Genomic DNA, 57,671 nt, shown 5'->3' with positions numbered 1-57,671 from the left:
TGGCCCTTACGGAGCCAAGTCAGTAGCGGAAATTGGAATCAATGGTCCTGCTCCAGCTATTGCCAATGCTATTTATGATGCGGTAAACATTCGACTTTTCGACCTCCCCTTTACCCCCCCTAAAATTATGAATGCCCTCAAAGCCACAGGAAGAGGGTGATATCGTGACAAAACAAATTATAGCGAACGGCCCTTTAACCGATGGCGATATTTTTTATCCGTGTGGTGCAATTCTTATAGAAGACAGGAAAATTATGGAAGTAGGCTCCTGCGAGACCTTGCGTCGCAAGTGGCCTGATACTCCTGTGGTTGATGTGGAAGGGCGCTTAATAATACCTGGACTGACAAACTTTCATCATCATCTTTATTCATCATTAGCAACAGGGCTTACACCTCGTGGAGAAACAATATCGTTCTCTGATATTTTAAAAAATTTATGGTGGCCTCTTGACTTTCTGCTCGACGAGGAATCAATATATTTTTCAGCCCTATATGGCATTATACGTTCCGTACAATGTGGCGTTACATCTATATTTGATCACCATGCCTCACTGGGTTCTGATAAAGGAAGCCTTGAACTTATAGCTCATGCATTCAAAGAAGTTGGAATTCGCGGCGTTCTATGTTTTGAAGTTTCTGATCGAGCAGGAGAAGAAAAGGTCAATGAGCAAATTGAAGAAAATATCAGGTTCTGGCAAGAACACCAACGAGATGCCTTCATTCACGGAATGCTAGGCCTCCATGCTAATTTTACACTTTCAGAAAAGACACTTTATAAAATACGAGAGCTAAAACCTAAAAATCTTCCCATACATATTCATTGTGGAGAAGGAGAAGATGATCTTATCTATTGCCAGAAATTAGGATATAAGGGACCCGTTCATCGTCTTGATTCCTTTGGCCTATTAAATAAAGACTCCTTTCTTATTCACTGTATTCATTTATCTGAAAAAGACTACAAGATTCTTTCAAATAAATCTCCATGGGTTGTAACAAATCCCGAATCAAACGCTAATAACAGGGTTGGGCAAATGGATCGTCAAAAAATTACTAAATTCGTCATAGGAACTGATGGCATGTCTTCCGACATTATTGCCTCTCTAAGAAATTATGCCATTACTTCAAAAGAGTTTCCTGAACCATTTGAACGTCTTGAACGAACATTTTGGGGATGGCCCCGACTCATAAGAAGAAATACGTGGGGGTTTCAGGGAATATTCGCATTTGGTGAACCTGCTGATATTACAGTTCTAGACTATAAACCAGTCACCCCAATTCATGAATCAAATATTATGGGACATTTGATTTTTGGGGCACGGCAAGGCAATGCTTTTCTTACAATGTGCAATGGGAAAATTATATGGCAAAATGGCTCATTTGTTTCCCTGCATGAAGAAGCAGTCTTTCACGATATACGAAGAGTTGCAGGTAAGCTACACAAACGTTTTTCCTCGGGAAAAAAGGAGGGATTTCCATGGTCGGATTAGCAAGAACAATATGCGGTGTAACCTTTAAAAGCCCAGTTCTTACTGCTGCCGGACCTAACGTAGCCACAAAAGATCATGTACTAGCAGCTATTTCAGGAGGAGCAGGAGGCATTGTTACCAAAACCATTTCTGTCTCTCCAGCTCAAGACCCCAGGCCAACAATACGAAAGGGACCTCTTGGAAGTTTAATTAACTGCGAAACATGGTCTGAAAAACCCGTTGAAGATTCGTTGCCGATTTTTAATGCTATAAAAGAAAAAGGGTTACCCCTTATTGTTTCAATAGGTTACAAACCTCAAGAAGTGACGTTTCTCGGAAAACTTTTAGAACGTGATGTACATCCTGACATTATTGAATTCTCAACGCATTATGTGGGACATGAAATCAGCCCACTTATAGATGTAGCAAAAAGTTTGAGAGATGTTGTATCTGTTCCCATCTGGATGAAAATTTCCCCAAACATCCTTGACGTTCAAAATCTTGCAAAAGCCGCATCTCCATTTGTTGATGGCTTCGTAGCTATTAACTCTCTGGGGCCTGTTTTAGATTTTGATGTTGAAAAACCGTCACCTTTATTAGGTTCAACTTTTGGACAAGGATGGATGTCAGGCCCTCCAATTCTTCCAATAGCTCTACGTATTGTCTATGAAACATCAATAAGTCAACCCAAACCTGTTATAGGCGTCGGCGGAATAGAAAAGGGCGAAGATGCCATTAAGTTTTTCATGGCAGGAGCCTCTCTTGTGCAAATTTGTAGTGGTGCTCTCAAAAAAGGTTCAGCAATATATGGAACAGTCTCTCAAGAAATTGAAGAGTGGCTTGAGAAACATGGCTATTCATCTATAGATGATGTACAAAATAAATATATCGACGCAGTAAAACACCTTCGCCATTAAGGAGGTGCCTTAATTAATGACCATCGTTGGGAAAACATTCTCCAGAAAAGATGGAGTCGATAAAGTTACTGGGAAAGCTCTTTATGTCAATGACATATCTATCCCTGGAATGTGGGTTGGGGGAACCCTCCGCTCTTCAGAAGTTCGAGGAGTCATTAATAAGATAACATTCAGTTCTTCTTTTGATTGGTCACAAGTAGTTGTTGTTCAAGCAACAGACCTTCCAGGGCCTAATTTTGTTGCTATGGTTAGAAATGATTTTCCTATTCTTGCGGAAAAAGAAATTTCTTACTGGAAGCAACCTATACTTCTCATTGCCGCTCCAGATAATAACATTCTACAACAAGCGCTTACCTCAGTAGTCGTAGATATTACGCCTCTTCATCCGGTCCTTACAATTGAAGAAGCTCTACAAAAAGACACGATCATCCATGGTGACACAAACATAATTGAAAAATATCGCATTCAAACAGGCGATACGAAAAAAGGATTTGAAGAGGCTGATTTTATAGTGGAAGGCTGTTACAGAACTGGATACCAGGAACACGTCTATCTAGAACCTCAGGGAATGATCGCACGCCCATGTGGTGAAAACTGTGTGGAAGTCATTGGTTCTCTTCAATGCCCTTATTATGTTCATAATGCTTTATGCAAGGGACTAAATCTTCCTCATGAAAAAGTCATTGTAAAACAAGCTGTTACAGGAGGCGCTTTTGGAGGAAAAGAGGACTACCCTTCAGTGCTTGCTCTTCACGCCTCTCTTCTTGCATTAAAAGCTCAACGACCAATCAAGATAATCTACGATAGAGAGGAAGATATTTTAGGAACAACAAAACGTCATCCGTCATTGATCTATCATAGGACAGGGGTCAAAAAAGACGGAACCATAGTAGCTTCCGAAGTAGATCTCTCGCTTGATGGAGGAGCTTTTACCACTCTGAGCATCGTTGTTTTGCAACGTTCTATACTGCATGCTATGGGGCCATACAGAATGGATAATTTTGCATTGGAGGGTCAAGTAGTTGCAACAAATACTCCTCCTAACGGAGCATTTAGAGGATTTGGCGTTCCTCAAAGTGCTTTTGCCATTGAGCGTCACATGGATCGTATAGCAAAGACACTTCAATTATCTCCCGTAGAAATTCGGAGAAAAAATATCATGAAAGATGGAGATACTTTCCCTTTCGGCCAAAAAGTGGACTCTATTCATGCATCCCTCGTTTTAGAAGAGGCGCTAAAACAATCTCATTTCTTCAAGAAAGAAAAAGAATACGCCTATTACAATAAAATAAATGATAACGGTATTAAAAAGGGTATTGGCGTAGCTCTTGCATTTCATGGCGGAGGTTTTACTGGATCTGGAGAAGAAAAAATTGCGGGAAAAGTCAAAATTTCTTATGAACCAAATGAAAAAATTGGAATATACGTCAGTAGCGTAGAGATGGGGCAAGGAGCAGCAACGGTTTTGCCCATGATTGCTGCAGAAACGTTGGAATTACCTTTCGAAAAGGTAATTCATCACCAACCGAATACGGCATACACCCCTGATAGCGGACCAACTGTTGCTTCTCGTACAACCATGTTTGTAGGGAGTGTAGTAAAAAAAACATGCCAAATGCTACTCAGGAAGCTGGAAGAATATCTTGCTCTGTGGCACAACACTTCCACCTCTTCAATTCATTACAACAATGGAGTTTTTTCTCTTCCTGATAATCATAAATTTTATTTTGACGAAATAGCACATCGATACGTTCAAGAACATGGGAAGTTAGAAATCCAAGGAGAATATACACCTCCACCTAATCTCTTATGGGATGAAGAAACATATAGAGGAGCCGCGTATAAAGATTATTCGTGGATCGCTTATGTAGTAGAAACTAACGTTAATATGGACACATACGAAATACAGCCGACACTCTGCACAGTAGTAGCAGAAGTTGGTAAAGCTATTCATCCTGTCTTAGCTCGCGGACAAATAGAGGGAGGAGCGCTGCAAGCTCTCGGTTATAGTTACCTCGAAAATTTACAAATTGAAGATGGCCGATATGTTTCAGGACATCTTAACGCGTATCTTATCCCTACTTCTATGGATACACCTGCATTTAATACACACATTGCTGAAGTTGAGAGTCCTACGGGGCCCTATGGAGCTAAAGGCCTTGGAGAATTGCCTATGGATGGAGGTGCTCCTGCACTTGCTTCTGCAGTATGGAATGCAACTTCTCTTTTTACCTCACAAATACCAATAACCGGTGAAATGCTTTTTGAACTTGAGAACAACCTTATTCAGAAAGGCGTGGAGAAGAATGATTATTGATATTATCGTTAATCATAAAAAGTATATATTAAATGTCCACCCTTTAAAAAGGCTACTCGATATTATACGAGAGGATTTAAAACTCACTGGGACAAAAGAAGGATGTGGAGAAGGCGAGTGTGGGGCTTGTGCAGTGCTCATGGATGGAGAACTCATAAACTCATGCATGCTGCCGGCGATACAAGCCCATGGGCACCACTTCACGACAATAGAAGGATTAGATGATCAACATGGTGAACCGGATATTCTTCAACAAGCTTTTATTGACAAAAATGGAGTTCAATGTGGATTTTGCACACCTGGTATGATCTTAGCTGCTCGAGCTTTGCTTATAAAAAATCACCATCCCAATAGGGAGAAAATAAAAGAAGCACTCGCAGGCAACTTATGTCGTTGCACTGGATATGAAGCTATCTTCAGAGCAGTGGAGAGAGCCTCCGCACAATACTACGGCGAATCTATAAAGGAAGAGATCACCTATGATAACTTTCTCTCACCATCTTTATCGGAGAGGGAAAAAGAGTGGGTTTTTATTCCTCAACATATTGAAGACGCACTTCATTTTCTTACACAGCATGAAGATATAACAATATTGGCAGGAATGACAGATATTGCCCCTGATATGAAAAATAAAAAAACGCACCCTCGAAAGATCTTAGATATCAATTCAATTCAAGAGCTACGTTCTATCCTCCTTAGCGAGGACGAAAAGAGCTTATCCATAGGTGCTACGTGTACGAACACACAACTTATGTATCATCCCTTAATCTTAAGATACTTACCATCCCTTAGTTATGCTGCTTCTCAATGTGGAGCAGTAGCTATTCAAAACAGAGCCACAATAGGGGGAAATATTATTACAGCTTCGGGAGCAGCAGATTTGCCTGTTATTCTACTGGCATTAGGAGCAGAGCTTGTATTAAGAAGTCATAAGGGAAGTAGAGTTATTTCTCTCGAAAAGTTTTTTACCGGTTATAGAAAAACCCTTCGCCAAAGTAATGAACTTCTTACAACAATAAAAGTGCCTCTTCCAGATCCACATGCCATACAGAAATTTTATAAAAGAGGTTCAAGAGCTATGCTTACTCTTTCCCGAATATCTTTAGGTTGTTATCTATCATATGAAAATCACAAAATTACGAAAATCAGATTTGCTGCTGGAAGTATGTCTGCGTTCCCAGAACGATTGTATAACGTAGAAAAGTCCCTGTTAGGATACCCCCTTTCTGAAGAATACATAAAAAAAGCAGCAGATGAAGCGGTAAAGAATCTACATCCGAGGAAATCCCCTGCATTCAGAAAAGAGGTTACACGTCGCCTTATAGAACGTTTTTTAAAAAATGTTAATGTCACGTGAAAACTGTATCGATCGCTACTTGACAGCAATTTGTAAATACTTTATTGTTGTTTTGCTGATAGGCGCCATCAGTAATACATGCAAAAGATTCTAGGAGGCAGTATTTTGACAACTCAGGGAACAGTCAAATGGTTTAATGCGTCAAAAGGTTATGGCTTCATCACAACTGACGAAGGCAAAGACATTTTTGTTCATTTCAGCGCTATTCAGAGCGATGGTTTTAAAACCCTCGACGAAGGCCAGAAAGTTTCTTTTGATATTGTAGAAGGACCTAAAGGGGAACAGGCCGCTAACGTTGTAAAGCTTTAGTTTTTGTCTTCACAATTCTGAAGCGAATAAAGGCAGCACAAAATGTGCTGCCTTTTTATTTTATTTATAAATTATATTTTTCTTCTACCTTTACAATTTATAAAAAAAGCATGTACAATGCTTAGCGGTTTAAGAAGGCAGACCTAAAAATAAAGAGAGGTCTGCCCTTATGTATTTGCATATATTGATATGTTATACTACGGAATGTTGTCCGCCAGTTGAAAGGGGTTGCTAAGTATGAGATCCGAGCTTGTATCTCAAGAAAAGAATTTTGTAACTATAAAGGTAGAAATAGAAGCCGATGAGTTTCAAAAGGAAGTTAATAAGGCTGTAAGGAATTTATCACAAAAAGCAAATATTCCCGGCTTCAGAAAAGGGAGAGTTCCTCGCAAAATCTTGGAGATGAGACTTGGTAAAGAGGGACTTCTTTTTGAAGCTCTTGAATCATATATGCCTGCAGCAATAGATCAAATTGTACAAGATTACGAATTAGATCTTATTGACCAGCCAGAGTTAAAAGTTGACAAAATGGAAGAAGGAAGCGACGTTTTAGTCACTTTGATATTTGAGGTTACACCTGAAGTAGAATTGCCTGATTTAGAAACAATAGAGATAGAAAAATTGAAAGTTAATGTTACAGACGAAATGGTTGATGAAGCCATTAAAAATATGCAAAAACAGAATGCTGAGCTAGAAAATGTTGATAGAGCCTCTGAGGATGAGGATGTTGTCGAAGTCGAATATGTAACAAGTGTTCTTGACGAAGATGGCTCTGTCCTTAAATCTCACGACCCTGCCACTGCAGACGTAGACCTTGGTCTCCAGGAATTAAGAGCAGAGGTAAAAGAAGCATTGAAAGGTCATGTAAGTGGTGACAGCGTCTCTGCTACTGTTAATGTTGAGAAAGATTATTCTGATCCCGAAGTTGCAGGGAAACAGGTTCGGTATGATATGACTGTCAAACAGGTCAAAGTCAAGAAGTATCCTGAACTTGATGCTGCTTTCTTTGAGAAGATGCTCGGGAAAGCCGTTGATAACGAGGCAGACTTCCGTGAAGAAGTTAAGAACCGTTTAATTGATCGTATGACACAAGAAAGCGACTCTATGGCAGAGAGTGCCGCTGTTGTTAAAGTAGCTGAGCTTGCCACAGTAGAACTCCCTGAAACATTGGTCAAACGGCAAATTGAGCACATACAGAAAGAAGACGCAGAAAATGCTCAAAAAAGATTCCAGAAAAACATGGATGATGTTTTAGCTGAATCAGGAATGACTCAGGAAGAGTATGATAATAGAGTAAAAGAACAAGCTGAAAAAACAGTTCGACAGTATCTTGTGCTTGATGCGTTATCAGAAGACTTCGAAGTTTCTATTGAAAAAGCCGACTTCGAGTCTGAAGTAGCACCTCTTGCAACAGCATACAACGTAAGCTCTGATAATATTTTAAAGGCTATCTTTAAAGATCAGAATAGAGTTATGGAGATGGGCAATAGAATCCGCTACAAAAAGACAACAAAGGCCTTGCTCGAAAAAATAAAAATTAATGAAGTAGATAAATTAACACCGGCTAAAGCTGAAGAAGAAAAAGCAGAGTAAACACATTATTCTTTCTTAAGGCATTAGCGAAGACAGGTGGTGAAGAATTATGTTAGTGCCAATGGTTATAGAACAAACTGGCAGAGGAGAACGAGCATATGACATTTATAGTCGTCTTCTCAAAGATAGAATTGTCTTTCTAGGAACAGAAATTGACGATACAGTAGCTAATACTGTGGTCGCACAGTTACTTTTTCTTGAAAGTGAAGATCCTGACAAAGATATACATCTTTATATAAACAGCCCGGGGGGAGTCGTCTCTAGCGGTCTCGCTATATATGATACGATGCAATACATAAAGTGCCCTGTTTCCACCATATGTATAGGACAAGCCGCTAGTATGGCTGCCGTGCTTCTTGCGGGAGGAAATGCAGGAAAACGTATAGCATTACCCAACGCAAGAGTCATGCTTCATCAACCTCTTGGTGGGACGCAAGGGCAAGCTACAGACATTGAAATTCACACAAAAGAAATTCTAAAGATACGTGAAAAAATCAATGATATACTTGTCAAGCACACGGGGCAGACACGGAAAAAAATAAAGGCTGATACAGACAGAGACTTTTTTATGTCAGCGGAAGAAGCTCTTGCTTATAATGTAATTGACAAGGTTATTCAATCTAGAGCCTAGAATTTCCCAGAACTGTTGGCCTAAAAATTTTGCTAAGGGAGCCCTTGCGTTGGTGCTCCCTTCTTTCTGTTTCATACCCCCAGTTATAAGGAGGTCTGTGTATGTTTACATACGACGACAAAGAAAAAGGAGAAAACAAAGGGAATTTACGTTGTTCCTTTTGTGGCAAAGGGCAAGATGAAGTTCGAAAACTTATAGCTGGCCCAGGTGTCTATATATGTGACGAATGCGTACATTTATGCAATCTTATTCTTAACGAAGAAGTCAGTGATGAACTCGTTAAAGAGAATAAGTCTTTTACTCTTTCATTAAAAGATACACCTAAACCGGCTGAAGTTAAAACATTTCTTGATCAATATGTTATCGGACAAGATGATGCCAAGAAAACGCTCTCTGTAGCCGTATACAATCACTACAAACGTATCAGTGCACGTCAAGAAGAGGATAGCGACATAGAGCTGCAAAAAAGTAATGTTTTGCTCATCGGACCTACAGGCTCGGGCAAAACACTTTTAGCGCAAAGTCTTGCCAGAAAGCTTAATGTGCCTTTTGCCATGGCTGATGCAACAACATTGACCGAAGCAGGCTATGTTGGAGAGGACGTCGAAAATATTCTTGTGCGGTTACTTCAAGCTGCGGATTATGACGTTCAGGCTGCTGAACGAGGCATTATCTATATAGACGAGCTTGATAAGATAACGCGCAAGTCTGAATCTGCATCGATAACACGCGACGTCTCTGGTGAAGGTGTTCAGCAGGCTCTTTTAAAAATTCTTGAAGGAACTCTTTCAAACGTTCCACCTAAGGGCGGGCGTAAACATCCCTATCAGGACTTTATACAAATCGACACGACAAATATTCTCTTTATTTGTGGCGGAGCATTTGATGGCATAGAAGAAATTATAGGACAGCGCGTCAATAAAAAGAAGATAGGTTTTGGTGGAGAAGTCCTAAGCGTCAAAGATCGACGCAAATACGAACTCATGCGCCAAGTACAGCCCGAAGATCTTATGTCTTTTGGCTTTATCCCAGAACTTATTGGCCGTCTTCCTATTGTTGTTCCTTTAGAGGAACTTGATGAAGACGCATTGGCTCGTATCCTTGTTGAACCTAAAAATGCTCTCATTCGGCAATATCAAAAAACGTTCGAGATAGAAGGCGTTAAGCTTCTTTTTGAACAAGACGCCATTCGTGCCATAGCAGGTCAAGCTCGTAAGAAGAACACTGGAGCACGAGGTTTACGTTCCATAATGGAATACCTTATGCTTGATCTGATGTATGAAATTCCCTCTCGATCGGAAGAAGTTGAGAAAATTATTATAACTAAAGACGTAGTAGAGAAGGGAGCCTCTCCCATTATCAAAATAAAAGGGCAAGAGGAGGTCGCCTAAGTGACGACGAAGGAACCAACGAACGCAGAACATAGCTATATACTTCCTGTTCGAGATCTGGTCCTCTTTCCTGGGGTGATTGTTCCCCTCTATATTGGAAGGCCACGATCTTTGAAAACTGTTGAAAAGGCAAGTCTTGAAGAAAAACCTATATTCGTTGTTACTCAAAAAGATCATTTGACAGAAAACCCCAAATTTGAGGATCTTTACTCAGTGGGAACAATTTGTCATATCCTTCAGATGATACGCATACCTGATGGAACTGTGAAGATTCTTGTAGAGGGAAAGCAACGTGGTTTTTTCAACGAGAGTTTAGAAGAAAAAGAAACTTTCGAAGGACTCGTTTCGACACTATCATGGGATTCAGCTCTTCCAGAAAATATGGAAGCCCTGAAGAGAAGTGTTCTTGAACTTTTTGAAAAATATGTTTCTCTTCATACGAAGATCCCTAAGGAAATAATTGTTTCTATTTCAAATATAGAACACCCTTGTGAAGTAGCAGATATAGTAGCATCGCACCTTCGAATTCAAACCGAGAAAAAGCAGGATTTGCTTGGCATTACCAATCCTGAAAAATATATGAAGGTACTTATAAAGACCTTAATGGAAGAGATTGAGCTTCTTCAGCTAGAGCAATCGATACAGGAACAAGTTCGCCAAAAAATGGAGAAGGGGCATCGCGAATATTATCTTCGAGAGCAATTAAAGATTATCCAAACAGAACTTGGTGAAGAAGACTTCTCTTCTGAAACTGAAAACTTACTAAAAAAAATAGACGCTTCAGATATGCCTAAAGAAGTTCGGGAAAAAGCAAAGCGAGAGGTCGACAGACTTTCTAAGATGCCGCCAATTTCATCGGAAGCCAGTGTTTCAAGAACATACATTGACTGGCTTCTTGCTTTGCCATGGAATACAGTAACAGAAGAGAACCTGGATATATCCAAAGCAAAGAAGATACTTGACGAAGATCACTATGGTCTTGTTAAAGTTAAAGAACGTATACTTGAATTTCTAGCTGTCCGTCAAATGGCAGGAAAAGATGCAAAAGGACAGGTTCTTTGTTTTGTTGGCCCCCCTGGAGTGGGTAAAACTTCTTTGGCAAAATCAATAGCACGAGCTCTTGGCCGCCGTTTTGTCAACTTCTCTCTTGGTGGAATGCGAGACGAAGCTGAAATTCGTGGACACAGAAGAACTTATGTTGGAGCCAGGCCGGGAAGAATTATCCAAAAGATAAAACAGGCAGGCACGAAAAATCCTGTTATGCTCATGGATGAAATTGATAAACTCGGTCAGGATTTTCGAGGCGACCCGGCATCAGCATTGTTAGAGGTGCTAGACCCTGCACAAAATAGTGAATTTACAGACCACTATTTAGAGGCAGCTTTTGATTTGAGTAATGTCATCTTTATTACAACTGCTAACGTTATCCATACTATCCCTGCCCCGTTGTTAGATAGAATGGAAGTTATTAGACTTCCTGGATATGTTGCAGAAGAAAAAGTACATATAGCAAAAAAACATTTATTGCCTCGTTTATTCTCTGAGCATGGCTTAACAGAAGATATGATTCAAATAACACCTAAAGCTATCGAGAAAACAGTTCGAGACTATACTCGGGAAGCTGGGGTTAGGGGCCTGCAAAGAAATTTGGCAACATTGTGCAGAAAAACAACCCTCCATATTATTGAAGAGGGAAAAGATAATTTCCAAGAAAAGATAAAAATTGGCGTTAACGATCTAAAAGACTATTTGGGAGCACCGCGGCTTTATGACGTGCATGTTCCAAAGGAAAAACAGATAGGTACAGTTGTTGGACTCGCCTGGACTGAAAGTGGTGGTGATGTTCTAGTAATCGAAACGGTAAGCATGAGAGGAAAGGGAGACATCATCCTTACTGGCAATTTAGGGAACATTATGCAGGAATCCGCTCAAACCGCTTTAGGTTTTTTAAGGGCGCATAGTACTTCTTTGGGAATAGATCACATCAACTGGAAAAATATCGATATCCACATTCATGTTCCAGAAGGAGCGATTCCAAAAGATGGCCCATCAGCTGGAGTCACAATGGCTGTAGCCATGCTTTCTGTTTTAAGTGGAAGAAAGATTCTTCCAGGTGTTGCTATGACAGGTGAAATATCCCTACAAGGGAAGGTTCTTCCAGTTGGAGGAATACGAGAAAAGATACTGGCGGCAAAACGACAAAAAGTTTTTCAGATCATACTGCCAAGTGCAAATAAAATCGATATAGAAGAAATGGAGCAGTGGGTAACTCAAGATCTGACATTCCATTTTGCTGACTGTGCTTCTGATGTGTTTGACATTGCTTTAGAACGGAGATAAGAATGAACATAAGATGGAAAGCAGAGTTGTCAACTACAGCCTTTAATCAAAAACAATTTCCGCCAGAAAGCCTCCCCGAAATAGCTTTTGCGGGACGATCTAATGTAGGGAAATCGATGTTGCTTAATGTCCTTATGGAGCGTAAACTCGCACATGTCGGAGGGACTCCAGGAAAAACTCGAAGTGTTAATTTTTATAAAATCAAGGCTGATAAAGAATTTTTTCTTGTAGATTTACCTGGTTATGGTTATGCTGCTAGGGGTTATAAAGAAAAGGAACAATGGGCAGCGCTTATTGGACAATATATAACGCAAAGAGCTAGTCTACGTTTACTTGTTCATCTTGTAGATTTTCGCCACGGTTTGCTAAAAAAAGACAGAGAACTGCAAGATTGGGTTTCTCAAACAGAAGTCCCAGTGCTCGTTGTTTTCACGAAAGCAGATAAAATATCGAAGGGGCGTCATACAGGCCTGTTGCATACTTATATTAGGCAGGGGCTTAAATCTATTGAAGTTCCTTTTATTGTTTCAGCTCAATCTAAGTCAGGAATAATAGAATTGCGACAGTTCTTGACAAATTATCTCAATAGAGAGTAAATACTTTAAATTCCGAGTACGTAAAAGATCTAACGGAGGGGGACTTTCAATGGCAACTCGTACAAAAGAAATTGCAAAAAATTACGATCCAACGCCCATTGAGGATAAATGGTATTCATGGTGGCTAAAAACGGGACTTTTTCATGCTGAAGTAGATCCATCTAAAGAGGCTTTTTCAATTGTTATACCTCCTCCTAATGTTACTGGCTCTCTTCACATGGGACATGCTTTCAACAACACATTCCAAGACATTGTTTGTCGATATAAAAGAATGAATGGTTATAACGTTTTATGGCTGCCTGGAACAGACCATGCTGGAATCGCCACTCAGAATGTGGTAGAACGAAATCTTGCCAAAGATGGCATATCAAGACACGATCTCGGCCGTGAAGAATTTGTAAATAAAGTTTGGGAATGGAAAGAGGAGTACGGCAATAGGATCCTTGAACAAATGAAAAAGCTTGGGAACTCTTGCGATTGGGACAGAGAAAGATTTACCCTTGATGAAGGTCTCTCTCGTGCTGTTCGCACTGTTTTCGTTCGTCTTTACAAAAAAGGTCTTATATATAAGGGTCGTTATATTATTAACTGGTGCCCTCGCTGTCACACCGCTCTTTCTGATATCGAAGTGGAACACGAAGATGTTAAAGGACATTTTTACTATGTAAAATATCCCTTTGTTGAGGGAGAAGGCGCTCTTATTGTAGCTACAACACGCCCAGAAACCATACTGGGAGATGTAGCAATAGCTGTCCATCCAAGAGCAGAAAAATATAGTCATCTTATTGGCAAAAAAGTCCGTGTTCCTCTTACAGATCGAGAAATACCTATTATTGAAGATATTATGGTTGATCCAGAATTTGGAACAGGATGCGTAAAGATTACTCCTGCCCACGATCCTAACGACTTCCTTGTTGGACAACGCCATAATCTTGAGCAGATTCAGGTAATCGATGCTGATGGTTTTATGAATGAAAATGCACCTTCCTATAAGGGGCTTTCAGTACTGGAAGCTAGAGAACGTGTTGTAGAAGACCTTAAATCGCAAGGATTTATAGAGAAAATTGAGGAAATGGATCATTCTGTAGGTCACTGCTATCGCTGCCATACAGTGGTAGAACCATACCTTTCAGAGCAATGGTTCGTTAAAGCAAAACCTTTAGCCGATGCAGGAATAAAAGCTGTAGAAAATGGAGACATAAAATGGATTCCCGAGCAATGGCAAAAGATTTATTACCAGTGGATGGAAAATATCCGTGATTGGTGTATTTCAAGGCAGTTGTGGTGGGGACATCGTATTCCCGCATGGACTTGCGATGATTGCGGACATATTACAGTGGCTGAGGAAGATCCTTCAGTTTGCGAAAAATGTGGAAGTTCTCATATCCATCAGGATGAGGATGTTCTTGATACTTGGTTCAGTAGTGCTTTATGGCCTTTCTCAACACTAGGATGGCCTGACAACACTGAAGAACTTAAATATTTCTATCCTACATCTCTGCTCGTAACTGCATTCGATATTATTTTCTTCTGGGTTGCAAGAATGATTATGATGGGCCTTGAATTCCAAGAAAAGGAGCCTTTCAAGGAAGTATATATTCATGCTCTTATAAGAGATGAAGACGGTCATAAAATGAGCAAATCTAAGGGCAATGTTATTGATCCTCTTACCATGATCGACAAATATGGAGCAGATGCCCTCCGTCTCACCCTCGCAGCACTGACTGTACAGGGACGCGATATACTATTAAGCACAAACAAAATCGAAACATATCGTCTCTTCATGAATAAACTTTGGAATGCGAGCCGCTTTGCTCTCATGAATCTCGAAGATGATTGTGTAGTTAAGCCGCTTCCAAAGAAAGAAAACATGAGACTTCATGATCAGTGGATTCTAACACGGACACAAAACGTCATCGAAGAAATCAGTAAGCTTCTTGACGGGTATTTCGTCGGAGAAGCAGCGAGAATGATGTACGATTTCATTTGGGGAGACCTTTGTGACTGGTATCTTGAAATGTCTAAACCTGCTCTTAGGGGAGACGAAGGAGAATCGAGAGTAAGGGATACTCAAGCCATTGTTGAATATGTATTCCAAACAGTATTAAAGCTCATCCACCCCTTCATTCCCTTCGCCACTGAAGAGCTATGGCATACCTTTGGTTTCAGCGACGAATCTATAGAACGTTCTGATTGGCCTAAAGCTTCGGATGATATGAAATTTGATAACTCCCTGGTAGAAATGGCGACTCTTCAAGAGGTTATACGCATTATCAGAAACTTGAGGGCAGAAGCTCATGTTGCTCCCCAGCAGAGAGTAGAGCGCGTTATCCTTCAAACAAATAATGAACCGTTAACGGTTCTCGTTAAAGATAATATGGATATGATCTCTCTCTTGGCCAAAGTTGAACGAGTCGACATTATTTCAGATAATGAAGAGAAACCACACGGATGTCTTGCATCTGTTATGAGCTCTGGAGAAGTTAGTTTAGAAGTGGGAAGCCTTCTTGACATAGATGCTGAAATTTTACGTCTGGAGCAAGAACTTAAAAATCTGGAAAAAGACATGCAGAAGATGGAGAAAAAGTTAGCTAATAAAAACTTCACATCTAAGGCTCCCGAAGAAGTAGTAGAAAAAGAAAGAACTCGTTTAGAAGAAAACAAAAATCACTATCAGAGAATTTTAGATAATATAGCGAGTTTAAAAAGGTCATAATAATGAACGAACGATCACGTTACATTGAAATAGAAAATCAACTGGAACAAATTTCAAGCCCGGGTATTCACCCGGGCTTGGAGCGTATTTTGAGATTGTTTGAATGCTTGGGGCACCCAGAAAAAAGTTTTCCTGCTATACATATAGTAGGAACAAATGGGAAAGGATCCACTTCAGCATACATAGAATCTATTTTGCGGGAATCCGGTATGCGAACAGCGATGTATACCAGTCCGCATCTTGTTCATATGGGGGAGCGGCTCCTTATAAACGGTCATGCACTTTCATGTGAAAAATGGGAAGAAGCTGCCCAAAAAGTAATAAGCACTGTTAAAGAAAATGCCCAATTAGCTTTAGATCCTCCTACATATTTTGAAATTTTCACTGCAACAGCTTTTCTTTTAATCGCATCTTTTGATGTTGATATAGCCGTTATAGAAGCTGGAATGGGGGGAAGACTCGATGCAACCAATACCCTTGGCAACGTCCTTCTGACAATAATAACCCCTATCTCAAAAGATCATATGGAATATTTAGGAGATACTCTTGAAGCTATAGCTATGGAAAAATTTGCTGTTATCCGTAAAGGCGTTCCAGCTCTTTTTGCAGGAGGATCACACACTCTCTGTAGTCTTTTCAAAACTGAATGCCTAAAAAAAGAAACTCAAGGAGTAATTGTTCCTGAAACATATACAGTCTCAACAAAAAATGTATCGCTTCAAGGAGCAACGTTTACGTTGACACATAACAACGGAAACGTTTACGCAGACATTCATACTCCATTAATTGGGACTCATCAAATAGCCAATAGTGCAGTAGCGCTTGCATCTATGGACATATTGAGAAACAAGATGGATAAGATAACGGAACAATCCATACGAAGGGGATTGGCTAAAACTTGTTGGCCTGGAAGAATGGAACTTATAAAACATACGCCGCCAATCATACTTGATGGAGCACACAATGATGACGGAATCACAAAACTCGTAGAAAGTTTAAAGACACTTGGCATAAATAATGACAAAGAAAAACTTGCTATAGTATATGCCTCTATGAAAGACAAGGAACATGATATCGCTTTAAAAAAATTAAGTGGACTCAAACCTCATCTTTTCTGCACTGAAGTCCCAGAGATGGAACGTTCCGCTAAAGCAGAATTCTTAAGAAAAGAGGCATTGCAGTATACTTGGGCTTCCACACCTAAAGGTATTTCAGATCCACGTGAAGCCATTTATAATGCTTGTCAAGATAGCTCCATCGTCGTTTGTTGCGGCAGCCTTTACCTTATCGGATATATAAAGTCTTTTATTCTTCAGGAAGCTACTTTTTGCAATGAGCTCTAAAGGATTTATTCTACAAGAAAAAGAAGGACATTATATCCTTGAATATCTATGCCCGAAAGAAAACGTATTTTTCTCTGCGCGTCTTTTTATGAGGGGAAATGGCATAACTAAAGCAATGGGAGATCCTGCGCTTTCTCGAGAAGCTGTTTATTCCCTTTTAAAAGAAAATAGCGATAAAAAATTTATAGCTCCCCAACAAGTACACGGAATCAATATCCTCACAGAGGAAGACTCTTTTTGCATTCCCAATAGACCTGCGGCCGATGGCCTGTTTTTAACAAATTCCTGTTACGAAGGAAGCCTTCGTTTTGCAGATTGTGTACCTGTCATACTTGCATCGCCGCTTCCTCGTCCGTGGGTGTTACTTCTTCATTCAGGGTATAAGGGAACCGTTCAAAACATCGCAGGAAACGGACTAGACTACGTAGCTCAAAAGATGGATCTTGACTTGAAACGTGTTTATGCATGGATAGGACCTGGAATAAGTAAAGAATTTTATTATCGTAGTCAAAATGATGATTGGACGACTTTAGGTCAGAGAGAAATTTCATCTAACCATTGGCAAAAGGTAGATGAGCGTGTATATTTTGATCTGCCTGGAGCCATAGAAACTCAGCTAAGAGAAAAGAAGCTCTTGGAAGCAAATATAACAATGATACCTTTCTGTTCATATAGAGACAGTAAATATTGTTATTCTTATCGAAAAAATGATAAGCGCGAGCGAATGTTTCTCTTGGCATCGTTGTCAGAAAAAGAATGTTCATGCCATTTTCACCATTCTTCATGTGACAATATAAAAGAAGGCTTATAGAGTAACACTGAAAAAGTTGCGAGGAGTGATCCCAAAATGGACCTACAACGTGTAGGCGTAATAGGTGTGGGGCATCTGGGGCAACACCATGCTAGAGTATATACCGAGCTTCTCGGCACACAACTGGTGGGAGTTGTTGATGAGAATGAAGCCCGAGCTGTTGCTATAGGAGATAACCTTGGTGTTCCATATTATTCAGATTTCGACGAATTTATCGAAAAAGCACGACCAGACGCTATAAGTGTAGTGGTACCCACATGTCTTCATTATGAAATAGCGAAAAAAGCGTTAGAAAATGGTATTCATGTTCTTATTGAAAAACCAGTTACTACTACTGTCAGTGAAGCTGAAGACCTTCTTAATGTCGCAGCAAAAAGAGATTTAGTTCTTCAGGTTGGACACATAGAAAGATTTAACAGCGCCGTTCAATATACATCTAAAATTGTCCATGAACCTCTTTTTCTCCAATCGCGTCGTTTAGGTCCCTTTTCTTCGCGAATTAGTGATGTAGGCGTTGTACTTGATCTAATGATTCACGATATTGATATTATTTTGTCTATGGTTCATTCTGAAATTGCCAATATTTCAGCAACAGGACGTTGTATTCGTACGAACCATGAAGATATAGCCTCAGCTCAAATTTCTTTTACTAATGGAGCAATGGCACATATCTTAGTAAGTCGAGTTTCAGAACGCCGTCTTAGACAGCTTGAAATCATGGAACCGGAGCGATATTTAACGATTAACTATGAAACTCAAGATGTATCAATTAACAGATGCGTGCGACATGAAAACGGTAACCTCGTAGAAGTAATAGAGCATCCTGTATTTCCTAAGAGTGAGCCTCTTAAATTAGAACTTCAACATTTTGTAACCTGCGTAAGAGAAGGGAAACAGCCTCTGGTAGGAATAATGGACGGTAAAAGAGCTTTAGAAGTAGCTGTCTCCGTTCTCAAACAAATTCATCAAAGTACGGAACAAGAAGAATTGACTATACGTGGCTAGTAAAAATATCCTCGGGCCGAAGGTTTTTCCTTCGGCCTTTTCTTTTTTCTATTTTTATCATTTTTATTTTATAGTTAAAATTATCACAATATATTTTATTGGCGATTTTGTGGTTTCATATGAGTTACACTTTACTTGTTTTTGATAAAATATCTTTATTCAATATTTTTATTAAAGAGGGATTCTAATGCCGACTGAAAATATAAATGCACTTATGGCTCTTGGAATGTTTATTGGGGCTCTCCTTGTCGCTAGGCTCGTTGTCAAAATAGGAAGAGGGGAACTTCCTGGCGGCAAACTATGGATCTTCTATCTCCGCATGCTCTTGGGTTTTCTGCTTGCAGGTGCGATAATGTTAGGTTTCTATTCTTTCGTGGGGGTGAAGTAGAGTAATGAACAAACTATCAAAATATCTTACACTTTTTTTTCTCTTTTTTGCATCGTTCTTTTTTTTATCTTTACCAGCTTCTGCACTTACCACGGCTAAACGCCAGGAAGCGGAAAAATATTTTTTTGATGCATATCTATCCTATGTGCATTCAGACTATTGGAAGTCATGTATCGCCCTTGATAAAGCCTTAAATTTAAACACATATATGGTTGATTACTATTTCCTTAAGGGATTAAATCTTCAGCGAATGGGTCTTCTCGAAGAAGCAAAACGCTCTTTTCGTTACTATCTTGAAGTAAGACCTCAAGATCAAGTTGCACATCGGCTTGTTGAAGACATTACGAATGAAACAAAATACCTCGAAACGTACCTAAATGGGAAACATGAAGAAAATCAGTGGATTATTACTTCTCAAAATATAAAAGAGTCTTTCAATCTTCCTGTCTTTGAGATTTTAAATATAAAAGGTCTTGGAAAAACAATATCTTTTAACAACACTATCCTATTGACTGATCAAATAGGTAACACTCTATCAATAGTAAACGTATCTAATGGGACAAAAGAATCTGTATCTTTGGATGAACCCGTTACATCGTTATTTGCTACCCCTGACTCTTTTTTAGTTTTTAGTCGTAAGGGGGAAATTGATCAAATTACACGCAACAATAATGAAATAAAAGTTAACAAAGTTTATCAATTGTCACATATGATATCTGATGCTACTTGGATTTCTGAAAGGGAAATTGCAATTACAGATGCAAGTAACCGTCAAATTATCTTTTTAAGCTATCCTGACTTTAAAATAAGAAAGACGTGGCAACCTTCTTTAGAGGGCCTTTTTGAGCCTGTTGCCATTGACGTTTATGGACAATTCTTAGCTATAGCAGATAGAAATAATGAGCGCATTATCATATATAATACTGAAACAGGTGAAAATACCTGCTTTTCATCACGCCAGCCTCGAGATATTCAGTGGGGCATTGATGGAAGTCTGTTTGTCATATCTGATGAAGGTCAATTATCCAATAACATTATTGATTTTAATCGTCTCGACCTTTCCCAAGCAACAGAATGTGGAATTTTCCCTGGAGCATGGACCTTATTCAGAATGAGAGATAAAATTGGTATACTTGACGTTGCCGGTTATTCATATTGGGAAACATATCCGGTGCCTCTTGTTTCTGCTGCTTCTGGCTTTTTCTCTGTTTCGCACCCTGATGTCCTTCAAAGCGATGACTCTACCGTGTTAACCCTACAGGGAACATTCTTGACGCCCTTTACCAGTTATGTAAAAAACAATGTATTTGTCGCTTCTGCTATTTGGAATGAGCAGACATTAAAACCGGTAGTCTCATATCCACTTCCTGTAGAATATGACAATATAGCAATGATTGAAGCTCCCTTGGAGCAAGACCTCGATCAAAAATTGAATTTAATCTGGAATGATAAAAAACCTTTCCTTCGACATATTGTAGTATCGAATGCTTTTACTCTCTCTAAAGAGGATGCTTTAACACTTACATCTTTCTGCATACATAATGGCGTTACTCTTTCTTTCTTTATCTCCGATAAAAATGCAACTTTATGGATGGAGCGCGCCGCTAGCTTGACAGGTGGAATAGTAGCGCCTTCTTTGGAACTTGCACAAAGTTTTGAACCTCAAAACGATTTTCTTCAATTATCGCTAGTCTTACCACAGAGTCCGGAAATATCTGGATATCCTGATCAATCGATGCTTGCTCTTTATATGGATGTCGGCTTACTGCAAACTCGAGATTGGTTACCGCTTTGTCCAAATTTAATTCAAAATAAAAAATAAGAACCGTAAAGGAATAAGCTTTTCGGGAGAGAGATTTTTATTTATGGGAGGCGAGTTATCGTGACTGATGATAAGAAAAATATCCCCGAAATAATGGAACAAAGAAAAAAATATGAAGCAAAAGTAGAAAAAGTATTGGAAAAACGGCCAGAACGCCGAAAGGAATTCCACACAGGTGGAAATTTACATTTGAAGAGGGTTTATGACCCCTCTGATCTTAAAGATTTTAACTATGTACAAGATCTCAACTATCCTGGCGAATATCCTTTTACACGAGGTGTTCAGCCCACGTTATACCGAGGACGCCTTTGGACAATGCGTCAGTATGCCGGTTTTGGAAATGCTGAAGAATCAAATGAAAGATATCGGTATCTTCTTTCACAGGGAACAACAGGACTTTCAGTAGCTTTTGATTTGCCCACACAGATCGGCTATGATTCTGACCATCCTATGGCTCAGGGAGAATGCGGAAAAGTAGGAGTGGCCATTGATAGCCTTGCCGATATGGAAGTTTTATTCAATGAAATTCCTTTAGACAAAGTGTCTACTTCCATGACAATCAACGCTCCAGCAAGCGTGCTTCTTGCTATGTATATTTGCGTTGGGGAAAAACAAGGAGTTCCTGCAAACCAATTAGCTGGAACCATTCAAAATGATATTTTGAAGGAGTATATAGCTAGAGGAACATATATATTCCCACCTAAGCCATCCATGCGTCTTATTACGGACATCTTCGAATTCTGCAGTAAAAATGTTCCTAAATGGAATACTATTTCAATTTCCGGGTATCACATCCGAGAAGCAGGTAGTACAGCAGCACAAGAAATAGCCTTTACGTTGGCAGACGGTATTGCCTATGTTGAGGCAGCAAAGAAAAAGGGACTTGATCCTAACGTATTCGGAAAACGTCTTTCCTTCTTCTTCAACGCTCATAATGATTTCCTCGAAGAAGTGGCAAAATACCGAGCTGCACGGAGAATGTGGGCTCAAATTATGAAAGAACGTTTTGGCGTTACTGATCAAAAAGCTCAGACCCTTCGTTTCCATACTCAAACAGGTGGGTCAACCCTTACAGCACAACAGCCCGAAAACAACATAGTACGAGTAACGTTACAGGCTCTTGCTGCAGTATTAGGTGGTACCCAGTCGCTACATACCAATAGTATGGATGAAGCATTGGCACTGCCCTCTGAAAAGAGCGTAGGCATAGCATTGAAAACACAGCAAATCATTGCCTATGAATCAGGCGTGGCCAATACTATTGATCCTCTTGCAGGCAGCTATGTCATTGAAAGTCTGACAAATGGAATTCAACAGAAAGCTGAAGAATATATTAATCAAATTGATGATATGGGTGGAATGCTTGTTGCCATAGAAAAAGGATATGTGCAAAAACATATACAGGATGCAGCATATGCATATCAAAGAGCTATCGAAACAAACGACGCTATTGTCGTAGGTGTAAACAAGTTCCAGATTGAAGAAAACAACAAAGATATGAAACTTCTCAAAGTCGACGAAACTGTGGGAGAGCGCCAAATTAAAAATCTGAAGAAAATGAAAGAAAATCGCGATAATATCAAAGTTCATGACACATTAGAAGCTATACGTAAAGCCGCACGCGATGAATCTCAAAATATGATGCCCCTTATTATTGATGCTGTTCGAAATTATGCTACTGAGGGTGAAATTTGCGGGATTCTGAGGGAAGAATTTGGAGAATATACGGAAAATATCATTTTGTAACTGGAGGAATGAGTTATGGCTGAGAAAAAAATCCGAGTTGTAATAGCAAAACCAGGCCTTGATGGTCATGATAGGGGCGCAAAAGTAGTTGCAAGAGCCCTTCGTGATGCCGGCATGGAAGTTATCTATACAGGCCTCCGCCAAACCCCTGAACAGATTGTCGATACGGCAATCCAGGAAGACGCTGACGCTATAGGTATTAGCATTCTCTCAGGAGCACATAGTTTCTATTTCTCAAAGATTATTAGCCTCTTAAAAGATAATAACGCTAGTGACATTATTGTTTTTGGAGGAGGCGTCATACCTGAAAGTGATATCCCATCTCTTTTGGAAATGGGGGCCGGAGCAATTTTTGGACCTGGCACTCCAACTTCTGTGTGTGCTAAATGGCTTGAAAAAGCTGTAGCTGAAAAAAGGCAGAAAGAGACTGTTTAGCTGTGAGCTTGCTTGCAGAAAAAGCTTTACATGGTGATATCAGGGCTTTAGCCAGAATAATCTCTCTCGTTGAAAACGAAGCACCAGAAACCGAAGAGATTATGAAGTATCTATATCCCCATACAGGCAAGGCGCTTGTCATAGGGATAACGGGCAGTCCAGGTGCAGGGAAAAGCACTTTAGTTGACAAACTAATATCCGAATTTAGGAAAAAGGACAAGTCAGTTGGAATTATTGCAGTTGATCCATCAAGTCCCTTTAGCGGGGGAGCCATACTTGCAGACCGAATTCGTATGCAACGCCATGCCAATGATAAAGATGTTTTTATCCGCAGCATGGGAACACGTGGTTCTCTTGGTGGTGTCAGCCGCAGTACAAGGGAAGCTGTTAAAATTCTTGATGCCTGTGGGAAAGATGTTATTCTGATAGAAACAGTAGGTGTGGGACAATCAGAAATAGACATCGTCAAATTGGCAGATACTGTTTGTTTGGTACTTGTCCCCGGCATGGGTGATGATATTCAAATTATGAAAGCTGGCATTATGGAGATTGCTGATGTTTTTGTCGTTAATAAAGCAGATCGGCCAGGTGCCGAAAAGATAGTGGCAGAAGTCAAACTTATGCTTGATCTTATTGGTAAAACAGCGTGGTACCCACCTATCAATATGACCGTAGCTGAAAAGGGAGACGGGGTAGCTGAACTTGTAGAAGGCATCGAAAAACATCACGAATTCCTTAAAGAGAGTGCTCAAGGCTTAAGAAAACAAAAAAACAAAGTGGTTGAAGAAGTAAGAGAAATCCTCAGTCGTGATATTGCTAAAAAAGTTGAAAAAGCCTGGCAAAACCAAGGGACTAATGAACACATCGAAGCCATACTTGAAAAAGAGACAGACCCCTATACCGTTGCACATGCAATATTACACGACGTTGTAAAAAATGAAGGATAGAAAGAGAGGGGGCAACTAGAGTTATGACGAATCGGAGTATCGAAGAACTTTGTGCAGAACTGGATCGCAAGCGCGCCGAGGCCCAGCAGGGCGGTGGAGCGAAGGCCATAGAGAAGCAGCGATCGAAGGGGAAGGGGACAGCGCGCGATCGTATCGCGCAGCTTCTTGATGAAGGGACCTTTATCGAACTCGACGAGCTGGTCACCCATCGTTGCCATCGTTTTGGTCTTGAGAGCAACACCATCCCTGGTGATGGCGTTGTGACGGGCTATGGAGAGATTGACGGTCGTCGAGTCTATGTCTTCAGCCAGGACTTCACCGTCCTTGGAGGCAGTCTCGGCGAGAAACATGCAGACAAGATCTGCAAGGTTATGGATCTGGCCGTGAAGAATGGCTCGCCCGTCATCGGCATCAACGATAGCGGCGGAGCGAGGATTCAGGAAGCGGTAGACGCACTGAACGGTTACGGGAAGATTTTCTACAGGAACACCATAGCGAGCGGCGTCGTTCCCCAGCTGTCGATCATCATGGGTCCCACGGCAGGCGGAGCGGTCTACAGCCCAGCATTGACAGACTACATTTTCATGGTGGAGAAGACGGGGATCATGCACATAACAGGTCCGGCAGTCATCAAGGCGGTGACGGGCGAGGAAGTCAGCAGCGAATCTCTCGGCGGAGCGCTGACCCACAACGCGAAGAGCGGCAACGCCCACTTCATGGCGAAGAGTGAAGTCGAGTGCTTCTCTCAGGTGAAGAAGTTGTTGAGCTATCTTCCCAGCAACAACGTGGACAACGCCCCGTGGAAAGAGACGAACGACAATCCCAATCGTCTTGTGCCGGAACTTCGCAACGTAGTTCCCACCAATCCGAACAAGGGATATCGAGTTCACGACGTCATCGAGAAAGTGGTTGACGACGGAGACTTTTTTGAAGTACAGCCTTTATGGGCCAAGAACATGGTCACAGGCTACGGTCGCGTCGGTGGCGAAGTGATAGGCATCATCGCCAATCAGGCGGCCAACATGGCCGGTTGCCTCGACATAGACGCCTCAGACAAGGCGAGCCGTTTCATTCGGCATTGTGACGCCTTCAACATTCCCATTGTCACCTTTGTAGACGTTCCAGGATACCTTCCCGGTACGGAGCAGGAGTGGGGTGGCATCATCCGTCACGGAGCGAAGCTTCTCTATGCCTACAGCGAAGCCACCGTTCCCATGATCACGGTGGTATTGCGAAAGGCCTACGGCGGTGCCTATCTCGGCATGTGCTCCAAATCGTTGGGAGCCGACATGGTTCTGGCCTGGCCCCAGTCGGAGATTGCCGTAATGGGAGCGGAAGGAGCAGCGAACATCGTGTTCCGCAAAGAGATCGAAAAGGCGGAAGACCAGGTTGCGGAGCGGAACAAGAAGATAGAGGAGTACAGAGAGGCCTTTGCCAACCCCTACGTGGCGGCGGAGCGAGGCTACGTGGATCGGGTCATATTGCCGGAAGAGACACGTCGCGAGATCTACCTGGCATTACAGGGAACGGCGAACAAGCGCGAACTTCGACCGAGACGCAAGCACGGCGTCATGCCCCATTAGTGCGAGGAAGGGGCGATAGCAGTGACAGATCTTCATACCTATTTTGAGACGGGAATAGGCGGGGCGATCACCTTGGCGCTCATAGCCTTTTCCACGGTTTTTCTGGTTTTGGGAGGGCTGACGGCCATCATCTATGCCATCAAGTATTTTGGTGGTGTGAAGGCGAGCCCGACGGCACCGAAGGGGAATGGCGGCACGCCTCCGGCACCTGCAGCGAAGCCTGCATCAGCGCCTGTGGCAGCGCCAGTATCGGTACCGTCGGCATCAGGAGACCAGAAACGTCTTATAGCCGTTATCACAGCGGCGTTAGTGGAAGCAACGGGCCGGCCCTGCCGCATCACGAGCATCGAAGCGACAGGTACCACATCATCGAAGAGACGTGGTCCACGGGTGAGCCTGTGGAGATCGAGCGCCATCATGGAAGGGCTCGAAAGCTTAAACAACCAGACCTGGTCAGGTCGGTAAAGACAACGACAACACAGCAGTGTGGAGGGGAAAAGAATGAGCAAACTCTATAAAGTGACAGTGGACGGAACAAGCTACAACGTAGAAGTGGAAGAACTCGGCAGTGGAGCGCCCGTAACCGCTCCTGTGGCACCGGCGGCAGCGCCAGTTCAGGCGGCAGCACCAGCACCAGCGCCGGCACCAACACCGGCCCCCGCACCGGCAGCAGCTCCTGCTCCGGCACCAGTTGCAGAAGCGCCCGTAGCTGGGGGGGAAGTGGTGTCAGCCCCCATGCCTGGCAAGATCCTTCGTGTAAGTGTCAGCGTCGGCGCGACAGTCAATGCTGGAGACGTGCTTCTTATTCTCGAAGCCATGAAGATGGAGAATGAGATATCCGCCCCGTCTGCCGGTACGGTGAAAGAGATCCGGGCACGGGAAGGGGACAGCGTCAATTCCGGAGACGCCCTGGTAGTCCTCGGCTAAGCCGAAGGGAGACAGGCGATTATGGAAGTCTATCTAAACTCACTGGGAACGATCCTTCGATCCTCGGGATTCTCGGGACTCACGTGGGGCAACGTCATCATGTTGGGGGTGGCCTTTGTTATGCTCTATCTGGCCATCGTGAAGGGGTTTGAACCCCTCTTGCTGGTCCCCATCGGATTCGGCTGCCTGCTGGTGAACCTTCCCCTCTCGGGAATCATGGACGACGGAGGCTTTTTGCGGTATATCTTTTTCGGAACGGAACATGAGATCTATCCGGTCATTATCTTTATGGGGATAGGGGCCTTGACGGACTTTGCGCCCCTTCTGGCCAATCCCATCACCTTCCTGCTCGGAGCAGCCGCACAGCTGGGCGTATTCATCGCCCTCTTCGGAGCGCTGCTCATGGGCTTCAACGTGAAGGAGGCGGCATCCATCGCCATCATTGGCGGAGCGGACGGCCCGACGAGCATCTACCTGACGGTGAAGCTGGCTCCCCAGATTCTGGGAGCGGTGGCCGTTGCGGCGTACAGCTACATGTCGCTGGTGCCGCTCATCCAGCCGCCGGTAATCAAGCTCTTCACCAGCAAGGCTGACCGGGCTATCCGTATGGATCAGCTTCGACCAGTCTCCAAGCTGGAGCGGGTGCTCTTTCCCATCGTGTGTACTGTCTCTGCGGGATTGCTTCTCCCGTCATCGGTGCCTCTGATCGGTATCCTCATGTTCGGAAACCTGTTGCGTGAATGCGGCGTGACAGAACGACTGAGCCAGGCGGCACAGAACGAGATTCTCAACGCCACCACCATCTTCCTGGGCTTGTCAGTAGGTGCAACCATGAGCGCAGAATACTTCCTCACCTGGGGAACGATCAAGATCATTGTTCTGGGACTCGTTGCCTTCATCTGCAGCACAGCTGGCGGCGTTTTGCTGGGGCAGGTCATGAAAGTGGTAAGCGGCGGGAAGATCAACCCCATGATCGGAGCGGCTGGAGTCTCTGCCGTTCCCATGGCGGCACGAGTGGTACAGCGAATGTGTCAGAAAGAGAATCCTGGCAACTTCCTGCTTATGCACGCTATGGGACCCAACGTGGCTGGTGTTATCGGCACTGCCGTCGCTGCGTCCGTTATGCTTACCCTCTTGAGCTAAAAATGTTTTATTCTGAAAAAGGAAGGGTATAAAATAAAGGAGTCTTTTCCGTTTAAAATACGGCAAAGACTCCTTTTTACGTGTTATTATATTGCGGATCAAAAAATTATGGCTCTCAGGGGGTAAAGAAATGAAAATAGCTCTAGGCTCAGATCATGCTGGTTTTTGTGTTAAATCTGCGCTTAAAAAACATTTAGAAATGAATGGGCATACTGTTATTGATTATGGTACAGATACTGACTCTGTTTCTTGCGATTATCCCGATATCGCATTCGCTGTGGCGGAAAGCGTCGCTGGAAATGAAACTGATAGAGGAATTCTTGTATGTGGAAGCGGAATAGGCATGACAATAGCCGCAAATAAAGTACCTGGCGCTTACGCCGCTTTATGTGACACTACTGAATTAGCTCGTTTAAGTAGGCTCCACAATAATTCGAATATACTTTCAATGGGTGGTCGGATCATCAGTGAAAAACAAGCTTTTGATATTGCTGACACTTGGCTTGAAACTGAATTTGAAGGAGATCGCCACGAAAAACGCATAGAGAAAATTCGTCGTTTTGAAAATAAGTTAGTCCCAAGCCGCTCTCATGAAGGAGAAGGTCGAATTGTAATATTTGACCATCCTCTTGTTCAACACAAAATAAGTATTATCAGAAACAAAAACACATCAGTCAAAGAATTCAGAGAACTTGTTCAGGAAATAGCCGGACTTATGGTTTATGAGATTACACGTGATTTACCGCTTGTAAAAGTAGAAGTAGAAACGCCCATCGAAAAAACAATCGGTTATACCCTCGAAGGTAAAAAACTTGCTATCGTCCCAGTTTTACGAGCTGGACTCGGTATGGTCGATGGAATTCTTCAGATTATTCCTAACGCCAAAGTGGGACATATCGGATTATATAGAGATCCTGAAACTCTTGAGCCAGTTGAATATTATTGCAAACTTCCTAATGACATCGATGATCGTGATATTTTTATCCTCGATCCCATGCTTGCAACAGGTGGATCTGCTACTGCAGCAATCAGCCTTGTTAAAGCCAAGGGAGCACGCAAAGTATCTCTTGTTTGCCTTATCGCTGCTCCGGAGGGAGTTGAAAAAGTCCACAGCACCCATCCGGATGTGGACGTATATGCTGCAGCCTTAGATGATCACCTTAATGATCACGGATATATTGTCCCAGGTTTAGGTGATGCCGGGGATCGACTTTTCGGAACGAAATAGTATAGAGTGCCGCTGTGATTCGACTTCTTTTTATTTGTATTCTGATGTTGGGATGGGGAGTTGGAATGACTCCTCTCTCAATGAAGTTATCTAACAGATACAGAATAATAGATACTCCTGGCGGAAGAAAACACCATTTAGGGATTATTCCTCGCGGTGCTGGTATAGTATTGTGGATGGGATATCTACTATGGGGTCTCCTCGGAGCACCTGATAGTTTGTTCCTTAAGCTTTCTTCCACAGGAGCAACTATTGTTTTCCTTTGTGGATACTGGGATGATATTAAATCTTTAAATCCAACAATCAGACTGTTTTTGCATTTTTTTGCAGCAAGCATCGTATTGTTGCCTTTAGATATATATTTTCCCTATAGAATATTACTTATTATTTGGATCGCCGGTGTAACAAGCGCTTATAATATAATTGATGGTTTGAACGGACTTTGTCTCTTTATGTTTGTTATTGCGGCATTGATAGCTTCTCAAATTGGTATTCCAGATATGTGGTGGCCTATAGCAGCGACAGCAATCGGAGTATTACATTGGAATTTTCCCCGAGCCAGAACCTTTCTTGGGGATGGAGGCAGTACTCTTTTAGGCTATATTTTTGCTTCTCAGCTTCTTTATACTTTTTACCAGCAAGGGAGATACGCACACTTTAACGCTGCAGAACTTATAGTTTTGCTACTTTTATGGGGAGGGGTTCCTGTTTTGGATACCCTTACATCGATTCTTCGTCGTCTAATTCGTCGAAGTTCACCTTTTTTGCCAGATAGAGGGCATTTACATTATCAACTGCTTGATCGTGGTTTTTCGCCAATTTCGACCCTCTGTATTATGGCTCTTCTTCAAGGAGCCTTGCTTATGCTGGGATTGTTCTGTTTCACTCAGTTTGCCCAGTAAAAACAAGGAGGAAAAAATGAAACGTACAATCATATGTGTAATAGGAACCCGACCGGAAGCTATAAAAATGGCTCCAGTCATTTTAGCTTTGAAGGAAAATCCCGCTTTCAGAACATTTGTTCTTGCCACAGGTCAGCATACTGATATGCTCGACCAAGCTCTTTCTTTCTTCGACATTAAAGCTGATGTCAATCTACATATTATGAAAGACCGACAAACATTAGATCATATTACTTCTCGAGTACTCGTCGGAACAGGGGAAATTTATGATAAGGAAAAACCGGATCTCGTTTTGGTACATGGAGATACAACGACAACTTTAGGGGCTTCTATGTCTGCTTTTTATCGAAAAATCCCCGTTGGGCATGTTGAAGCCGGATTGCGAAGTGGAAATTTAGACCAACCATTTCCAGAAGAAGCAAATCGAATACTTACTGATCGACTAACTACTCTTTTCTTTGCCCCTACTAATAATGCGAAGGACAATTTACTGTCAGAAAAAGTAGCAGAAACTCAGATTTTTGTTACAGGAAATACTGTAATAGACGCTTTGGCATGGACCGTCAATGAAAAACGGGGAAACTCTCCTGAAAGGATGTATTCCATACCTTCTCAGGCACCTCTTATCCTCATGACTGCACATCGTCGTGAATCATGGGGGAAGCCCTTAGAAAACATATGCGAGGCGATACAGGTACTTTTAGAAAAACTTCCTGATGTATATTTTCTGATTCCTCTTCATAAAAATCCAACAGTAAGAGAGGTTATCAAAAAATTCTTAGGGAATATGGATCGCGTTATTTTTACAGAACCCCTTGATTACCCTGATTTTGTTCAGGCTATGAAACGAAGCTATCTTATTCTTAGTGACAGTGGTGGAGTGCAAGAAGAAGCTTCTTATCTCAAAAAACCTGTACTTATCATGAGAAATATATCAGAACGTCCAGAAGCAATAGACCATGGAACTGGAATTCTTGTAGGTACGGATAAGGAACGAATAGTAAAAGAAACACTCCGTCTTTTTTCGAATGGGACAGAATATGATAATCTTATAAAAAGAAGTGAAAGCCCATTTGGAGACGGAACCGCTGCAAAAAAAATAGAATGCTATGTAAGTAATTTTTTTAACCAAACGTCTGCTTTTTAAAATGAACTTAGGAAATCAGGAGTGATCATCGTGGATTATAAAATGAAAATTTCAGGTGGAATTCCTCTTAAGGGGGAAATATCTGCACAAGGAGCCAAAAATGCTGCTTTACCTATTATGGCTGCCTCTCTCCTTCTGAAAGGAGGCACCCTTCATATTCACAAAGCACCCCGGCTACATGATGTTCTTACAATGGCCGATCTTTTGCGAAATTTAGGTGCTGAAATCCAGTATGAAAAAGATGAAATGTTTATTGCCGTTCCCGAAGATCTCTCTTGGGAAACACCTACAAATCTCGTACGCAAAATGAGAGCATCCTCTCTCGTTTTAGGGCCGCTGCTTGCTCGTTGCGGTCGTGCTGTTCTTCCCTTACCTGGAGGATGTTCCATTGGTAGTAGACCGATAGACCTTCACTTGAAGGGATTGTCCCGAATGGGGGCCTCTATTGACTTGATTCACGGAGCTGTACACGCAACTGCCAATGGCCTGAAAGGATGCCGTATTTATCTTGATTTCCCATCTGTAGGAGCCACAGAAAATTTAATAATGGCTGCTGTTTTCGCAGAAGGAGAAACTATACTTGAAAACACAGCTCGCGAACCGGAGATTACTAATTTGGTTCAAACTTTAAAAAGGATGGGTGCCCAAATAGAAGAGGATGGAACAGGCGTAGTTCGTATTAAGGGAGTAGATGAACTACAAAACTCTGAAACCACAGTCATTCCTGACAGGATTGAAACATGCACATATATTTTAGCCGGAATTATAACCGGGGGAGAAATAAAAATTAACGATATCATCCCGCAACACATAGATTCTCTCATAGCTAAATTAGAAGAGGGAGGAGCGTCTTTTACAGTAAGAGAAGACTCTGTTCTTGTGCATCCAATTGAAAGGCTTAAGGGCGTTTCATTGAAAACCATGCCATATCCTGGATTCCCTACAGACTTGCAGCCACAGATTATGGCTACACTAGCCTTAGCTGATGGAGCCAGTGTTATTCAAGAAGGAGTTTTCCAAGCTCGATTTTTACATGTTAACGAACTTAACAGGATGGGTGCAAAAATTGAACTCCAAGGAAACACTGCTGTTGTGACTGGCGTCGATCATCTTGTTGGAGCTGATGTCAATGCCACAGATCTGCGAGCTGGTGCAGCCCTTATATTAGCAGGATTAGCAGCTCAAGACGAAACGTGTGTCTATCACATAGGTCATGTCTGGCGTGGTTACGAAGAGATGGATACAAAACTCCAGCAACTTGGTGGGCGAGTAGAAGTTATTCCAACAGAACAACTAGGGCCTAAAGTTAATGGTGCCGTTAGGAAGGAGGAGTCCTAAGGCGTGGAGGATTTCGTATCTGGAAAATGGGGAATTTCCCCGACCGTACGGGAGGCTATTATAAAAACCCTGGACGCAACTAATAGCGAGGAAAAGGGGAAAAAAGTCTCTCTTAAAAAGACTCTTTCAGAGCTGTTGGGTGTTTCTCCACAAGAAATAGTATTAAGTTACGGGATGAAAGGGATTCTTCATCCCGTTTTACGTATGCTAGAAAATAAGGGCGCTACAGAAGCATATTTCTTATGCCCTTACGAAAAAAATGGCATTATTTCAGAATGTTTCAAAGAACGCGGGTTTAATATCATTGAAATTTCTTACGGGAAAGCTCTAGAGCAAAACTTAAATATTTTTTCCGAATCATGTCCTGGAACTGGAAAAATTGTTGTCGTGAGTAATCCTAATTGCTTTACAGGACATACTTTATCTCAAAGTGAGCTTCGGGAATTATTTTTTTGTTTAGAGAGGGCCGGAGCATTTCTTATCTGCGATGAACGTAGCGCAGACATGGTTCCTTCTTTATTGTTCTCAGGAGGCAGTGGAGTATTCCATCAAACAGGGAAAGCTCTGATCTTACGTAATTTCTCTGCATTTTATGGTCTGAAAAATCTAGACATCTCATATGGATTACTTTCTCGTCCTCTTGCTAAGCAATTTAGTTATTACGCTGATGTTTCCACTATTAGCATGCTTGCTGAAGAAGCTACTGTAGCAGCTCTCAGAGAGAAAGAGTGGTATGGGAAACTCAGAGAAAATATAAATGCATCTAAAAGTCGGTTGATAGAGGGGTTGCGTGAATTAGGTCTTGAAACACGAGGGAGTGACACCGATGTCATTACATTCCAGACACCTCACGCAGAGCTTATTTACTATTTGCTTCTTGAAGAAGGCATACGCATTACAAACGGCTCAGATTTTGGCATTCCCGATCATTTGAAGATATCGGTGTGCCAACCTCATCAAAACGAATTATTTTTATCGGCATTAAATAAGGTGATGAAGAAAATTGGATTCGACTATCAAGGATAAAAAAAGTGCCTTAATTAAATCTATTCGTGTTATTGCTTTTGTAGGACCTGCCGGAACAGGAAAAAGTCAGCGGGCCCAATTTGTGGCGAAGAGCAATAACGTTGATTACATTATTGACGATGGCCTTGTTATTTCAAAAGGACGAATTATGACGGGAAAAAGCGCAAAATCAGAAAAGAATCTTGTTAGAGCCATTCGTCGTGCACTTTTCGAATTTCCTGATCATCGCAAAGAGGTTCTTTCCTTTTTAGAAAGTCATGCTCCCTGTAAGGTTATGATCATTGCAACCTCATCAGCTATGGCGCTAAAAATTATACGAGCCTTAACGCTTTCACAACCTGAAAAATTTATAAAAATAACTGATGTTGCAACAGAAGAGGATATCAAAAATGCCCGAAAAGAACGTCTCACAAAAGGACAACACGTTATTCCGGTTTCTCGTGCACAGATACGACGAAATTTTGCGGGGAAACTTGTAGGCCATCTCAGAGACCTCTTTAAAACAGTGGATAAGGAAGAGGGCGAACGAACAATCGTGCGTCCTCCATTTAATTTTTACGGTGAACTAAGTATTGATGCTCAAGCAATTATTGATATAGTTAAATATTTGACGGAACGTACTGCGCAAGTACATACTGTTCAAGAAATTAAAGTTCGCCCTGTTGATGAATCTCTCGAAATAACAGTTATCGTTAAATTAACGTTAGGAAAAAACTCTTTCCTCAATATTGGCGAAAAAATATGTTGGAAAAGTGCTCGGGCAATCCGATACTTTACTGGTATGGATATAAAACAAGTGAACGTATTGATAAACGGAGTGTATCAAGAATGACAGAAAAAGAATGTTACATACCAACTGAAGAGGAAATTAGACAACATCAAGAAAGTGCCTGGCAAGAATTATTACACCAAGTAGCTTCTTGTTCTAAATGCGGCTTACATCAGGCAAGAACAAATGCTGTTCTTGGAGAAGGATCTGTTCATACATCTCTTATGTTTGTTGGAGAAGGGCCAGGAGCCGACGAAGATACGCAAGGTCGCCCCTTTGTTGGCAAAGCAGGACAGTTGCTCACAAAAATATTGAAAGCTGCAAACATTTCGCGGAAAGACGTATACATCACAAATGTAGTGAAATGTCGTCCACCACAGAATAGAGTTCCCTCCATAGAGGAAATGATGACATGTAATACATATTTAGAAGCACAAATAGCGCTTATACGTCCATCTATTATAGTAAGTCTTGGGAATACCCCAACAAAGTGGTTTCTCAAAACTACAGATGGAATAACATCTCTTAGAGGAAGATGGTTTACATGGCGCGGCATACATTTAATGCCAATGTTCCACCCAAGCTATCTCCTGAGAAATGATTCAAGAAAAAAAGGAAGTCCTAAAGACTTGACGTGGCAAGATATACGCACTGTAAAGGAAAAGCTTGATCTCATCACTTCCTCTCAGGGAGGTACAATCTAGGATGTCGCTTCAGCATGTAGCTATTATTATGGATGGCAATGGCAGATGGGCTCAAAAACGTCATCTTCCGCGACTATTAGGTCATAGGGCAGGAATAAAAGCTGTTGAAAAAACTGTGAGGGCTGCTGCTAATTTGGGCATTCCTTATATTTCTTTGTATGCTTTCTCTACAGAAAATTGGAGAAGGCCTCAAACAGAAGTAAAGGGGCTTATGTCTCTCTTCCGTTATTATATTCGCAAAAAGATTCTAGAACTTGTTCAAGAAAATGTTCGTCTGCGTTTTGCTGGCAGAATTCAGGATCTACCTCAAGATATACAAGAAATTATTCACGAAGCAGAAGAAAAGACTAAAGATTTTCAACGTCTTCAACTTATTGTTTGCCTAAACTATGGTGGAAAACAGGAACTAATAGATGCCGTTCAAGAAATAACACGAGAGGGCTACACAGGAGAAATAACAGAAGAAACTATACGGTCTCACCTTTATTTGCCCGATATACCAGATCCTGACCTCATTATACGAACGAGCGGTGAATGTCGTCTCAGCAATTTTTGGCTATGGCAGGGCTGTTATAGTGAACTTTATTTTTCTCCCCTATATTGGCCAGATTTCAACGAAGAAGCTCTGAAAGAAGCATTACTTTCCTATGAAAAGAGGGATCGCCGTTATGGTGGCATTAAACGATAAAGCTAAAGAACTTGTCTTACGTTCTTTAAGCGGAATTGTTCTAGCATCTATTCTTCTCTCATCTATTTTCGTAGGAGGACGTCTTTGGTTTCTAGTCGCTTCAACACTTGCCTTACTCTCGCTATGGGAGTTTTACCAACTCCTATCGAAGAAGTTTCGAGTATCTAAGGGGATAGGAATATTATCTGGAGCTCTCGTGCTCATTGCATCCACAGAACGTATTCGCCCCGTATCCGTACTAATCGTGCTAACTCTTTGCGCGTTTATTCTTCTTTTCATTGAAATATTACGCCGTCAATTCTCCCATTCAAGCTATGCTATTTGGAATCTGGGAGGAACTTTATCAGGTCTTGTCTACATTATCTTCCCTTGGAGTTATATGATCCTTTTACGATTTCACCCCTTAGGGAAGCTTTTGCTTTTCACCCTGTTTATATGCACATGGAGCTGCGATGTAGCAGCTTATCTTGTAGGAACACGTTGGGGAAAAAATAAATTTTGTGAAGCGGTAAGCCCTAAGAAAACCTGGGAAGGTTTTGTTGGAGGGGCAGGCGCTAGTATTCTCTTTTCTGTACTTATCGCCTACTACGCAGCAATGCCTCCTTTACCTTTTCTTTATATAGGAATTATCTGCGGTTTAGCTGGACAACTTGGTGATTTGGCAGAATCTTTAATAAAGAGAGAAGTCGAAGTCAAAGACAGTGGGCGGCTTATCCCTGGACATGGGGGAGTTCTTGACCGATTTGACAGTATTCTAATTAGTGGTACTTTGACATTTTTCCTGTTTGGAGTGATTCTCCTTTGACAAACAATCTTTCTCGACTAGCTATTATTGGAGCTACTGGAAGTGTTGGAAAATCTGTTCTTGACATATGCAGAACCTATCCAGTAAAATTTAAAGTTGCTTTTCTCGTAGCTCATCAAAATATTAAAAAAATGAGTTCGCTTATTAACGAATTCCATCCGGTTGGAGTCGCTTTAACAGATCATGAAGCTGCCCGTTCTTTGCGAGAACTCCATCCTGATCTGCCTATTTATGAGTCAGAAGAAGATCTTGAATATATTGTTACTCACCCAGATGTTGATCACGTCGTTTTTGCCTCATCTGGAACAGACGCCATTAGAAGTTTGCAAAAAGCACTCGATGCAGACAAAAATGTTTCTCTTGCCAATAAAGAAAGTATCGTTGTTGCCGCACCATGGGTTATGCCTCTCGTAAAACGGAGAGACCAGCTTCGTCCTCTTGATAGCGAGCATAATGCTATATGGCAATGTCTCATCGGAGAAAATGTGCGAAATGTCAAAGAGATATTTCTAACAGCCTCTGGAGGCCCATTCAGAACATATACACGAGAAAAGCTTTCGTATGTCACTCCTGAGATGGCTTTATCTCATCCCGTATGGAATATGGGCTATAAAGTCACTGTTGACAGCGCAACTCTTATGAATAAAGGCATAGAAATAATAGAAGCTATGTATCTTTTCAACCTGGACAACACGCAAGTTCATGCAATAATTTGTCCAGGCTCTATAGTGCATGGCATTGTACATTTTTCAGATGGAACTGTAAAAATGGTCGCATCAACACCTGATATGCGCATGGCTGCTGCAACAGCTCTTGCCTATCCAGAACGTCTGCCCACAATGCCACTTGTCGCTCCCTTAGCATTTGACCCCCTTTCTATCAGTTTTTATTCTCCAGACGAAAGTCTTTTTCCAAGTCTTGCACTTGCCAAAGAAGTCGCCTGTAAGAAAGGTCCTTTCCCAGCTATTCTTGTGGGAGCTGATGAAATTGCCGTCGATGCTTTCATGAAAAAGAAAATAAATTTTACGCAAATTCCCGTAGTGATAGAGAAAGTTCTATCGAGTTATAATGGGAAAGCGCCTGAAACGCTTGAGGAGAGTCTGCAGATTCTCCAATGGGGGAAAGTAACCGCACAGTCAATAGTACGGACATTGGAGAAATAGAGTAAGGAGAGAATACTTCATGATTAGTTTGTTATCGTTCATTTTAGTCATAGGAATTTGTGTTGTTTCCCATGAATACGGACACTATAAAACAGCAAAAGCCTGCGGAGTACATGTTCATGAGTTTGCTTTCGGAATGGGTCCTGTTATATGGCAGAAGAAAGGTAAAGACGAAACCTTATGGTCAGTTCGAGCTTTTCCCATTGGCGGATTTGTTCGCCTTGCAGGAATGGATGAAGAACAGCCTGGCGAGAAAGTAGATGAGGGAAAAGGTTTTAACGACAAAAAACCATGGCAACGTTTTCTCATTCTTCTTAATGGACCGTTGGTTAATATTTTATTAGCTATGATCCTTACTGCTCTTTTCCTCTCCGGCCACGGCGTTCTTGATATGAGTGCTCCAGTCGTAGGAGAAATAATGCCCAACTTGCCCGCCCAAGAAATCGGGCTGGAATCTGGCGATATAATCAGGTCTATTAATGGAGTTACTGTTTCAGATTGGCCAGATATGGCAAAAACCATCAGGGATAGTTCAAAAGAAGGTCCGCTAACTCTTGAGATAGAAAGAAAGGGCGAAGTTTTTCAAAAAAGAGTAGAGATATCTTTTGACCCTAAATATGGCGCTCCGCTTCTTGGAATACGTCCACCTATTGTTCGATACGGCTTTTTCTCTGCTTTGAGAAATGCCTTCTCTTATACTATCAATATGAGCATAGAAATGATTCGAGGTATAGTCAGATGGGCTTTGCATACTCAGGATGTAGAAGTCTCTGGCCCCATAGGAATAGCTACTATGGCAGGACAAGCAGCAAGACAAGGAATATGGGCCTTTCTATCATTCCTGGCTCTTATTAACCTTAACCTTGGTCTCATAAACTTGTTTCCGTTCCCGGCACTTGATGGAGGACGCCTTGTTTTTATCCTTGGCGAAATGATAACGAGAAAGCGTCTTCCTGAACGGATAGAAAATTATATTCATTTTGCGGGTTTTGTACTTCTCATTACATTGATTCTTTTCATAACATGGAAAGATATTAGTCGAATCTTTAGTTTGTAATATAGAGGGATAGCAATGACAGAAAGAAATGTAACTATAAAGAAACTTGTGATTGGCCATAAAGCACCTATACGGATAGAAAGTATGCTTAAAGAACCTCTATCAAGTTATGATCGTGTTCTAGAACAATGTCAAGCCTTGCAAAAGGCAGGTTGCGAGCTCGTAAGGGTGGCCTTTCCACACAAAGATTTGAAGACCGAACTTTCTCGCTTAAATAGTGATATTGATATACCACTTATGGCTGATATACACTTTGATCCCGATTTAGCTATTGAAGCAATGGATGCTGGGTGCCCAGCTATTCGTATTAATCCTGGAAATATGCCGCTTCACAAGTTGCAAAAACTTATTCATATAGCGTCTGAACGTTCTGTCGTTATACGAATAGGAGCCAATAGCGGCTCTATTAATGGAAGGCAACTTGCGCAATCTCATGGTGATAAAGCCTGTGCTCTTGTTTTAGCTGTAGAGGAACAACTTCAATTATTGCTAAAAGAAAACTTTAATCGTATTATTCTTTCTGCTAAATCGACAAGCGTAAAAGAAACGGTGAGAGCCAACAAAATATTAAGTGAACGATATCCAGATTTTCCTCTTCACATTGGAATTACTGAAGCTGGCCCTGGGCTCACCGGGCTTGTTCGCAGCGCTTCGGGAATTGCGCTTATGCTTGCTCAAGGGATTGGAGATACGCTCAGAGTCAGTCTTACCTCTGATCCAGTCAAGGAAGTTGAAGCGGGATACGAAATTCTACGTTCTCTTGAACTCAGGGAACATGGATTTCATCTTATCTCCTGTCCTACATGTGGCCGGCGACGAATAGATGTGGCGTCAATAGTAGAACGTATAAAACCGTATTTGAAAGATGTACCCGATGGACTAACTGTAGCTGTTATGGGCTGCGAAGTTAATGGCCCACGAGAAGCTAAGAATGCAGATATCGGTTTTGCAGGCTCCCCTGCAGGCATGGTGGTTTTTACGAAAGGCCATATTATAGGAGAATGTTCTATCGATGAAATCCCAGAAAAAATAGCCTTACTTGTCGATATGCTTCGAAAAGAAAGAAACTCAAATAATAAGGAATAAAGAGAGGAGAGACAGGCATGCCTATAAGTCTCAAGGGAAGACATTTTTTGACATTGAAAGATTTTACAGAACAAGAAATTTACTACCTTCTCGACTTGGCGGCTCAGTTGAAAGCCAAAAAAAGAGCCGGACTTCGAGGGAATTTGCTTCAAGGGAAAAACATTGCCTTGTTATTTGAAAAAGCCTCAACTCGTACTCGCTGTGCTTTTACAGTGGCATGTATTGACGAGGGGGGTCATGCTGAATATCTCGGGAAAAATGATATTCATTTTGGAGGGAAGGAAGATGTAAAGGACACAGCTAGAGTCCTCGGAAGAATGTTTGATGGCATTGAATTTCGTGGATTCAAGCAGGCGACAGTAGACGAACTGGCCGCCTACGCCGGTGTACCCGTATGGAACGGTCTTACTGATACATACCATCCAACCCAAATTTTAGCGGACTTCTTGACTCTCCAAGAAAATTTTGGAGCCCATTTAGAGGGAATTCGACTTGTTTATGCTGGAGATGGGCGCAACAACATGGCTAACTCATTGATGATAGGCTCGGCAAAACTGGGTCTCCATTTTGTAATTGCAGCCCCTTCATCTCTATTTCCTGACAAAGGATTATACGAAGAATGTCTCGCTATGGCAGACAAAACAGGAGGAACAATTACTCTTGAGGAAGATCCTATAAAAGCAGTAAAAGGCGCTCATGCCATTTATACTGATGTTTGGGCATCAATGGGTGAGGAAGCCCAGATGCAAGAGAGAGAAGCCCTTTTACGCCCATATCAAGTCAACTTCAAACTTATGAAAGCAACCGGAAATGATAAGACGATTTTCCTACACTGCCTTCCTGCGTATAAAGGGAAAGAGGTTACGGAAGATCTTTTTGAATCACGGGCTTCAAAGGTATTTGATGAGGCAGAAAACCGTCTTCATACAATCAAAGCCGTAATGGTGGCCACAATAGGAAATCTCTAGTAAAAATATACTTGCCTCATAAACCTTGAGGGGGTATTATAGACTGAAATAAATAGCAGGGGGGATAACTTTTGACACAATCGAAACGAACCTTTCGATGTGCTTCCTGTGGAGAAATTTTTGAACAGGAAGGAAATGGATCCTCCATAAAATGTCCTAAATGCCGAAGTAAAATTCTGATTCTCCTTGAAGGAGAGTCTCTAGGTAAAAAAGGATGCGGAGGTTCTTGCGGTTCCTGCTCATCGGGTTGAGGAGTTTAATGTTAAGGGCGGCAGTTTGCCGCCCTTTTATATTTTATATTGTAGTTGTAACAACTGGATCTGCTGTGTTGATTCCTTTAATAGATGAAACAGCTTTTACGAGCTTACGTATTTTTTCAGCAGACCCTCTTAAAACAATAGCTTCAAGGCAATGGTCATGGTCAAGATGTACATGACTTGTACAAACAATCACATCGCCAAAATCATGTTGAACTTGAGTCAGTTCTGCAGAAGTGTCATGGGAATGGTGATCATAAAGAATCGTCAGTGTTCCAAAAACAGATCCCGATCCTTCTTCCCAACGATTTCTGGAAATAGACTGTCTGATAAGCTGTCGTATTGCACCTGAGCGGTTAGGTATTCCTGATCTCTTTATCCAGTGATCAAATTCCTCTAGCAAGGATTCCGGTACTGCAACTCCGAATCGAACGAGTTTTTCCAACGCAAGACAGCCTCCTCTCTCTAATAGTTACTTCATTATAAATGATTTTAATACATTCCCCCGTTTATTTAATTGGATGTTATTCTAAACCTAACAAATTTTGCAGTTGAAACATGATTTCGTGATAGAATTGATAATCTCGGCGAAATTTCAGCTATATGCTAGAATAAGTGAGACAAAACGGAGAAGGAAGGAAAGGGAATCTATCATGCAAATATACGTTCGCTCTCCGAAAAAAATAGTAGCGACTATAGAAAAATGGTTAGCAGATAAGGTTTCATCAGCAGGTGCCCACGGATGTGTGGTCGGGTTAAGCGGCGGTATTGATTCTGCCCTTGTAGCCGTATTACTGCGAAGAACCTTTGGAAGCAATATGCTGGGAGTGATGATGCCCTGCCATAGTTTGCCTGAGGATCAACAAGATGCGGAAAAACTTATAGATGTTTTTTCTATTCCTTCTACCTTAGTAGATCTTTCCGCAACGTACGATTCTCTCGTTAAGGGGCTGGAAGAATCTTCTGTGCCTCTTCGACACATCGCACTGGCAAACATAAAACCCAGGTTACGAATGACAACACTCTATGCTATTGCACAATCCAAAGGATATCTTGTATGCGGAACAAGCAATAAGGCTGAAATTATTGCCGGTTATTTCACCAAACATGGTGATTCCGGAGCAGACATCTGGCCCTTAGGTGATCTTTTAAAAGAAGAAGTACGCGAGACATCTGCCTATTTAAGGGTACCAGAAGACATCATCCAAAAGCCGCCATCGGCAGGCCTTTGGAAAGGACAAACTGATGAGAATGAAATGGGACTTACATATGACGATATTGATAAATATATAGCGACAGGAAACGTCAAGGAAAGTGTTAGGCAACGAATTGAAGAGAGATATCGTCAATCTGTGCATAAACGGGAATTACCACCTGTCTGCATAATACCGAAAGATTAATGGAACGATTTTTATAGAAGAGGTGATTGTTCGTGTCAGGACATTCAAAGTGGGCGAACATAAAGCATAGAAAGGCAGCCCAAGATGCAAAGAGAGGAAATCTATTTCAGAAACTAGTACGAGCGATTATTGTTGCAGCCAAAGAAGGTGGCGGCGATCCAGGAATGAACGTTCGTCTTAAAACAGCAATAGATAGAGCTAAAGCTGCAAGTGTTCCCAATGAGAATATCACTAGAGCAATAAAGAGAGGAACTGGAGAAATTGAAGGAGCCATGTACGAGGAAATTACATATGAAGGTTATGGCTCTAACGGTGTAGCACTTATGATAGAAGCACTCACTGACAATAGAAACAGAACAGCAGCAGATATGCGAGCTATACTTACCCGTGGTGGTGGCGCCCTTGGTGAATCCGGCTGTGTTGCCTGGATGTTTGAACGAAAAGGTGTCATTGAAGTAAAGGGTGAGAATATAGACGAAGAAACAATCATGCTTGCCTGTCTTGATGCAGGAGCAGAAGACTTTGAAGCAACAGATGAGGGATACACTATATTTACAACTCCTTCAGCCTTAACTGACGTCCAGAAAGCATTGGAAGATGCCGGATACGCTGTCGAACGCGCAGAGGCTGAAATGATCCCCAATAACACAGTTGCTATAGAAACAATAGAGCAGGCACAAAAAATCTTGAGATTGCTTGAGACTCTTGAAGATCATGATGATATCCAGAATGTCTATGCCAACTTTGATATTCCGGACGAAATTATGGCCCAAGTTGAATAAAAAGCAAATTATAACTTGTATTGGAATAGATCCAGGGTTAGGCCGTTTAGGATTTGCCCTTGTCCGGAAGGATGGACATTGTTTTTCTGCAGAAGATTATGGATGCATTGAAACTCCACCCAAAACAGACGTGCCTTTGCGGCTTGAGATGATTTACAACAAACTTGGGGAGCGGATTCAAAACTGCTCCCCAGATTTTATGTCAGTAGAGAAACTTTTCTTCGGACGTAATATAACAACTGCTGAATACGTTTGGCAAGCTCGGGGCATTATTCTTTTACTGGCTTCTCAATATAAATTACCTGTGTATGAACCTAAACCTTCACAAATAAAAGTAGCTGTTTGCGGCTCTGGATCTGCCGACAAAAAACAAGTTCAAAAGATGGTGCAACGGCTATTAAATTTAAAAGAGATTCCACAACCAGATGATGCAGCTGATGCCATTGCTATAGCTTTAACAGGTATCGCACTTCATTCTTTTAGTAGAAAAACGAAAGCAGGTGGTTTTTCTTGCTAAGAAGTGTTGAGGGAAAAATTCTTCAGATAACACAAGAGAACGTTATACTTGATGTAAATGGCTTTGGTTTAGATATTCTCTGTTCAGGAAGTGCGCTTCGGCTATGCGAAGAGTGTGAAAGTGTACGATTGACAACATATTTACAAGTATCAGAAAGCGGAATAACTCTTTTTGGCTTCTCAAGCGAGCTGGAACGAGACGTCTTTTTAAAATTAATAACTGTAAAAGGAGTTGGGGGTAGAGTAGGGTTGGCTATACTTCGCACATTATCTCCATCTCAGGTTGTTCGTTCGATCGTCGCTTCTGATATTGATACTTTTCTTCAGGTTCCAGGAGTAGGGAAAAAGACTGCCGAACGCTTGTGTTTCGAGTTGAAACGCCACTTATCAGAAGAGATGATTGCAGAATTTGCAGAGGAAGAAGAGATTATACCTACAATGCCCGCTAAGAATACGGTTGCAGCTGCTCTTCGTTCTCTGGGATTTACTCAAAACGAAGTTTACACTGTTATGAATCGTCTTAAAAGAGAGATGGGCGCTGAGTTTGAAACAGCAAAGGAAGAAGTACTGCTTAAACAAGCTCTTCGTGAACTAAAAAGAAACTGAGGTGAAAAACGTGTCGGAAGAAAAGGCTAGCTTTTTCGACCTTCAGAATAAAACCTTCGAAGAAGAAATAACACTCCGCCCTTCAACATTGCAAGATTTTGTTGGGCAACAACAACTTAAAGATAAACTTTCAATATTTGTACAAGCTGCTCGTCAAAGAAAAGAAGCGCTTGATCATATTCTTTTTTACGGCCCTCCCGGTCTTGGTAAGACAACTCTTGCCGGGATTATTGCTCATGAAATGGGTGGTCAGCTTCGTGTAACCACTGGTCCTGCGCTAGAAAAAGCAGGAGATCTTGCTGCTATTTTGTCAAATCTCGAACCTTACGACGTTCTTTTTATTGATGAAATTCACCGCTTACCTGCAAATGTCGAAGAGATTCTTTATCCGAGTATGGAAGATTTTAGTCTGCATATTATTGTGGGAAAAGGCCCGCTTGCCAACAATATCTGTCTCAGCCTTCCTCCCTTTACCCTTGTTGGGGCAACGACGCGCCTTGGCCTCTTGACATCCCCTCTTCGTGCACGATTCGGAATAGTAGAACAGCTCAAGCTTTATGAGGAAAAAGAGATTTCAGATATAGTCCAAAGGGGCGCCCATGTTCTTGGAGTCAAAATAGAAGAAGAGGCTGCATACGAAATAGCACGTCGTTCCCGAGGTACACCACGTGTGGCTATACGTTTACTTAAAAGGGTTCGGGATGTTGCTGAAGTTCGTCAATCATCCTCCATAACCTCATCGATTGCATCGATTGCTCTTAACATGCTTGGGCTCGACTCTTTGGGGCTAGATGATGGTGACCGCAGAATTTTACATGTGATTGTAGAACTTTTTGATGGAGGACCAGTAGGACTTTCAACGATTGCGGCAGCATTAAACGAAGAAGGACAAACCATAGAAGACATATACGAACCATATCTTATTCAAAAAGGTCTCATAGAAAGAACACCTCGAGGTAGAAAGGCAACTAAAAATGGATATTTATATCTTGGAAAGAACCCTCCAGAGGATATTACTAAGCAATTAGAATTCTACCAAGAGGAGGAATCAGACTCATGCAAGGAATAGGAAAAGGTCTTATTTTCACGGGGATAATTCTCATTATTGCGGGAAGCCTCTTCCTTGTTTTTTCAAAGTTAAATATCCCCTTTGGGAAATTGCCTGGAGACATTACGTATACGCGAAAAAATGTTACAGTTTTTGCACCTATCACCACAATGATTATTGTGAGTATCGTGTTAACTGTAGTTTTGAACATTATTGGACGTTGGATGAAATAATAAATTCAAAAAAAGAAATCGAGAGAAGGAGGAACGTACGTTCTTATGAAAAAAATCTGTAGATCTCTCATCCTTGCTGCTATATTCGTTCTTTCTTTTGCAATCGGCGACTCTTTCATTGCAGAAGCTGCGGCACAAACTGTTCGAATAGGAGTTGGTATTGGAGTATCACAAGCCACTATTTCTTCTTCTTCAGCCTTAATCCTTAAAGATGGTCAGGGGAAGAGATTCAAAGCTAATAAGGCTATTTCTTTGCGATATGCAGGGAAGAATAGAATCTCGATAGGAAAACATACTCTCAAATTACCATTAGAAATAACCTCAAAAGGCCTTTTAAACTTTAAGAAGGTCCAATACAGGGGGGCTATTCGCGCTGTTGACAACGGGAATTCTGTCAACATTATTAACGTTGTCAATATAGAGGACTATGTGCGTGGGGTTTTAAAAATGGAAACGAACCCTGCATGGCATTTGGAAGCGCTGAAAGCTCAGGCAGTTATTTCCCGAACGTATGCTCTCAAGAATTTGGGCAAGTATGGAAAGAAGGGGTTCGATCTTACGGCCACGCCAGATTGCCAGGTTTATCGAGGTGTTAATGCAGAAACTTCGCGAACAGATAGAGCTGTTAAAGAGACAGCTGGTGTCGTTGTCGCATACGGTTCCCAGCTTGCTCTTACTCCCTTCCATTCAGATAGTGGAGGAGCGACAGCCAATGTTTCTGAAGTATGGAGTAGTTCCATACCATACTTATGCGGGGTAAAAGAAGCTATTCCGTATACATCTCCCTATTCGTCATGGAATCTTACGCTCTCCGCTCAACAAGTGCGGGCAGCCCTTAGTAAATTAGGAATAAATGTTGGAAACGTTCTTAATGTAGGAGTGGGCTCAAGAGATGCCTTTGGACGCCCTGTAACGCTTTTAGTTCAAGGGAGCCAGGGAACACGGGAAATAAAAACTCATCAATTCAGGATGGCTGTTGGTCCTTCTGTGTTGCGAAGCACATTCTTTACGATCAATGGCGAAACTGGACCTGTTGTTCAACAACCACAACGCAATAATCTGGGAGATGCGAATGCTCCACTATCTTCAGAAGAAGAGCAAACATTGATTACACTTACTCAACAAGGAGCTTTTTCAGCCGATGAAATGATCGATATGCTGATGCATCCTGAAAAGAAAAAAACATATCTCTTTAAAGCTCTCAAAAAAGCTATCCCTCAAAAGAACACGTCAACAGTCACAAACCGTCCTATGCAGAGGAAAGCTAACAAATCATCTGCTGGAGTTTTTGTCTTTTCAGGGAAGGGATGGGGACACGGTGTAGGGCTGTCTCAATGGGGAGCCAAAAACCTTGCTGATCAAGGATGGAAATATGCTAAAATACTGCAGCATTATTATCCAGGTACAACTCTAACTCGAAAATAAGAAGGCGATGACGTTTTATGGCTCCGAATCTTTATGATATAGAATCTTATGCATACGATCTTCCTGAAGAACGTATAGCTCAAAATCCTGTTTCACCAAGGAATCATTCAAAACTTTTAGTGCTCGATAAAGAGACAGGAAAAATGACACACTCACACTTTTATGAACTCAATAAGTTTTTAAAAGAAGGGGATGTCATTATTTTAAATGATACTCGCGTTATCCCAGCTCGGCTTCACGGAATAAAAGAAAAGGGAAGTGCGCATGTAGAAATATTATTGCTCAAACCGCTTGATAAGAACTGGAAGCGTTGGGAAGCGTTGCTTCGGCCAGGCAGAAGATTAAAACCAGGTAGCACGGTGTTTGTTAATGATACTACAGTTGTCAGCATACAAGACATATTAAGAGATGGCATCAGAATAGTTGAATTTCCAGCTAATTGCGATGTACTTTCTTTATTGGAACATGTTGGAGAAGTTCCCTTTCCTCCATATATAAAAGAAACAAACGCTACTGCTTCCGATTATCAGACGGTATTTGCCAAACGCAACGGATCGTGTGCTGCTCCTACTGCCAGCTTGCATTTTACAGAAGAACAGCTTCGTGAATTGTCCAAAGATTATGGCATATCTTTTGCTTGGGTTACACTTCATGTAGGACTCGGGACTTTTCGTCCAGTTCAGGTAGAAGATATACGCAAACATATTATTCACGAGGAATATTGCGAAATTCCTAAAGAAACAGCTGATTTTATTCGAAAAGCAAAAAGAGAAGGACGGCGAATTCTTGCCTCTGGAACAACAGTGGCAAGAACGTTAGAGAGTATGGCGACTCATGACGAAAGCGTCATTCATGAGGGGAAGAAAAATACATCTCTCTTTATCTACCCTGGCTATAACTTTTCGGTTATTGACGGGCTTATTACTAATTTTCACCTTCCTCGAAGTACGCTGCTTATGCTTGTAGCAGCGTTAGCAGGATATGACAACGTAATGGAAGCTTACAAAACAGCTGTTAAAATGAATTATAGATTCTTTTCTTTTGGGGACGCCATGCTGATTCAATAAAAGTTAAGGAGGGTGATGGTATTATGTGGAAATGGGCTTGTCTCGTTCCTCATCCACCTATTATTGTTCCAGAAGTAGGGCGCGGCAAAGAAAAAGAAGCTATACGAACTATTCAGGGAATGACTTCTCTAACACAACAGCTTGAGGAGAAAAAACCAGACGTTCTATTTATACTTTCTCCACATGCACCATACTCACGGGGCCTTTTGTTCGTAGAGTCTTCAGAGTACAAAGGAGACCTCTCACTTTTTGGGGTACCTGAAGTATCGTTGCATGCTAAAGGAAATCATGAAAAATTTGAGGCTATTTACAACTTTTTAAAAGAAATAGTACCTGTAGAAGTTATGAAAAAAGCAACGGGCTCATTAGATCATGCCTCTATCGTTCCTTTGTATTTCTTTCATAAACAATGGGGGAATCTACCCGATATTATTCTTGCTAATCCTATTGGATTAACATTGGAAGAGGCTAGCAAGATGGGAAAAGAACTTCGCCAATTTCAAGACACCCTTCAGTGGGGACTTATTGCAAGTGGCGATCTCTCTCATAGAGTAATACCTGGAGCACCTGCAGGATATTCCCCTTTAGGAGCCTTTTTCGATGAACAAGTCGTCAGAGCCTTAAAAACCTCTGACGCTCAACTTCTTTTAAATTTACCTGAAAGCACTATAGAAGAAGCAGGGGAGTGTGGACTTCGTTCTGTCTTGATTTATCTCGGTCTTGCTGAACCACATTCAAAAATGATTTCTTATGAAGCTCCATTTGGAGTAGGGTACGCTGTAGCTATTGCTACGCCTCAAAAAAAAGAGTATCCGTTGTTTGCGCGTAACGTTATTGAAGAATATATACAGAACGATAGACAACCAGCGCAACGAGAAATTGAATTATGGTCTCCTTTAGAAGCTTTACATAAAAAGGGAGCCTGTTTTGTCTCTTTGAAAACAAAGGACGGCCATCTTAGAGGCTGTATCGGAACAATTCTACCTGTACATCAGACACTTAGTGAAGAGTTAGTTGCAAATGCTATAGCTGCTGCGACGGAAGACCCCCGTTTTCTCCCTGTGCAACCAGATGAACTAAAAAATATAGTTGTCTCTGTCGACATTCTTTCAGAGCCTGAGGAAGTACATTCGATAGACGAACTTGACGTAAAAATCTACGGAATTATAGTCTCTAATGGAGTAAGAAAAGGTGTGTTGCTTCCCGATCTTGATGGTGTGGATACTGTAGAGCGGCAGATTCACATAGCTTTACAAAAAGCCGGAATATCTTCTCATGGTAATATCACTATATACCGTTTTACTGTTGACCGTTATCTTGAGAGAGGAGAATAATTATGGCTTATAGAGCATCATGGTGGCACCGTAACAACTCTTCTGTTACGTGCGATCTTTGCTTTCATCACTGTACTCTCGAAGAAGGGCAAAAAGGCATTTGCGGGGTACGAATGCATCAGAAAGATGCAGGCCTTGTCTCTTTGAATTACGGCCTTGTATCATCTATAGCCATAGATCCAGTAGAAAAGAAGCCTCTTTATCATTGGAATCCTGGAACATCAATCCTTTCTCTAGGGAGCATAGGTTGCAATATGTATTGTCCCTTTTGTCAGAATTGGCAAATATCCACATGTTCCAAATCTATACCCCTAACCTATATCTCTCCTTCTGAAATAGTAGATATTGCCAGAAGAAAGCATCTACAAGCTGTTTCCTTTACATATAATGAACCTTTTGTCTGGTACGAATATATTCTCGACAGTGCGCACGCATTGAAAAAAGAAGGATTTTCAGTAGTTCTTGTTTCAAATGGAATGGTTAGCGAAGAGCCATTAAACGAGCTACTTCCTTACATAGATGCAGCCAATATTGACGTAAAAGCTTTTGACGCTCCGACATATTCTTTACTCGGTGGTGATTTGACTACTGTTAAAAATACTGTTGAATCTATGGTTAAAGCCCATGTGCATGTAGAGCTTACAAGCCTTATTGTTCCTGGCATTCATAAGGATGTTCAGTGGCTAGACCCTCTCTCAGAGTGGGCTTCATCTCTATCTCCCAATATAGTTTTGCATATCTCAAGATATTTTCCCTGCTACAAATGGCATGAAGCTCCGACACCTCTTGATCTTTTAGAAGAGGCTCAGGAACGGGCCAAGAAACATTTGTCCTTTGTCTATCTTGGCAATGTTCAATCTTCAGCTATAACTTTTTGTCCCCTTTGTGGATCGATGATCATGGAACGTCGAGGATACAACACCCTTCTTTTCGGTCTTGATAAAAAAGGTAACTGTGCCCATTGCGGAAATCATATAGTCACTCTTACAGAATAAAAGGAGAGTTCAAACATGCGTAAAATCGTTGATGCCCTGTTCTTTCTAATTGTCGTAACGTTTCTTCTTTTTATATGCACCCGATCTCCTCAGTGGTGGGATAAGGAATTTCCTTTAGGAGAAGGGGAAGCAATTTCAATACTCGTCCTTCCCAATCAGACTGCACAAGAAATTGCACGACATTTTGAAAAAGAAGGGGTCGTGGAGAATGCCAAAGAACTCTCTAAATGGATGACCACACTTGGTATTGACCGAAAAATAAAAACGGGCATTTATATGATACGAAAAGGTTCGCCTTGGGAAGTCGCCAAACAATTGGGAGAAGCGACCCCCTTTCATGAAAAAGTAACACTCATACCAGGATCAGATATCTTTTCGTTAGCGGAACAATTTGAAAAGATTACGACAAAGGATATAGCCAATCTTCTTTTACAAGATAACATTTTTGATAGTACTCTAGAAAAATATCTCCCCGCAGATGCAGAGACACGGGTTGCCCTATTACTACCAGACACATACTATGTTGCAGAAAAGACTCCTACAGCCTTAATTAAATCAGGAAGTTCACTTTGGTGGAGTCATTTCGGTAAAGTAGTAAGGGGGAAAAAGTTCAACGATAAAGATATCACTTCATTAGCTATAATAGCTTCACTTATTGAGAGAGAAGCTAAACAAGATGATGAACGTGCGATAATAGCTGGAGTGATATATAACAGATTAGAGAAAAAAATGCCCCTCCAAATCGACGCTAGCATTGTCTACGCCTGGAAAAGGAAGGGAGAGACGTTACAACGCGTGCTATACAAGCATCTTGAATTAGAATCACCATATAATACCTATAAGAACTTGGGGTTGCCTCCTACAGCAATTTGTGTGCCTTCTGCCGCCTCATGGGAAGCTGCATTTACCCCTGAAAAGAATGAATATCTATATTATGTCGTTGAAAAGGATGGGCGACATGCCTTTGCTAAAACCTATAAAGAGCATCTTGCAAATATTAGACGTATTAAGAGAAAACGGCGGTGAAACAAGTGATTGATCCTAAAGATATGACACAATTCGTTCTTTCTACTGAACCAGCTTCTATTGTTCTCATAAGCTGGATTGTTTCTGAATATGACGGTATAGGATTTATTCGAACGGATGATCCGCAAAAGGGGATCATCTCTCTCTTTTCTCCTCAAGAACGAACAAAGGAAGCGCATTTGCTCGTGAAAAAACTTTCTGAAGAAGGAATTCCTGTTAAGATAGAAGAAATAGTCGAATACGAGAAGAGAGAGGAAGATCAAGAGGAATGATCATCACCCCATTAAAGGAAGCATTCGAAACACTATATCGTTCAAAAATAGATTACTCGGACATATATTTTGAATCTTCTTCAAGTCACAGTTGTTCTTTTGAAGATGGTGTAATAGAAGAAACTAGCTCTTCCCTTCGCGAAGGAGTAGGTGCGCGAATTTTTTTTGATGATTTAACTTCCTTTTCACACACACCAGGAGTTACAATAAAAGACGGACTTGATGCTCTTCAAAAGGCCGCCCAAAACATGGGGATTCGCTTTACATTACCGTCACCTGAAGAAGAATACGAGAAGAGAGTTATTGAGCAATCATCACTACTAAAACCGGAAAATCCAGATTTTTTTCATGATATTGATCAAAAAATACGTGGGAAAAGTGCCTTAGTTACACAAGTTTCTATGAATTACAGTTTTTCTAAACGTCAAATTGCTATTGTAACGGAAGGTGGAATTCTTCAAAAAGAAGAAAGATGGTATACAAGTTTTAGCGTGGAAGTAGTCGTTGAAAAGAATGAACAAATACAGACGGGATATGAAAGTGCGGCTCAAGCTACGCCAACTTTAGAGTTCTGGCAGCAAAATGACCCTTACATTCTGTCACAAAGAGCACTTGATGAAGCTCTTCTAATGCTAGATGCCCCAGATTGTCCTGCTGGAACAATGCCTGTTCTGCTTTCTGGAGAAGCTGGAGGAACTCTGGTTCACGAAGCATGCGGGCACAGCCTAGAAGCAGATATTATACAAAAAGATTACTCCGTTTTTCGGGGGAAAATTGGTGAGTATGTAGCCAGCCCTCTTGTTACAATGGTTGACGATGGAACTATTATAGGCTTGTTTGGAAGCTATTCTGTTGATGATGAAGGTGTTCCATCTCAACGAACAGTTTTAATAGATAAAGGTATTTTAAAAATGTATCTCACAGATAAACTTTCAGCTTTAAAAGAGAATTTACCTCTTACTGGAAACGGAAGACGAAGTTCATACAGACAGCCACCAATCCCTCGTATGAGTAACACATTTATTGTGGCTGGAGAAAGCAATTTTGAAGAAATGTTGCAGAAAATAAACTATGGTCTTTATGTGAAAAAGATGGGCGGAGGAGAAGTTAACCCTACTTCTGGAGATTTTGTCTTTCAGGTTAACGAAGGCTATCTCATTAAAAACGGTCAAATACTTCACCCTGTAAAAGGAGCCCTTCTTACTGGTAATGGGCCGGAAGCTCTTATGGATATTATTGCCGTTGGAAATAATTTACATTTTCTTCCTGGTACATGCGGTAAGGCAGGGCAAGCGGTGCCAGTAACAGATGGGCAACCATCTCTTTTAATTAAAAAGTTAACAGTTGGAGGCAACACGACGAACCATGACGCTCTTTAAAAAGAAAAAAAAACGCGGACGTCCAAAGCAAAAAACTGATGAAATCCGACGGATCAAGGAAGAAAGAATCCGCCGGCTACATACGTTTATTCGCCTGATATTCTTTTTCTTGCTCGTTGGTGATATTTATGTAATGGCATCTCTTTTTTCTTTCTGGACTGGAGAATTCGGTCAATATATACGACAAACACTTATGACTAGAACGGGCGGGGCAATTCTTATTCTTCTCATCTTCGGAGCCTATGTTTGTCTTTCTGTTCTGCTTCGAAAAAAGATACATCAGCTAGCATCTCAAACATTAGCAACGCTTTTCCTTTTTATCTCAGGGGCTCTCTTGTTAGGGCTTTTAAATAAATATGGGAGCGCCCAACAATGGGCTATTCTTAACCCCGGCTTTTTTGGACATAATTTGACTCAATTCTTTTTAGTCAACGGCGGTTTCTTTGGAACCCTTCTGTTTTGTTTCGCCTCTCTTTTTACTTCTACAGTACTCTATGGCTTCATAAAGACAAAGATGGTGTTGGCTTTTGGAGCCTTCTTTATGAGAGAAATAAAGAAACTCTTCTTTCATGAAAAAACAGACAAATCTGTAACAGAAGAACAGCCTTCAGAACTTATATTAAACAACGAAGAAACAGTTGTAGCGGATCAAATACCTTTGGAGGAACAAACGCCTTTGGCAGATCCTACGTCTCTAACTGCCACTACAGACCCAATAGATGATAAAGAAAAAGACGAACTAGGATTTGATGATTTAGAGATAAATACTTCAGAGACAGAAGAAGACACAATCCAAGAAAGCGAAGTCGCTGAACCTTCTTTTCAGGCACGCCTGATCGTCAAAGAAGAAGATTCTGCACCTGTAGAAGGAGAAGCTCTTCCAGAGATTAGTATGGAAAATGAAGAAGGGAAAGAGCCTTCTATTGCGGAAGGGAAATTTCCTCCTCCTATTGATCTTTTTGGAGCCCCAGAACCTCATATACAGGATGGCGGCGAACAAAAGGCTAAAGAGCAGGCAGAATCTATTATTTCTACCTTAGCTGATTTTGACGTACAGGCAGAGTTGGCTGAAATTGTAATTGGCCCCACAGTCATTCAATTTCAGATCCAGCTAGCTCCTGGCATTAAAGTCAGTAAAATAGCAGGATTAGCTAATGACCTTGCTGTTGCATTAGCAGTTCCTGCATTGCGCGTGGAAGCACCAATTCCCGGCAAACCATATGTAGGAGTGGAAATCCCTAATCCTAAAAGAAAAGGAGTAACACTGCGTCGAATTCTCGAATCCCAAGCTTTTGCGCAAGCTGACTTTAATCTTCCCTTACCTATGGGGGTACGAGTAGACTCAAGACCTCTCATTATTGGTTTAGAAGATCTGCCTCACCTTCTTGTCGCCGGGACAACAGGCTCAGGAAAGAGTGTATTTGTTAATAGTTGCATAGCTGGACTCTGTTATTGCAGGAAACCAGAGGATTTGAGATTCCTCATGATTGACCCCAAACGAGTAGAATTAAGTATATATGAACACTTACCACACATGTTAGCTAAACCTGTAACATCGCCTAAAAAGGCTATCCACGCTTTAGCATGGGCAGTACGTGAAATGGAGCAGCGATATGATATTTTTGCTAAGGCGCGAGTACGAAATCTGGCAGGATATAATGGGAAAGTTTTACCTAAAGATAAACTTCCTCATATCGTTATAGTTGTAGATGAATTGGCAGACCTGATGTTTACTGCTCAAAAGGATGTAGAAGATTACATCTGCCGCCTTGCGCAAATGGCTCGTGCCACTGGAATTCATCTTTTACTCGCAACACAACGTCCTTCTGTTAACGTCGTTACGGGACTAATCAAAGCTAATATTCCTGCTCGTGTTGCTTTTACACTGCCATCACAGGCAGATTCTAGAACAATAATTGATGTCTCAGGAGCAGAAAAGCTCTTAGGAAAAGGCGATATGCTGTTTGTCAGTCCCCGATATCCGCGACCTGTGCGCTTGCAATCGCCCTTTATTGAAGATGCGAAATCACTCGACTTGATCAACTATATGAGAAATCTTTTCGGCGATCCCGAATATATAAAGATAGAGGAGCAGGGAGATAACGGCGGCAATGGAGTAGATTCAGCTTTTACGGACGATCCATTACTTGAAGAAGCAATGCAAATTATTCTCGATACAGGAATTGCTTCGGCCAGTCGTCTTCAAAGACAGCTTCGCATAGGATTCACTCGCGCAGCTCGACTTATAGATACGATGGAACAGCTTGGCATCGTGGGGCCACCTGACGGGTCAAAACCGCGCGAAATACTTGTAGATGAACAACGAGCAAAGGAGATTATGGATGAGAACCTCTAATTCAGATGTTTTATCTTTTCACTTAGGTCGCTGGCAGTTGACTGCTAACAACCTTTGGGGAAATCTGTCAATTCTCTTGATTGCAGGGGGCCAAGCACCTTCAGTTGAATGGCTTGCTCAAATATCTCCACTATTCCAAGAAATATGGTGCGCCGACTCTGGCATTGAAATATGCAAGAAGGCGCAGATTATTCCTCATCGTCTTATAGGAGATAGTGATAGCAGTTCCCTGGAAGGTAGAGCATGGGCAGAAGAAAATGGGGTTCGTATTGAGACATACCCTGTTGATAAAGATTACACGGATTTACAACTTACACTCAAAAGAATAGGAGAAACATACCCTGATGCCAAAGTTGTTATTACAGGTTGTTGGGGTGGGCGTCTAGATCACACATGGAGCAATATTTATTCTGCTCTTTGGGCGCAAGAATGGAACGTTCATGTAGTGAGCCTTTGCGACCATAAAGAAGCGCTCTTTTTGTTGAACGGCCCAGATAAAGCAACGTTCCATTTTGAATTGCCATATCCGAACATTGTTTCTTTATTTGCTCTGGATGAAAAAGCAGAAGGTGTGTTTATTCGAGGAACTCATTGGGAGTTACAAAATGTTTTACTAAAAATAACTCACCCTTACGCCATTAGCAACAGACTTAAAAAAGACTATCTGCAAGTTGACGTAGACAAAGGAAGACTCGCAGTGTATCTTTACTGGGCAGAATAAAAAAAGCGGGCTGAATTACACAGCCCGCTTGACTTTGCCAGATTTAAGGCACTTTGTACAAATTTTCATACGTCGCGTCTCGCCTGCGCCCAAGTCAACCTTCACATTCTGCAGATTGACAAGCCAACGTCTTCTTGTATGACGATTGGAATGGCTGACTGCGTTTCCTGTAACAGGACCGCGGCCGCAACATTCACAAACTCTAGCCATTGATTTTCCGCCTCCTCCGAAGGAAATAGTGTTCGAACAGGTGGATTTTATCACAGGTTAGGTGAATAGAGCAATTGTTCTATGTAAAAAAAGGGGGAGCAATTATGAATTTTAGTCAGAAACTGGAAGAAATTCAAAAAATCGTTCATACTCTTGAAAAGGATGAGCTGCCTCTTGAAGACGCTTTAGAGCTCTTTGAGCATGGAGTTGCTTTAGTCAAAGAGTGCCAAAAGTACTTAACAGAGGCGGAACAAAAAATAGTTCTTTTAACCCAATCAGGGAAAGAAGAACCTTTAAGTATTGAAAATGTGGAGAACGAAAATGAATGATTTTGTGAAAAACGAACTTGAAAAAAATCGACTATATTTTGAAGAACAGCTTCGCTCCTTCTGTAGCTGCAAGCCTGACGCTATTCCTGAACGTCTTTGGCAATCAATGACGTATTCTCTCCTTGCGGGGGGGAAAAGGCTTCGCCCCATACTCTGTCTACAAGCAGCAGAATCGGTAGGAGGAATAAGGGAAAAAGTTCTTTCCATGGCTATAGCCCTTGAGATGGTGCATACCGCATCATTAATTCATGATGACCTCCCTGCTATGGATAATGACTCTCTTCGAAGAGGCAAACCGACTAACCATATTATTTTTGGCGATGCCTTGGCAATACTTGCTGGTGACGCTCTTTTAGCGTGGGCTTTTCAATATCCTCTTAACAAACTTTCAGAAGAAGGATTTCTTTCTTCTTCCATAATCCATGCACTCTCTGTTTTTGCTGAAGCTATAGGACCTTTCGGAATATGCGGAGGCCAGGTACTCGATACTGATCCCGAAAGTTTTGAACCATCTCCATTGTTCGTAAAAAAAATAGCACTCCAAAAAACTGCGATACTTATAAAATCAGCAGTTGTCACAGGAGCTATTTTAGGAGGCGCATCTTCCAAACAAATTTCTGCTTTTGAAAATTATGGCAATCATTTGGGTTTGGCGTTCCAGATTGTTGACGATATACTAGATGTAACATCAACGGCAGAAGAATTAGGGAAAACCCCTGGGAAAGATGCAAAACAAGAAAAAACAACTTTTGTCACACAGTTTGGTATTGAAGAATCACGAAAAATGGCACTTCAAGAAAGTGAAGAGGCTGCTGCCGTTATTTCTTCTATAGGAAAAAATACTAAGTTTTTTCAAGAACTTGCTCTTTCCCTTGCGGAACGAAGCCGGTGATCTGAAAAAGGAGGCTCTCTCTGCAAGAATGATGCATATTTTAGATAGAGTAAACGATTATCATGACCTTAAAGATATGTCCTCTGGGGCATTAGATATTCTTTGCCAAGACTTACGGGAAGAAATTATAAATGTTGTTTCTAAAAACGGGGGGCACCT

Annotated in this window: 57 protein-coding genes (2 of these 57 only partly in view); 55 read left to right on the top strand and 2 right to left on the bottom strand. The window is 41.5% G+C overall.

What is annotated here, in order from left to right; all coding sequences use genetic code 11:
• The 37 genes from ACZ5GY_RS04520 to argF form a co-directional block, all read left to right on the top strand.
• Positions 1-160 carry the end of a xanthine dehydrogenase family protein molybdopterin-binding subunit gene (locus tag ACZ5GY_RS04520; RefSeq protein ID WP_464112042.1) on the top strand. It extends 2,168 nt beyond the left edge of the window, so the window shows 160 of its 2,328 coding nt (coding positions 2,169-2,328); the start codon falls outside the window, past its left edge; its stop codon occupies positions 158-160.
• 4 nt (positions 161-164) lie between these two features.
• Positions 165-1,487: an amidohydrolase family protein gene (locus tag ACZ5GY_RS04515; protein ID WP_213690706.1), complete on the top strand. Its 1,323-nt coding sequence runs from the start codon at positions 165-167 to the stop codon at positions 1,485-1,487.
• Positions 1,475-2,383, top strand: coding sequence for a dihydroorotate dehydrogenase (locus ACZ5GY_RS04510; protein ID WP_213690705.1), 909 nt, complete (start codon positions 1,475-1,477; stop codon positions 2,381-2,383). The genes ACZ5GY_RS04515 and ACZ5GY_RS04510 overlap by 13 nt, the downstream gene beginning before the upstream one ends.
• A gap of 16 nt (positions 2,384-2,399) precedes the next feature.
• A complete protein-coding gene (locus ACZ5GY_RS04505) occupies positions 2,400-4,700 on the top strand; it encodes a xanthine dehydrogenase family protein molybdopterin-binding subunit (protein WP_213691378.1) in 2,301 nt (766 codons plus the stop codon).
• The gene (locus ACZ5GY_RS04500) at positions 4,690-6,057 is read left to right on the top strand and encodes an FAD binding domain-containing protein (RefSeq protein WP_213691377.1); all 1,368 of its coding nucleotides are present in this window, start codon (positions 4,690-4,692) and stop codon (positions 6,055-6,057) included. The genes ACZ5GY_RS04505 and ACZ5GY_RS04500 overlap by 11 nt, the downstream gene beginning before the upstream one ends.
• A 105-nt stretch (positions 6,058-6,162) precedes the next feature.
• Entirely contained in the window at positions 6,163-6,366 is a 204-nt protein-coding gene (locus ACZ5GY_RS04495) for a cold-shock protein (RefSeq protein WP_323401757.1), read from the top strand.
• A 237-nt stretch (positions 6,367-6,603) separates the two neighbouring features.
• Complete coding sequence (tig, locus tag ACZ5GY_RS04490; RefSeq protein ID WP_213691830.1) at positions 6,604-7,959, top strand: trigger factor; 1,356 nt, start codon at positions 6,604-6,606, stop codon at positions 7,957-7,959.
• Positions 7,960-8,008: 49 nt separating this feature from the next.
• Entirely contained in the window at positions 8,009-8,590 is a 582-nt protein-coding gene (gene clpP, locus ACZ5GY_RS04485) for an ATP-dependent Clp endopeptidase proteolytic subunit ClpP (protein WP_213691831.1), read from the top strand.
• Between the two features lie 101 nt (positions 8,591-8,691).
• On the top strand, positions 8,692-9,981 hold the full coding sequence (clpX, locus tag ACZ5GY_RS04480; RefSeq protein ID WP_213691832.1) for an ATP-dependent Clp protease ATP-binding subunit ClpX: 1,290 nt from the start codon (positions 8,692-8,694) through the stop codon (positions 9,979-9,981).
• The gene (lon, locus tag ACZ5GY_RS04475) at positions 9,982-12,321 is read left to right on the top strand and encodes an endopeptidase La (protein WP_213691833.1); all 2,340 of its coding nucleotides are present in this window, start codon (positions 9,982-9,984) and stop codon (positions 12,319-12,321) included.
• A gap of 2 nt (positions 12,322-12,323) precedes the next feature.
• The gene (gene yihA / locus ACZ5GY_RS04470) at positions 12,324-12,917 is read left to right on the top strand and encodes a ribosome biogenesis GTP-binding protein YihA/YsxC (RefSeq protein ID WP_213691834.1); all 594 of its coding nucleotides are present in this window, start codon (positions 12,324-12,326) and stop codon (positions 12,915-12,917) included.
• Between the two features lie 49 nt (positions 12,918-12,966).
• Positions 12,967-15,633: a valine--tRNA ligase gene (locus tag ACZ5GY_RS04465; protein ID WP_464112041.1), complete on the top strand. Its 2,667-nt coding sequence runs from the start codon at positions 12,967-12,969 to the stop codon at positions 15,631-15,633.
• A 2-nt stretch (positions 15,634-15,635) separates the two neighbouring features.
• Positions 15,636-16,976, top strand: coding sequence for a bifunctional folylpolyglutamate synthase/dihydrofolate synthase (locus ACZ5GY_RS04460; protein ID WP_464112040.1), 1,341 nt, complete (start codon positions 15,636-15,638; stop codon positions 16,974-16,976).
• Positions 16,966-17,787, top strand: a complete 822-nt coding sequence (locus ACZ5GY_RS04455; RefSeq protein ID WP_323401758.1) for a purine nucleoside phosphorylase YfiH/LACC1 family protein — start codon at positions 16,966-16,968, stop codon at positions 17,785-17,787. The genes ACZ5GY_RS04460 and ACZ5GY_RS04455 overlap by 11 nt, the downstream gene beginning before the upstream one ends.
• A gap of 36 nt (positions 17,788-17,823) precedes the next feature.
• Positions 17,824-18,792 (top strand): Gfo/Idh/MocA family protein, encoded by a 969-nt coding sequence (locus ACZ5GY_RS04450; RefSeq protein WP_213696140.1) that lies wholly within the window; start codon positions 17,824-17,826, stop codon positions 18,790-18,792.
• A 187-nt stretch (positions 18,793-18,979) separates the two neighbouring features.
• A complete protein-coding gene (locus ACZ5GY_RS04445) occupies positions 18,980-19,180 on the top strand; it encodes a flagellar biosynthesis protein FliR (RefSeq protein ID WP_213690895.1) in 201 nt (66 codons plus the stop codon).
• Positions 19,181-19,184: 4 nt separating this feature from the next.
• The gene (locus ACZ5GY_RS04440) at positions 19,185-21,002 is read left to right on the top strand and encodes a hypothetical protein (protein ID WP_213690894.1); all 1,818 of its coding nucleotides are present in this window, start codon (positions 19,185-19,187) and stop codon (positions 21,000-21,002) included.
• Positions 21,003-21,095: 93 nt separating this feature from the next.
• Positions 21,096-22,748: an acyl-CoA mutase large subunit family protein gene (locus ACZ5GY_RS04435; RefSeq protein ID WP_464112107.1), complete on the top strand. Its 1,653-nt coding sequence runs from the start codon at positions 21,096-21,098 to the stop codon at positions 22,746-22,748.
• Between the two features lie 15 nt (positions 22,749-22,763).
• Positions 22,764-23,183 carry a cobalamin B12-binding domain-containing protein gene (locus tag ACZ5GY_RS04430; RefSeq protein ID WP_213690893.1) on the top strand — a complete coding sequence of 140 codons (420 nt, stop codon included), beginning with the start codon at positions 22,764-22,766 and terminating at the stop codon, positions 23,181-23,183.
• 2 nt (positions 23,184-23,185) lie between these two features.
• A complete protein-coding gene (gene meaB, locus ACZ5GY_RS04425; protein WP_213690892.1) occupies positions 23,186-24,130 on the top strand; it encodes a methylmalonyl Co-A mutase-associated GTPase MeaB in 945 nt (314 codons plus the stop codon).
• A 23-nt stretch (positions 24,131-24,153) separates the two neighbouring features.
• Complete coding sequence (locus ACZ5GY_RS04420; protein ID WP_307879581.1) at positions 24,154-25,713, top strand: acyl-CoA carboxylase subunit beta; 1,560 nt, start codon at positions 24,154-24,156, stop codon at positions 25,711-25,713.
• 21 nt (positions 25,714-25,734) lie between these two features.
• The gene (locus tag ACZ5GY_RS04415) at positions 25,735-26,178 is read left to right on the top strand and encodes an OadG family protein (protein ID WP_307879580.1); all 444 of its coding nucleotides are present in this window, start codon (positions 25,735-25,737) and stop codon (positions 26,176-26,178) included.
• Between the two features lie 36 nt (positions 26,179-26,214).
• Positions 26,215-26,640, top strand: coding sequence for a biotin/lipoyl-containing protein (locus ACZ5GY_RS04410; RefSeq protein ID WP_307879579.1), 426 nt, complete (start codon positions 26,215-26,217; stop codon positions 26,638-26,640).
• A gap of 21 nt (positions 26,641-26,661) precedes the next feature.
• Positions 26,662-27,783: a sodium ion-translocating decarboxylase subunit beta gene (locus ACZ5GY_RS04405; protein ID WP_307879578.1), complete on the top strand. Its 1,122-nt coding sequence runs from the start codon at positions 26,662-26,664 to the stop codon at positions 27,781-27,783.
• Between the two features lie 130 nt (positions 27,784-27,913).
• Positions 27,914-29,011: a uracil phosphoribosyltransferase gene (gene upp / locus ACZ5GY_RS04400; protein ID WP_464112039.1), complete on the top strand. Its 1,098-nt coding sequence runs from the start codon at positions 27,914-27,916 to the stop codon at positions 29,009-29,011.
• A gap of 14 nt (positions 29,012-29,025) precedes the next feature.
• The gene (locus ACZ5GY_RS04395; RefSeq protein WP_323401557.1) at positions 29,026-29,913 is read left to right on the top strand and encodes a glycosyltransferase family 4 protein; all 888 of its coding nucleotides are present in this window, start codon (positions 29,026-29,028) and stop codon (positions 29,911-29,913) included.
• A 16-nt stretch (positions 29,914-29,929) separates the two neighbouring features.
• Positions 29,930-31,060 (top strand): non-hydrolyzing UDP-N-acetylglucosamine 2-epimerase, encoded by a 1,131-nt coding sequence (gene wecB, locus ACZ5GY_RS04390; RefSeq protein WP_213691528.1) that lies wholly within the window; start codon positions 29,930-29,932, stop codon positions 31,058-31,060.
• 30 nt (positions 31,061-31,090) lie between these two features.
• Positions 31,091-32,398, top strand: coding sequence for a UDP-N-acetylglucosamine 1-carboxyvinyltransferase (gene murA, locus ACZ5GY_RS04385; RefSeq protein ID WP_307880059.1), 1,308 nt, complete (start codon positions 31,091-31,093; stop codon positions 32,396-32,398).
• Positions 32,399-32,401: 3 nt separating this feature from the next.
• A complete protein-coding gene (locus ACZ5GY_RS04380; RefSeq protein WP_213691527.1) occupies positions 32,402-33,424 on the top strand; it encodes an aminotransferase class I/II-fold pyridoxal phosphate-dependent enzyme in 1,023 nt (340 codons plus the stop codon).
• A complete protein-coding gene (locus ACZ5GY_RS04375) occupies positions 33,402-34,256 on the top strand; it encodes a P-loop NTPase family protein (RefSeq protein WP_464112038.1) in 855 nt (284 codons plus the stop codon). Before ACZ5GY_RS04380 ends, ACZ5GY_RS04375 begins: the two co-directional genes overlap by 23 nt.
• Positions 34,253-34,897, top strand: a complete 645-nt coding sequence (locus ACZ5GY_RS04370; RefSeq protein ID WP_213691526.1) for a uracil-DNA glycosylase — start codon at positions 34,253-34,255, stop codon at positions 34,895-34,897. Before ACZ5GY_RS04375 ends, ACZ5GY_RS04370 begins: the two co-directional genes overlap by 4 nt.
• A gap of 1 nt (position 34,898) precedes the next feature.
• Entirely contained in the window at positions 34,899-35,585 is a 687-nt protein-coding gene (gene uppS / locus ACZ5GY_RS04365; protein ID WP_464112037.1) for a polyprenyl diphosphate synthase, read from the top strand.
• A complete protein-coding gene (locus ACZ5GY_RS04360) occupies positions 35,566-36,390 on the top strand; it encodes a phosphatidate cytidylyltransferase (protein WP_213691524.1) in 825 nt (274 codons plus the stop codon). Before uppS ends, ACZ5GY_RS04360 begins: the two co-directional genes overlap by 20 nt.
• A complete protein-coding gene (gene dxr / locus ACZ5GY_RS04355; protein WP_464112036.1) occupies positions 36,387-37,553 on the top strand; it encodes a 1-deoxy-D-xylulose-5-phosphate reductoisomerase in 1,167 nt (388 codons plus the stop codon). The genes ACZ5GY_RS04360 and dxr overlap by 4 nt, the downstream gene beginning before the upstream one ends.
• 19 nt (positions 37,554-37,572) lie before the next feature.
• Positions 37,573-38,610: an RIP metalloprotease RseP gene (gene rseP / locus ACZ5GY_RS04350; RefSeq protein ID WP_213691522.1), complete on the top strand. Its 1,038-nt coding sequence runs from the start codon at positions 37,573-37,575 to the stop codon at positions 38,608-38,610.
• Positions 38,611-38,625: 15 nt separating this feature from the next.
• Positions 38,626-39,696 (top strand): (E)-4-hydroxy-3-methylbut-2-enyl-diphosphate synthase, encoded by a 1,071-nt coding sequence (ispG, locus tag ACZ5GY_RS04345; RefSeq protein ID WP_213691521.1) that lies wholly within the window; start codon positions 38,626-38,628, stop codon positions 39,694-39,696.
• Positions 39,697-39,713: 17 nt separating this feature from the next.
• Positions 39,714-40,664, top strand: coding sequence for an ornithine carbamoyltransferase (gene argF, locus ACZ5GY_RS04340; protein ID WP_213691520.1), 951 nt, complete (start codon positions 39,714-39,716; stop codon positions 40,662-40,664).
• A gap of 294 nt (positions 40,665-40,958) precedes the next feature.
• Here the strand turns inward: argF and nikR are convergent, their stop codons facing one another.
• Positions 40,959-41,366 carry a nickel-responsive transcriptional regulator NikR gene (gene nikR / locus ACZ5GY_RS04335; protein WP_213691519.1) on the bottom strand — a complete coding sequence of 136 codons (408 nt, stop codon included), beginning with the start codon at positions 41,364-41,366 and terminating at the stop codon, positions 40,959-40,961.
• A gap of 208 nt (positions 41,367-41,574) precedes the next feature.
• Here nikR and nadE point away from each other — a divergent pair, with 208 nt between their 5' ends.
• From nadE to ACZ5GY_RS04260, 15 genes are read left to right on the top strand one after another with little or no spacing between them, the layout of a single operon-like run.
• Positions 41,575-42,321, top strand: coding sequence for an NAD(+) synthase (gene nadE / locus ACZ5GY_RS04330; RefSeq protein WP_213691518.1), 747 nt, complete (start codon positions 41,575-41,577; stop codon positions 42,319-42,321).
• Between the two features lie 32 nt (positions 42,322-42,353).
• Positions 42,354-43,103 (top strand): YebC/PmpR family DNA-binding transcriptional regulator, encoded by a 750-nt coding sequence (locus ACZ5GY_RS04325; RefSeq protein ID WP_213691517.1) that lies wholly within the window; start codon positions 42,354-42,356, stop codon positions 43,101-43,103.
• Positions 43,096-43,620 (top strand): crossover junction endodeoxyribonuclease RuvC, encoded by a 525-nt coding sequence (gene ruvC, locus ACZ5GY_RS04320; protein ID WP_307880061.1) that lies wholly within the window; start codon positions 43,096-43,098, stop codon positions 43,618-43,620. Before ACZ5GY_RS04325 ends, ruvC begins: the two co-directional genes overlap by 8 nt.
• Positions 43,614-44,225 (top strand): Holliday junction branch migration protein RuvA, encoded by a 612-nt coding sequence (gene ruvA, locus ACZ5GY_RS04315; RefSeq protein WP_213691516.1) that lies wholly within the window; start codon positions 43,614-43,616, stop codon positions 44,223-44,225. Before ruvC ends, ruvA begins: the two co-directional genes overlap by 7 nt.
• Positions 44,226-44,235: 10 nt before the next feature.
• Positions 44,236-45,294 carry a Holliday junction branch migration DNA helicase RuvB gene (gene ruvB / locus ACZ5GY_RS04310; RefSeq protein ID WP_213691515.1) on the top strand — a complete coding sequence of 353 codons (1,059 nt, stop codon included), beginning with the start codon at positions 44,236-44,238 and terminating at the stop codon, positions 45,292-45,294.
• Positions 45,282-45,506 carry a DUF2905 domain-containing protein gene (locus ACZ5GY_RS04305; protein ID WP_213691514.1) on the top strand — a complete coding sequence of 75 codons (225 nt, stop codon included), beginning with the start codon at positions 45,282-45,284 and terminating at the stop codon, positions 45,504-45,506. Before ruvB ends, ACZ5GY_RS04305 begins: the two co-directional genes overlap by 13 nt.
• A 45-nt stretch (positions 45,507-45,551) precedes the next feature.
• Complete coding sequence (locus ACZ5GY_RS04300) at positions 45,552-46,931, top strand: SpoIID/LytB domain-containing protein (protein ID WP_213699196.1); 1,380 nt, start codon at positions 45,552-45,554, stop codon at positions 46,929-46,931.
• 17 nt (positions 46,932-46,948) lie between these two features.
• Positions 46,949-47,998 carry a tRNA preQ1(34) S-adenosylmethionine ribosyltransferase-isomerase QueA gene (gene queA / locus ACZ5GY_RS04295; RefSeq protein ID WP_213691512.1) on the top strand — a complete coding sequence of 350 codons (1,050 nt, stop codon included), beginning with the start codon at positions 46,949-46,951 and terminating at the stop codon, positions 47,996-47,998.
• 23 nt (positions 47,999-48,021) lie between these two features.
• Positions 48,022-49,332: an AmmeMemoRadiSam system protein A gene (gene amrA, locus ACZ5GY_RS04290; RefSeq protein ID WP_213691511.1), complete on the top strand. Its 1,311-nt coding sequence runs from the start codon at positions 48,022-48,024 to the stop codon at positions 49,330-49,332.
• 2 nt (positions 49,333-49,334) lie between these two features.
• Positions 49,335-50,327 carry an AmmeMemoRadiSam system radical SAM enzyme gene (amrS, locus tag ACZ5GY_RS04285; RefSeq protein WP_213691510.1) on the top strand — a complete coding sequence of 331 codons (993 nt, stop codon included), beginning with the start codon at positions 49,335-49,337 and terminating at the stop codon, positions 50,325-50,327.
• A gap of 15 nt (positions 50,328-50,342) precedes the next feature.
• Positions 50,343-51,353, top strand: a complete 1,011-nt coding sequence (mltG, locus tag ACZ5GY_RS04280; protein WP_213691509.1) for an endolytic transglycosylase MltG — start codon at positions 50,343-50,345, stop codon at positions 51,351-51,353.
• 23 nt (positions 51,354-51,376) lie between these two features.
• On the top strand, positions 51,377-51,625 hold the full coding sequence (locus tag ACZ5GY_RS04275; RefSeq protein ID WP_464112035.1) for a hypothetical protein: 249 nt from the start codon (positions 51,377-51,379) through the stop codon (positions 51,623-51,625).
• The gene (locus ACZ5GY_RS04270; protein ID WP_213691507.1) at positions 51,622-53,004 is read left to right on the top strand and encodes a TldD/PmbA family protein; all 1,383 of its coding nucleotides are present in this window, start codon (positions 51,622-51,624) and stop codon (positions 53,002-53,004) included. Before ACZ5GY_RS04275 ends, ACZ5GY_RS04270 begins: the two co-directional genes overlap by 4 nt.
• A complete protein-coding gene (locus ACZ5GY_RS04265) occupies positions 52,991-55,360 on the top strand; it encodes an FtsK/SpoIIIE family DNA translocase (protein ID WP_323401560.1) in 2,370 nt (789 codons plus the stop codon). Before ACZ5GY_RS04270 ends, ACZ5GY_RS04265 begins: the two co-directional genes overlap by 14 nt.
• Complete coding sequence (locus ACZ5GY_RS04260; protein WP_464112034.1) at positions 55,347-56,081, top strand: thiamine diphosphokinase; 735 nt, start codon at positions 55,347-55,349, stop codon at positions 56,079-56,081. The genes ACZ5GY_RS04265 and ACZ5GY_RS04260 overlap by 14 nt, the downstream gene beginning before the upstream one ends.
• A 15-nt stretch (positions 56,082-56,096) precedes the next feature.
• On the opposite strand, the gene rpmB is transcribed toward ACZ5GY_RS04260, so the two are convergent.
• Positions 56,097-56,291, bottom strand: a complete 195-nt coding sequence (rpmB, locus tag ACZ5GY_RS04255; protein WP_013048251.1) for a 50S ribosomal protein L28 — start codon at positions 56,289-56,291, stop codon at positions 56,097-56,099.
• A 104-nt stretch (positions 56,292-56,395) separates the two neighbouring features.
• On the opposite strand from rpmB, the gene xseB reads away from it, so the two are divergent.
• The 3 genes in view from xseB to dxs are tightly spaced (at most 28 nt apart) and all read left to right on the top strand, a layout consistent with a single transcriptional unit that may run on beyond the window.
• Positions 56,396-56,620, top strand: coding sequence for an exodeoxyribonuclease VII small subunit (gene xseB / locus ACZ5GY_RS04250; protein WP_213691504.1), 225 nt, complete (start codon positions 56,396-56,398; stop codon positions 56,618-56,620).
• Positions 56,613-57,512: a polyprenyl synthetase family protein gene (locus ACZ5GY_RS04245; RefSeq protein WP_213691503.1), complete on the top strand. Its 900-nt coding sequence runs from the start codon at positions 56,613-56,615 to the stop codon at positions 57,510-57,512. Before xseB ends, ACZ5GY_RS04245 begins: the two co-directional genes overlap by 8 nt.
• A 28-nt stretch (positions 57,513-57,540) precedes the next feature.
• Positions 57,541-57,671: the 5' portion of a 1-deoxy-D-xylulose-5-phosphate synthase gene (dxs, locus tag ACZ5GY_RS04240; protein WP_323401561.1), read on the top strand. It continues 1,741 nt past the right edge of the window; the window shows 131 of its 1,872 coding nt (coding positions 1-131); its start codon is at positions 57,541-57,543; its stop codon lies beyond the right edge, outside the window.

It is taken from the genome of Aminobacterium thunnarium (assembly GCF_055390565.1).
This window is presented reverse-complemented; position numbering and strand designations above follow the sequence as displayed.

Coding starts and splice junctions, on each gene's coding strand:
- ACZ5GY_RS04405 (WP_307879578.1), top strand. CDS start 26,662: ATGGAAGTCTATCTAAACTCACTGGGAACGATCCTTCGATCCTCGGGA.
- ACZ5GY_RS04420 (WP_307879581.1), top strand. CDS start 24,154: ATGACGAATCGGAGTATCGAAGAACTTTGTGCAGAACTGGATCGCAAG.
- ACZ5GY_RS04435 (WP_464112107.1), top strand. CDS start 21,096: ATGGAACAAAGAAAAAAATATGAAGCAAAAGTAGAAAAAGTATTGGAA.
- ACZ5GY_RS04370 (WP_213691526.1), top strand. CDS start 34,253: ATGACAGAAAAAGAATGTTACATACCAACTGAAGAGGAAATTAGACAA.
- ACZ5GY_RS04460 (WP_464112040.1), top strand. CDS start 15,636: ATGAACGAACGATCACGTTACATTGAAATAGAAAATCAACTGGAACAA.
- wecB (WP_213691528.1), top strand. CDS start 29,930: ATGAAACGTACAATCATATGTGTAATAGGAACCCGACCGGAAGCTATA.
- ACZ5GY_RS04410 (WP_307879579.1), top strand. CDS start 26,215: ATGAGCAAACTCTATAAAGTGACAGTGGACGGAACAAGCTACAACGTA.
- amrA (WP_213691511.1), top strand. CDS start 48,022: ATGTGGAAATGGGCTTGTCTCGTTCCTCATCCACCTATTATTGTTCCA.
- ACZ5GY_RS04510 (WP_213690705.1), top strand. CDS start 1,475: ATGGTCGGATTAGCAAGAACAATATGCGGTGTAACCTTTAAAAGCCCA.
- ACZ5GY_RS04505 (WP_213691378.1), top strand. CDS start 2,400: ATGACCATCGTTGGGAAAACATTCTCCAGAAAAGATGGAGTCGATAAA.
- ACZ5GY_RS04300 (WP_213699196.1), top strand. CDS start 45,552: ATGAAAAAAATCTGTAGATCTCTCATCCTTGCTGCTATATTCGTTCTT.
- rpmB (WP_013048251.1), bottom strand. CDS start 56,291: ATGGCTAGAGTTTGTGAATGTTGCGGCCGCGGTCCTGTTACAGGAAAC.
- ACZ5GY_RS04275 (WP_464112035.1), top strand. CDS start 51,377: ATGACACAATTCGTTCTTTCTACTGAACCAGCTTCTATTGTTCTCATA.
- upp (WP_464112039.1), top strand. CDS start 27,914: ATGAAAATAGCTCTAGGCTCAGATCATGCTGGTTTTTGTGTTAAATCT.
- mltG (WP_213691509.1), top strand. CDS start 50,343: ATGCGTAAAATCGTTGATGCCCTGTTCTTTCTAATTGTCGTAACGTTT.
- ACZ5GY_RS04270 (WP_213691507.1), top strand. CDS start 51,622: ATGATCATCACCCCATTAAAGGAAGCATTCGAAACACTATATCGTTCA.
- ACZ5GY_RS04455 (WP_323401758.1), top strand. CDS start 16,966: ATGAGCTCTAAAGGATTTATTCTACAAGAAAAAGAAGGACATTATATC.
- uppS (WP_464112037.1), top strand. CDS start 34,899: ATGTCGCTTCAGCATGTAGCTATTATTATGGATGGCAATGGCAGATGG.
- ACZ5GY_RS04305 (WP_213691514.1), top strand. CDS start 45,282: ATGCAAGGAATAGGAAAAGGTCTTATTTTCACGGGGATAATTCTCATT.
- amrS (WP_213691510.1), top strand. CDS start 49,335: ATGGCTTATAGAGCATCATGGTGGCACCGTAACAACTCTTCTGTTACG.
- nadE (WP_213691518.1), top strand. CDS start 41,575: ATGCAAATATACGTTCGCTCTCCGAAAAAAATAGTAGCGACTATAGAA.
- ACZ5GY_RS04260 (WP_464112034.1), top strand. CDS start 55,347: ATGAGAACCTCTAATTCAGATGTTTTATCTTTTCACTTAGGTCGCTGG.
- ACZ5GY_RS04500 (WP_213691377.1), top strand. CDS start 4,690: ATGATTATTGATATTATCGTTAATCATAAAAAGTATATATTAAATGTC.
- ACZ5GY_RS04430 (WP_213690893.1), top strand. CDS start 22,764: ATGGCTGAGAAAAAAATCCGAGTTGTAATAGCAAAACCAGGCCTTGAT.
- ispG (WP_213691521.1), top strand. CDS start 38,626: ATGACAGAAAGAAATGTAACTATAAAGAAACTTGTGATTGGCCATAAA.
- argF (WP_213691520.1), top strand. CDS start 39,714: ATGCCTATAAGTCTCAAGGGAAGACATTTTTTGACATTGAAAGATTTT.
- yihA (WP_213691834.1), top strand. CDS start 12,324: ATGAACATAAGATGGAAAGCAGAGTTGTCAACTACAGCCTTTAATCAA.
- ACZ5GY_RS04440 (WP_213690894.1), top strand. CDS start 19,185: ATGAACAAACTATCAAAATATCTTACACTTTTTTTTCTCTTTTTTGCA.
- tig (WP_213691830.1), top strand. CDS start 6,604: ATGAGATCCGAGCTTGTATCTCAAGAAAAGAATTTTGTAACTATAAAG.
- ACZ5GY_RS04445 (WP_213690895.1), top strand. CDS start 18,980: ATGCCGACTGAAAATATAAATGCACTTATGGCTCTTGGAATGTTTATT.
- xseB (WP_213691504.1), top strand. CDS start 56,396: ATGAATTTTAGTCAGAAACTGGAAGAAATTCAAAAAATCGTTCATACT.
- clpP (WP_213691831.1), top strand. CDS start 8,009: ATGTTAGTGCCAATGGTTATAGAACAAACTGGCAGAGGAGAACGAGCA.
- ACZ5GY_RS04450 (WP_213696140.1), top strand. CDS start 17,824: ATGGACCTACAACGTGTAGGCGTAATAGGTGTGGGGCATCTGGGGCAA.
- ACZ5GY_RS04465 (WP_464112041.1), top strand. CDS start 12,967: ATGGCAACTCGTACAAAAGAAATTGCAAAAAATTACGATCCAACGCCC.
- ACZ5GY_RS04265 (WP_323401560.1), top strand. CDS start 52,991: ATGACGCTCTTTAAAAAGAAAAAAAAACGCGGACGTCCAAAGCAAAAA.
- rseP (WP_213691522.1), top strand. CDS start 37,573: ATGATTAGTTTGTTATCGTTCATTTTAGTCATAGGAATTTGTGTTGTT.
- queA (WP_213691512.1), top strand. CDS start 46,949: ATGGCTCCGAATCTTTATGATATAGAATCTTATGCATACGATCTTCCT.
- ACZ5GY_RS04360 (WP_213691524.1), top strand. CDS start 35,566: ATGGTGGCATTAAACGATAAAGCTAAAGAACTTGTCTTACGTTCTTTA.
- ACZ5GY_RS04245 (WP_213691503.1), top strand. CDS start 56,613: ATGAATGATTTTGTGAAAAACGAACTTGAAAAAAATCGACTATATTTT.
- clpX (WP_213691832.1), top strand. CDS start 8,692: ATGTTTACATACGACGACAAAGAAAAAGGAGAAAACAAAGGGAATTTA.